At 33.9% G+C, this 57671-nt stretch carries 55 protein-coding genes and 1 pseudogene (2 of these 56 running past the window's edge); 11 read left to right on the top strand and 45 right to left on the bottom strand.

What is annotated here, in order from left to right; translation table 11 throughout:
• A protein-coding gene (locus AC3WVA_RS19305) for a BA2291 family sporulation histidine kinase (protein ID WP_095211030.1) crosses the window boundary here: on the bottom strand, positions 1 to 562 show its start. It extends 572 nt beyond the left edge of the window; the window shows 562 of its 1134 coding nt (coding positions 1-562); the start codon lies at positions 560 to 562; its stop codon lies off the left edge, out of view.
• 233 nt (positions 563 to 795) lie between these two features.
• Between AC3WVA_RS19305 and AC3WVA_RS19300 the strand changes: the two genes are divergently transcribed.
• Positions 796 to 1188, top strand: coding sequence for a YueI family protein (locus AC3WVA_RS19300; RefSeq protein WP_000247572.1), 393 nt, complete (start codon positions 796 to 798; stop codon positions 1186 to 1188).
• A gap of 123 nt (positions 1189 to 1311) precedes the next feature.
• On the opposite strand, the gene AC3WVA_RS19295 is transcribed toward AC3WVA_RS19300, so the two are convergent.
• A complete protein-coding gene (locus tag AC3WVA_RS19295) occupies positions 1312 to 2736 on the bottom strand; it encodes an aldehyde dehydrogenase family protein (protein ID WP_098345753.1) in 1425 nt (474 codons plus the stop codon).
• Positions 2737 to 2868: 132 nt separating this feature from the next.
• Positions 2869 to 4224 carry a hemolysin family protein gene (locus tag AC3WVA_RS19290; RefSeq protein ID WP_492322101.1) on the bottom strand — a complete coding sequence of 452 codons (1356 nt, stop codon included), beginning with the start codon at positions 4222 to 4224 and terminating at the stop codon, positions 2869 to 2871.
• 354 nt (positions 4225 to 4578) lie between these two features.
• Between AC3WVA_RS19290 and racA the strand changes: the two genes are divergently transcribed.
• Positions 4579 to 5121, top strand: coding sequence for a chromosome-anchoring protein RacA (gene racA, locus AC3WVA_RS19285; RefSeq protein WP_098345754.1), 543 nt, complete (start codon positions 4579 to 4581; stop codon positions 5119 to 5121).
• 96 nt (positions 5122 to 5217) lie between these two features.
• Here racA and AC3WVA_RS19280 read toward each other — a convergent pair whose 3' ends face one another.
• The 12 genes from AC3WVA_RS19280 to AC3WVA_RS19225 form a co-directional block, all read right to left on the bottom strand.
• A complete protein-coding gene (locus AC3WVA_RS19280; RefSeq protein WP_048528870.1) occupies positions 5218 to 5814 on the bottom strand; it encodes a hypothetical protein in 597 nt (198 codons plus the stop codon).
• 275 nt (positions 5815 to 6089) lie between these two features.
• Positions 6090 to 7940, bottom strand: coding sequence for a hypothetical protein (locus tag AC3WVA_RS19275; protein WP_098881062.1), 1851 nt, complete (start codon positions 7938 to 7940; stop codon positions 6090 to 6092).
• Entirely contained in the window at positions 7930 to 9750 is a 1821-nt protein-coding gene (locus AC3WVA_RS19270) for a DUF8727 domain-containing protein (protein ID WP_128974764.1), read from the bottom strand. The genes AC3WVA_RS19275 and AC3WVA_RS19270 overlap by 11 nt, the downstream gene beginning before the upstream one ends.
• 106 nt (positions 9751 to 9856) lie before the next feature.
• The gene (locus AC3WVA_RS19265) at positions 9857 to 10117 is read right to left on the bottom strand and encodes a hypothetical protein (protein WP_048528867.1); all 261 of its coding nucleotides are present in this window, start codon (positions 10115 to 10117) and stop codon (positions 9857 to 9859) included.
• A 75-nt stretch (positions 10118 to 10192) separates the two neighbouring features.
• On the bottom strand, positions 10193 to 11620 hold the full coding sequence (locus AC3WVA_RS19260; RefSeq protein ID WP_098345757.1) for a basic amino acid/polyamine antiporter: 1428 nt from the start codon (positions 11618 to 11620) through the stop codon (positions 10193 to 10195).
• A 213-nt stretch (positions 11621 to 11833) separates the two neighbouring features.
• Positions 11834 to 13345, bottom strand: a complete 1512-nt coding sequence (locus AC3WVA_RS19255) for an ABC transporter permease/substrate-binding protein (protein WP_492322100.1) — start codon at positions 13343 to 13345, stop codon at positions 11834 to 11836.
• Between the two features lie 3 nt (positions 13346 to 13348).
• Positions 13349 to 14296, bottom strand: a complete 948-nt coding sequence (locus AC3WVA_RS19250; protein WP_098881060.1) for an ABC transporter ATP-binding protein — start codon at positions 14294 to 14296, stop codon at positions 13349 to 13351.
• A 102-nt stretch (positions 14297 to 14398) separates the two neighbouring features.
• Positions 14399 to 14956 (bottom strand): YdcF family protein, encoded by a 558-nt coding sequence (locus AC3WVA_RS19245; RefSeq protein ID WP_098881059.1) that lies wholly within the window; start codon positions 14954 to 14956, stop codon positions 14399 to 14401.
• Between the two features lie 63 nt (positions 14957 to 15019).
• Positions 15020 to 16249 (bottom strand): MFS transporter, encoded by a 1230-nt coding sequence (locus AC3WVA_RS19240; protein ID WP_098881058.1) that lies wholly within the window; start codon positions 16247 to 16249, stop codon positions 15020 to 15022.
• 1 nt (position 16250) lies between these two features.
• Positions 16251 to 16787, bottom strand: a complete 537-nt coding sequence (locus AC3WVA_RS19235) for an NADPH-dependent FMN reductase (protein WP_048528860.1) — start codon at positions 16785 to 16787, stop codon at positions 16251 to 16253.
• Positions 16788 to 16933: 146 nt separating this feature from the next.
• Complete coding sequence (locus AC3WVA_RS19230) at positions 16934 to 18088, bottom strand: CgeB family protein (RefSeq protein ID WP_098881057.1); 1155 nt, start codon at positions 18086 to 18088, stop codon at positions 16934 to 16936.
• A 34-nt stretch (positions 18089 to 18122) separates the two neighbouring features.
• A complete protein-coding gene (locus AC3WVA_RS19225; RefSeq protein WP_098881056.1) occupies positions 18123 to 19343 on the bottom strand; it encodes a tetratricopeptide repeat-containing glycosyltransferase in 1221 nt (406 codons plus the stop codon).
• Between the two features lie 229 nt (positions 19344 to 19572).
• Between AC3WVA_RS19225 and AC3WVA_RS19220 the strand changes: the two genes are divergently transcribed.
• On the top strand, positions 19573 to 20253 hold the full coding sequence (locus AC3WVA_RS19220; protein WP_417902482.1) for a DUF2711 family protein: 681 nt from the start codon (positions 19573 to 19575) through the stop codon (positions 20251 to 20253).
• 70 nt (positions 20254 to 20323) lie between these two features.
• On the opposite strand, the gene gnd is transcribed toward AC3WVA_RS19220, so the two are convergent.
• Genes gnd through gntK form a run of 3 tightly spaced genes read right to left on the bottom strand, consistent with a single transcriptional unit; the run spans position 20324 to position 24141 of the window.
• Entirely contained in the window at positions 20324 to 21220 is an 897-nt protein-coding gene (gene gnd, locus AC3WVA_RS19215) for a phosphogluconate dehydrogenase (NAD(+)-dependent, decarboxylating) (protein ID WP_098881054.1), read from the bottom strand.
• Positions 21221 to 21238: 18 nt separating this feature from the next.
• Entirely contained in the window at positions 21239 to 22588 is a 1350-nt protein-coding gene (locus AC3WVA_RS19210) for a GntP family permease (protein WP_048528855.1), read from the bottom strand.
• Between the two features lie 14 nt (positions 22589 to 22602).
• Positions 22603 to 24141 carry a gluconokinase gene (gene gntK, locus AC3WVA_RS19205; protein WP_098881053.1) on the bottom strand — a complete coding sequence of 513 codons (1539 nt, stop codon included), beginning with the start codon at positions 24139 to 24141 and terminating at the stop codon, positions 22603 to 22605.
• Between the two features lie 492 nt (positions 24142 to 24633).
• Here gntK and AC3WVA_RS19200 point away from each other — a divergent pair, with 492 nt between their 5' ends.
• Together AC3WVA_RS19200 and AC3WVA_RS19195 are read left to right on the top strand one after the other, a co-directional pair.
• Positions 24634 to 25536, top strand: coding sequence for an ABC transporter permease subunit (locus AC3WVA_RS19200; protein WP_098521243.1), 903 nt, complete (start codon positions 24634 to 24636; stop codon positions 25534 to 25536).
• Positions 25533 to 26552 carry an ABC transporter permease gene (locus AC3WVA_RS19195; protein ID WP_142342012.1) on the top strand — a complete coding sequence of 340 codons (1020 nt, stop codon included), beginning with the start codon at positions 25533 to 25535 and terminating at the stop codon, positions 26550 to 26552. The genes AC3WVA_RS19200 and AC3WVA_RS19195 overlap by 4 nt, the downstream gene beginning before the upstream one ends.
• Positions 26553 to 26681: 129 nt before the next feature.
• On the opposite strand, the gene adhP is transcribed toward AC3WVA_RS19195, so the two are convergent.
• The 5 genes from adhP to AC3WVA_RS19170 all read right to left on the bottom strand — a co-directional run bounded on the left by adhP (position 26682) and on the right by AC3WVA_RS19170 (position 31953).
• Positions 26682 to 27719: an alcohol dehydrogenase AdhP gene (gene adhP, locus AC3WVA_RS19190; protein WP_098881051.1), complete on the bottom strand. Its 1038-nt coding sequence runs from the start codon at positions 27717 to 27719 to the stop codon at positions 26682 to 26684.
• Positions 27720 to 28075: 356 nt separating this feature from the next.
• Positions 28076 to 28930: a MurR/RpiR family transcriptional regulator gene (locus AC3WVA_RS19185; protein ID WP_071758152.1), complete on the bottom strand. Its 855-nt coding sequence runs from the start codon at positions 28928 to 28930 to the stop codon at positions 28076 to 28078.
• Positions 28931 to 29121: 191 nt separating this feature from the next.
• On the bottom strand, positions 29122 to 29769 hold the full coding sequence (locus tag AC3WVA_RS19180) for a response regulator (RefSeq protein WP_048528849.1): 648 nt from the start codon (positions 29767 to 29769) through the stop codon (positions 29122 to 29124).
• Between the two features lie 14 nt (positions 29770 to 29783).
• Positions 29784 to 30902: a two-component system sensor histidine kinase CasK gene (gene casK / locus AC3WVA_RS19175; protein ID WP_098520428.1), complete on the bottom strand. Its 1119-nt coding sequence runs from the start codon at positions 30900 to 30902 to the stop codon at positions 29784 to 29786.
• A gap of 157 nt (positions 30903 to 31059) precedes the next feature.
• A complete protein-coding gene (locus AC3WVA_RS19170; protein ID WP_098520429.1) occupies positions 31060 to 31953 on the bottom strand; it encodes a mechanosensitive ion channel family protein in 894 nt (297 codons plus the stop codon).
• A gap of 254 nt (positions 31954 to 32207) precedes the next feature.
• Between AC3WVA_RS19170 and AC3WVA_RS19165 the strand changes: the two genes are divergently transcribed.
• Positions 32208 to 32657 carry an NUDIX hydrolase gene (locus tag AC3WVA_RS19165; protein WP_088315684.1) on the top strand — a complete coding sequence of 150 codons (450 nt, stop codon included), beginning with the start codon at positions 32208 to 32210 and terminating at the stop codon, positions 32655 to 32657.
• Positions 32658 to 32692: 35 nt separating this feature from the next.
• Here AC3WVA_RS19165 and AC3WVA_RS19160 read toward each other — a convergent pair whose 3' ends face one another.
• From AC3WVA_RS19160 to asnB, 10 genes and pseudogenes are all read right to left on the bottom strand, one after another.
• Positions 32693 to 33241, bottom strand: coding sequence for a cysteine hydrolase family protein (locus AC3WVA_RS19160; protein WP_048528845.1), 549 nt, complete (start codon positions 33239 to 33241; stop codon positions 32693 to 32695).
• Positions 33242 to 33355: 114 nt separating this feature from the next.
• Positions 33356 to 33592 (bottom strand): hypothetical protein, encoded by a 237-nt coding sequence (locus AC3WVA_RS19155; protein ID WP_141539495.1) that lies wholly within the window; start codon positions 33590 to 33592, stop codon positions 33356 to 33358.
• A gap of 65 nt (positions 33593 to 33657) precedes the next feature.
• Positions 33658 to 34146 (bottom strand): putative periplasmic lipoprotein, encoded by a 489-nt coding sequence (locus AC3WVA_RS19150; protein ID WP_048528844.1) that lies wholly within the window; start codon positions 34144 to 34146, stop codon positions 33658 to 33660.
• 259 nt (positions 34147 to 34405) lie between these two features.
• A complete protein-coding gene (locus AC3WVA_RS19145; RefSeq protein ID WP_098520432.1) occupies positions 34406 to 35053 on the bottom strand; it encodes a nitroreductase family protein in 648 nt (215 codons plus the stop codon).
• A gap of 98 nt (positions 35054 to 35151) precedes the next feature.
• On the bottom strand, positions 35152 to 36027 hold the full coding sequence (gene dat, locus AC3WVA_RS19140) for a D-amino-acid transaminase (RefSeq protein WP_048528842.1): 876 nt from the start codon (positions 36025 to 36027) through the stop codon (positions 35152 to 35154).
• A 131-nt stretch (positions 36028 to 36158) separates the two neighbouring features.
• Positions 36159 to 37124 carry an ABC transporter substrate-binding protein gene (locus AC3WVA_RS19135; RefSeq protein ID WP_048528841.1) on the bottom strand — a complete coding sequence of 322 codons (966 nt, stop codon included), beginning with the start codon at positions 37122 to 37124 and terminating at the stop codon, positions 36159 to 36161.
• 133 nt (positions 37125 to 37257) lie between these two features.
• A pseudogene (locus AC3WVA_RS19130) lies at positions 37258 to 37371 on the bottom strand (phosphatase PAP2 family protein); the annotation flags it as partial.
• Between the two features lie 19 nt (positions 37372 to 37390).
• On the bottom strand, positions 37391 to 37720 hold the full coding sequence (locus AC3WVA_RS19125; protein WP_071758145.1) for a hypothetical protein: 330 nt from the start codon (positions 37718 to 37720) through the stop codon (positions 37391 to 37393).
• A gap of 48 nt (positions 37721 to 37768) precedes the next feature.
• Positions 37769 to 38128 carry a GNAT family N-acetyltransferase gene (locus tag AC3WVA_RS19120; protein ID WP_098520433.1) on the bottom strand — a complete coding sequence of 120 codons (360 nt, stop codon included), beginning with the start codon at positions 38126 to 38128 and terminating at the stop codon, positions 37769 to 37771.
• 93 nt (positions 38129 to 38221) lie between these two features.
• Positions 38222 to 40123, bottom strand: coding sequence for an asparagine synthase (glutamine-hydrolyzing) (asnB, locus tag AC3WVA_RS19115; RefSeq protein WP_048528838.1), 1902 nt, complete (start codon positions 40121 to 40123; stop codon positions 38222 to 38224).
• A 218-nt stretch (positions 40124 to 40341) separates the two neighbouring features.
• Here asnB and AC3WVA_RS19110 point away from each other — a divergent pair, with 218 nt between their 5' ends.
• Entirely contained in the window at positions 40342 to 40806 is a 465-nt protein-coding gene (locus AC3WVA_RS19110; RefSeq protein ID WP_001288083.1) for an Hsp20/alpha crystallin family protein, read from the top strand.
• Between the two features lie 39 nt (positions 40807 to 40845).
• Here AC3WVA_RS19110 and AC3WVA_RS19105 read toward each other — a convergent pair whose 3' ends face one another.
• Positions 40846 to 41433: an SCO family protein gene (locus AC3WVA_RS19105; RefSeq protein WP_048528837.1), complete on the bottom strand. Its 588-nt coding sequence runs from the start codon at positions 41431 to 41433 to the stop codon at positions 40846 to 40848.
• A gap of 335 nt (positions 41434 to 41768) precedes the next feature.
• On the opposite strand from AC3WVA_RS19105, the gene AC3WVA_RS19100 reads away from it, so the two are divergent.
• Complete coding sequence (locus AC3WVA_RS19100; RefSeq protein ID WP_048528836.1) at positions 41769 to 42743, top strand: MBL fold metallo-hydrolase; 975 nt, start codon at positions 41769 to 41771, stop codon at positions 42741 to 42743.
• Between the two features lie 337 nt (positions 42744 to 43080).
• Here AC3WVA_RS19100 and AC3WVA_RS19095 read toward each other — a convergent pair whose 3' ends face one another.
• The 4 genes from AC3WVA_RS19095 to AC3WVA_RS19080 form a co-directional block, all read right to left on the bottom strand.
• A complete protein-coding gene (locus tag AC3WVA_RS19095) occupies positions 43081 to 43923 on the bottom strand; it encodes a DegV family protein (protein WP_003266758.1) in 843 nt (280 codons plus the stop codon).
• A gap of 152 nt (positions 43924 to 44075) precedes the next feature.
• Entirely contained in the window at positions 44076 to 44327 is a 252-nt protein-coding gene (locus tag AC3WVA_RS19090; RefSeq protein ID WP_000629012.1) for a DUF2535 family protein, read from the bottom strand.
• A 341-nt stretch (positions 44328 to 44668) separates the two neighbouring features.
• Positions 44669 to 45412 carry a twin-arginine translocase subunit TatC gene (gene tatC / locus AC3WVA_RS19085; RefSeq protein WP_098881050.1) on the bottom strand — a complete coding sequence of 248 codons (744 nt, stop codon included), beginning with the start codon at positions 45410 to 45412 and terminating at the stop codon, positions 44669 to 44671.
• Positions 45413 to 45454: 42 nt separating this feature from the next.
• A complete protein-coding gene (locus AC3WVA_RS19080; RefSeq protein ID WP_000492443.1) occupies positions 45455 to 45640 on the bottom strand; it encodes a twin-arginine translocase TatA/TatE family subunit in 186 nt (61 codons plus the stop codon).
• 213 nt (positions 45641 to 45853) lie between these two features.
• Between AC3WVA_RS19080 and trhA the strand changes: the two genes are divergently transcribed.
• Positions 45854 to 46510 carry a PAQR family membrane homeostasis protein TrhA gene (trhA, locus tag AC3WVA_RS19075; RefSeq protein ID WP_000136894.1) on the top strand — a complete coding sequence of 219 codons (657 nt, stop codon included), beginning with the start codon at positions 45854 to 45856 and terminating at the stop codon, positions 46508 to 46510.
• Positions 46511 to 46549: 39 nt separating this feature from the next.
• Here trhA and AC3WVA_RS19070 read toward each other — a convergent pair whose 3' ends face one another.
• The 6 genes from AC3WVA_RS19070 to AC3WVA_RS19045 form a co-directional block, all read right to left on the bottom strand.
• Positions 46550 to 47269 carry a lysophospholipid acyltransferase family protein gene (locus AC3WVA_RS19070; RefSeq protein WP_098345781.1) on the bottom strand — a complete coding sequence of 240 codons (720 nt, stop codon included), beginning with the start codon at positions 47267 to 47269 and terminating at the stop codon, positions 46550 to 46552.
• A gap of 111 nt (positions 47270 to 47380) precedes the next feature.
• Positions 47381 to 48016, bottom strand: a complete 636-nt coding sequence (locus tag AC3WVA_RS19065; protein ID WP_048528832.1) for an FMN-dependent NADH-azoreductase — start codon at positions 48014 to 48016, stop codon at positions 47381 to 47383.
• Between the two features lie 218 nt (positions 48017 to 48234).
• Positions 48235 to 50220 (bottom strand): penicillin-binding protein 3, encoded by a 1986-nt coding sequence (pbpC, locus tag AC3WVA_RS19060; RefSeq protein WP_492322099.1) that lies wholly within the window; start codon positions 50218 to 50220, stop codon positions 48235 to 48237.
• A gap of 155 nt (positions 50221 to 50375) precedes the next feature.
• Positions 50376 to 50864 (bottom strand): dihydrofolate reductase, encoded by a 489-nt coding sequence (locus tag AC3WVA_RS19055; RefSeq protein WP_098345782.1) that lies wholly within the window; start codon positions 50862 to 50864, stop codon positions 50376 to 50378.
• 19 nt (positions 50865 to 50883) lie between these two features.
• Positions 50884 to 51840 (bottom strand): thymidylate synthase, encoded by a 957-nt coding sequence (locus tag AC3WVA_RS19050; protein ID WP_098881048.1) that lies wholly within the window; start codon positions 51838 to 51840, stop codon positions 50884 to 50886.
• Between the two features lie 106 nt (positions 51841 to 51946).
• The gene (locus AC3WVA_RS19045; RefSeq protein WP_492322098.1) at positions 51947 to 54529 is read right to left on the bottom strand and encodes a family 78 glycoside hydrolase catalytic domain; all 2583 of its coding nucleotides are present in this window, start codon (positions 54527 to 54529) and stop codon (positions 51947 to 51949) included.
• 184 nt (positions 54530 to 54713) lie between these two features.
• On the opposite strand from AC3WVA_RS19045, the gene AC3WVA_RS19040 reads away from it, so the two are divergent.
• The gene (locus tag AC3WVA_RS19040) at positions 54714 to 56171 is read left to right on the top strand and encodes a serine hydrolase (RefSeq protein ID WP_098520434.1); all 1458 of its coding nucleotides are present in this window, start codon (positions 54714 to 54716) and stop codon (positions 56169 to 56171) included.
• Positions 56172 to 56285: 114 nt separating this feature from the next.
• Positions 56286 to 57569, top strand: a complete 1284-nt coding sequence (locus AC3WVA_RS19035; RefSeq protein WP_492322097.1) for a S41 family peptidase — start codon at positions 56286 to 56288, stop codon at positions 57567 to 57569.
• A 36-nt stretch (positions 57570 to 57605) separates the two neighbouring features.
• On the opposite strand, the gene AC3WVA_RS19030 is transcribed toward AC3WVA_RS19035, so the two are convergent.
• Positions 57606 to 57671 carry the 3' portion of an aminoglycoside phosphotransferase family protein gene (locus AC3WVA_RS19030; RefSeq protein ID WP_341013633.1) on the bottom strand. It continues 864 nt past the right edge of the window, so only the last 66 of its 930 coding nucleotides appear in the window; the start codon falls outside the window, past its right edge — the gene reads right to left on this strand; it ends in the stop codon at positions 57606 to 57608.

Here is a 57671-nt window from a genome sequence, read left to right as displayed (position 1 = left end):
CCATAATCGACGTAAGCGGGTTACGAAATTCATGTACAAAACTAGCTGACATTTGCCCTAAAATCGTCAGCCTTTCTTTATGTGTTTCATTAATATACTGCTGTTTTTCCTCTAAATTTCTTGAAATAATTTCCGAGTATTTTAAAACAGTGTAATAAATTAATTTATCAAAACAAGTATGTATTTGGGCCATAATTGGTTTCAATTCGCGTGCGCTAACATCTAACTCACACATCGCTTCGAAAAGCTCATTTCTTCCCACATTTGCATTATAAACAAAATCACCTATATTCGCATCTGCTCCTGCACGTTCAATAGCTATTTTCTCGCATAATGGCTGAAGATAATTTATATCTTTTTCTTCCATAGTAAGTTCAATAATAAACTCTAATAAATCCTCTCCATTTTGAACTGCTTCTAGTCTAAATGGATCTTTATCGGAAATTATCATTTTGTTTTTCCAGTTCTCAACGAATTGGTGCCTGTTGTTTTTCAAGTGCGAACAAAATACTTCTTTTATATCCTTATCGATTGGAAAAACCTCCATTCCCTCCATTTCCATGCGACGAACACCCTTTATATTTTGAATATTAACACAAAAATCACGATTCGTTAATAGATTATTGTCACATTTTGTTAATATATGTTGATAAAATTTTTTATGATTTTATTAATTGTTTAGATTGATACATGCCATTTTCCTTCCTTTCATTCAAAGTTTTTTATATTCGATACGACTTTTTTTGCATCCTGCTTCATTCTTTCGTACAATAGAAAATGAAAGGTGTGAAAAATATGGTAAATAAAAATGTGGAAGATTATCTCCAAGAAGGCATTTACGGCCAAAAGCAGAACAAACCAGAAGAACGTAATATGTATTTAACTACATTACGTGAGCGTGTAGAAATCGCTTTAACTATCGGTCAGGTAATGCAAAGTAATGTATATTCTGAAGTAGCTAGTAGCATGCGCTCTTCTCAATCATTACAAATATTCCTAAATGGTGGCATTGCTTACCCACATTTATCTAAATACATTAAATTAGCAAATGAAAAAAATGTTCCTTTTACAATTGTTCAAAATAAAGGGACAGAAACACCAATCGGTTTAGTATTATCTCATAGCACTGCTGTCGATAAAGAACAAATATATGTAGAAGATGCTATTTTCAAACAAGAAATGAAGTAAAAGGTACACTTGATTAAATGAAATCATTTTGAGAAACGTAAAACAAACAATAAAAAAACGAGTATGGAATCGTAAACATTTCCTACTCGTTTTTTTATTGCGATATTTAAGTTTTCCTATACTTTATTTTTTAATGCATACTAATTTCATTTCAGTCATTTCTTCTATTGCATATTTAATTCCTTCACGCCCCGTTCCACTTTCTTTCACACCACCATAAGGCATATGATCTACTCTGAACGTTGGAATATCATTTATCATGACACCGCCCACTTCTAGCTCATCAATTGCACGCATAGCTTTAAGCAAATTATTTGTAAATATGCCTGCTTGTAGACCGTAACGTGAATGATTTACTTGCTCTATCGCCTCATCAAATTCTTTAAATGTATTTACTGTCATAAGTGGGCCAAATACTTCTTGGCACTGTACAGATACATACTCTGGAACATTTGTTAATACAGTTGGTTCAAAAATCCTTGCATCCTTTTTCTTACCACCGTATAAAACAGTTGCACCTTCTTTAATAGCTTCTTGCACCCACATTTCAATTCGCTCTACATCTTTTTTCGAAATTAAAGCTGATACATCCGTTTCTTCAAGCAGTGGATCACCAACAACAACTGTTTCCATCGCTTTCTTTAGCTTTGTAAGAAATTCATCCATTCTTTTTTCCTGTACAAAAACACGTTGTACCGAAATACAAACTTGTCCATTATTAACAAATGCTCCCCATTGTACACGTTCAATTAATTCATCTGTTAATTCTACATCTTCATCAATAATAACTGCAGCATTTGACCCTAGTTCTAACGTAACTCGCTTTAACCCAGCCTTTGCCTTAATTCCAATTCCAACTCTCGGACTTCCTGTAAAAGTAATAGAAGCAACATCATCATTTGTAACTATCGCCTCTCCTACAGTTGAACCAGGACCAGAAATAATATTTAAAGCTCCTTTTGGCAATCCTGCCTCTTCAAATAGTTCAACTAAAGCGTAAGACGATAACGGTGTTTGATCAGCTGGTTTTAACACAACTGTATTTCCGGCAGCAATTGCAGGGCCGACTTTATGTGCCACTAAATTTAATGGGAAATTAAATGGTGTAATAGCCCCTATAACCCCGATTGGTTTTCGTATAGTGTATGCAATACGCCCATCTGCACCAGGTGCTGCATCAAGTGGCAGTGTCTCGCCGTATATACGCTTCGCTTCTTCCGCTGCAAATTTGTATGTCTGAACAGTACGATCTACTTCTCCTCTCGCAGCACGTATTGGTTTTGCAGCCTCTTTTGCAATAATCTGTGCAAATTCTTCTCTTCTTTCATCCATTTTTTGTGCAACCTTCTCTAAAATATTCGCACGATCATATGCAGATAATGTATTCATTTCTTTCATTGCATTTTTTGCAGCAGTAACAGCCTCTTGTACATCTTCTTCCGTTCCTTGTGCAATTTCCGCTAATGTTTCTTCAGAATATGGTGCGAATAATGGTTTATACGTGTTTACAGACTTCCAATCTCCATTTATATATAAATGCTTTTTCATAATTCTTCTCCTTTCAAATATATGTATACTATAATACTTCACCTAGTGAAAGGTCTGACTTATGTCATTGTATCATAACCCTTATTCTGCCAAAAACATTATGCTCAAAAAAACTCTGCCATATAGCAGAGTCTACGAACTAATTTGTTCCTGTAATGAAATTTGCTTTTCATCTTCTAATACAACAATGGATTCTACACTTTTTGTAACTTCTAGTCTCTTTATATAGTGTCCATCTAATTCTTTCACGCAAAACTTATAATTTTCAATTTCAATGAAATCCTCTTCGGCAATTTCTATATTCTTCGTTAAAATCCATCCACCTATTGTATCAACACCATTATCATCGATCGTTAATCCTAACAACGTATTCACTTCACTTACGAGCACTTTTCCCTCTAATATCGTTTTCGTTTCACTAACTTGTTGAATTTCTGGCTGTTCATCTGTATCAAACTCATCTTGAATATCTCCAACTATTTCTTCTAAAATGTCTTCAACAGTAACAAGTCCAGACGTACCACCATATTCATCTATCAATATAGCAATATGCGTTCTTTCTTTTTGCATTTTTAAAAACAAGTCGTGTATTGGGATTGAGTCGATAACTAAAATAATCGGCCTCATATATTGCTCTACTTTCTTATTACTTACCGCCTTATGCTGCACAAAATCTGTGAAAATATCTTTAAAGTTTACAAAACCTATTACATGATCTTTGTCGCCATCAACAACTGGATATCTTGTATATTTTTCCCGAGACATTTTTTGCAAAGCTTCTTCAGCAGGCATTTCTTTACTAATAATATGCATCTCAGTTCGGGGTACCATTATTTCTTTTGCTATACGATCATCAAATTCAAAGATTTTATTTACATATTTATATTCAGATTGATTAATCTCTCCATTTTTGTAACTTTCTGAAACTAATAACCGTAATTCTTCCTCTGAATGAACCTCATCGTGCTCTTTCGGTGGTTTCAGCCCTAGCAACTTCGTGATCATTCGGGCTGATCCATTTAATAGCCAAATAAATGGAAACGCCATACGATAAAAGAAAATTAACGGTTTAGCAACAAATAAACTTACTTGTTCAGCTTTTTGAATCGCAAATGTTTTTGGGGCCAATTCCCCTATTACAACATGTAAAAATGTAATAAACAAAAACACTAAAATTACAGCAAAAATGTCTGCTAGTTGGGAAGAAATGTTCAAATTTACAAAAAGCGTGTCAAACATTTGCTTTAACGCAGGTTTACCAAACCACCCAATTCCCAGAGCTGTAACTGTTATTCCTAGCTGACAAGCAGATAAATATTCGTCTAAGTTTGTAATGACTGTTTTGACAGATGTTGCGCGATTATTTCCTTCTGCAATTAAATAGTCAATTCGTGAGCTTCGCACTTTAACAATTGCAAATTCTGCTGCAACGAAAAATGCCGTTAAGGCAATTAAAACAATCACTATACTTATACTATATATGTCCAAATACTTTTCCTTACTTACATTGTAAGCAAGGAAGCCACCTCCTACTTAATTTTATTCAAGTGAAGTAAGCATTCTAATACTCTAACAAAATTCTACATTAGCAACCACCTTTTTATATATTATATGCATACATAAAAAAGATATTTATCATTATGATAATCTAATTCATTCCCCTCAGTCAAATGATTCTAAATCTTAAGATAAAGGTTTTTTATATTCACGATATATTCTTCCTAGCTTCATTTCGTGAAAAAACACTTTCTTTGCCGATTCCACACTTCTTTTGTCACACTGGAAGGGAACTTCCTTCATAGATCGAAATCATTCAACAGGATATATATAGGAGGGATTATTTTGGAATATAAAACACCATTTATCGCAAAAAAATTAGGTGTTAGCCCTAAGGCTGTTGTTCGGATTGCACAACAATTAAATCTTACGATAGAAAAAAATAAATATGGTCACTTTATTTTTACACAAGATGATTTAGATCAAATGTTAGAATACCACCTTTCACAATTAGAGCAGTCTCAAAACTCTCGCCCTATTCAAAAAACATCATCAAACGATGTTGAAGAATTAAAAACACAAGTAAATACAATCGTTCAAAACATATCATCACATGATTTTGAGCAATTAGCAGCTCAATTAAACACAATTACGAGAAGGCTAGATCGAATGGAAGAACAAATGCAAGATAAGGCGAATGATGTTGTTACGTACCAACTTTTACAACATCGCCGTGAAATGGAAGAAATGTTAGAGCGAATTCAAAAGCTAGAATCTGCCCTCAAGAAAGAAGAACCAATATATATTACTCCCGATACAAAACCAACATATGAACGTGAAAAGAAACCGAAGCGCCGTAAAATGATTTTTAGTATTTTTGGATTATGATTTTTAGACCCTTATTACAATAATAAGGGTCTTTTTTCATGAAGAAAGATTTCATTTTAAAATAGTATTCTCTTTATTATACATATTCATTTTGATTCATTTAGTTAACATAATATTCTTACTGTATTCTGCGATTAATGCTTGTGCATGAGCATTCCCTTGAATTACATCTCGAAATTCTTTTAAAGAATACAAATGTGTAGCCCCTTTTCGGGCATGAATTCGTACTGGTACACCTTGTAAAGTATCATGAAACTGAAATGGCTTATCTATCGGTTCAATTGGAAAACCGAGTGTTAATAAATACATGTACATTCTTTTTGTAACTGCTGCAATATACCATTCTGCTTTCGTTTCTAATGCATGCATAAATAAAATGGCTGTTAGTCTTTTGAAATGCCCTCTCCCACGAGACGTTTTTGCAATACTTAACTTGCCTATTTCATATACATTTTTCAAATCTTTCACTAGATCATTTTTAGAAAACGGATAGAAAAACTCAGAATTCGATTGCTCTGGTACCGTATACTTCATACATTCTACTGTACCGATATGATGTTCATCTTCTATTAATAAAAATCGTGATGGATTTAAATTACGTTCTACGAACATTAAGTTTCTTTCTTCACAAAAATCTCCCCATAGTTGCTCGAACCAAAAATGTTCTTCCTTTGTTTGAACACGCTGGAACATATTTCCCCGCCTTTCCCATCGCCGCTCTGTTTTTGATAACGCTTTCACTATCTATCATATAAGAACAAATCTTCGTATGCAACTAAAAATATTTATGACTTATTATATTCTGCAAAATGAATTAAATTCCATCTTAATCGTCTTTTATTACTCATGTAGCGTTCTGCTAACAACATATTTATATTACTATTAAATTCATATCGTAAAGAGCTGCCTTCCATACTGCATATAATTCTTCTTAATCTAAAAAAATCCTTTATAAAAAAGGATTTCTTTTACTTCTTTATGCTTTTTAACCACTTCTCAAAAATTTGTACCATTCCATGTTTTCCAGCTAATTTCTCTTCCCCTTGTTTCGTTTTATATGGATATAATTGCAAGAACACACCACATCCAGATTCAATTTTTTTACTATGCATATGACTTCCTGGATATACACAAATGACTTCATAAATAGCCCTTCGATGATAGACTCGCTTTCCATCTTGTTCTTCTACATATTTTATAGACCAGTACTTATACATTTGCTCAGTCGCTTTCGTATTTCCAACGTGCTGAAAAATATTGTACATGGGGCTATACTTCACTTCAATAATAATAGAAGATTGATATACATATTTCTCTTCTTCCTTTACATAACAGTCTAATCGAATATCGGGCTTCTTCGTGTCCTCTCCATTATAAAAATTACTCCCTTTACTTAATGCAATAAGAGGATGCGTTTCAATTAAATCATTAAATGCGACATGTACTCTCATTTCATCTCGGTGTAAAACTACTGTCGTTCCATCTTGCAATCCATCTACATAAAAATGCTCTTGTATTTGTTCTCGAATGGAATTTCTAGCCTCAAAACCAATATGTTCTAACATAGAAATAACGATAAAAAAAGCGTAATATTCATACACTAAAAATGTTGGTTTATAAACAAACAATAAAGATGGAGATTGATCTGTGTATTGTGGAAGTAAATCTAAATGCTGTAGTAGTTGTTTATGTGGTATCGGTAAATTATATGAGTTCATCTTACCCGTTTCAGAAACTTCTCTCCAAAATGGAGAATGCATTAAAGTTTGAAAATATTGTACACTTTCATGTACAAAATGAGCTAATATTTTATATTCTTGTATCTTCATGGAACTTTTTCGTAAATCCGCCTCTTTTAGTAAATGTATATTTTTATATTTTTGTTTCTCTCTATCGGTCACTGATCCATTACGCTCAATTGTTTGTATAATCGTTTTTACAGCTTGAAATTCTTCTGATTTCTTCTTCTTCGCTCTTTCTAATATTTCAATTGTTTGACGCAAAAAACTTTCAGCTTCAAGTAAATAAAGATAAAATTGCATCGCTTTAAATTTAAGAAATGCATTTTCCTTACTATTTTTTTGTTCTATAAACTTACGATTATAATATTTTGCATACGGTTTTCTTTCCGCGACTACGGCTCCTTTTCTCGTTGTTTTCCGCTCTTTTTCTTCCCATTTATATTCATGTATAAACTTTGAACTCGATTCTACTTTCTTAAAAATTTGCTTTATCTTTTTCATTTTTTGCGGCAACTTTCTAAGTAACACTAAATAAGAAGAATCTTCAATATCACTTAGCACAGAGAAAGTCTTTTTATAATAACCTCTATCTAAAATCAACTCATTTAAAATTGACTTCACATAGTCTTGAATCATTTCAAATTGATCATTAAAAAAATTTTTCGGAACGACTTGAAAAGCGCCATAATACGTTCGATCTTCTATGTTTACCTCAAAATGATATAAACCACAACGCCATGGATAAAAGAATTCTGTTTTTCCATGTTCATATATTAATACCTTTTGTTTTTTGTCATTTATTTCATATTTTGTCTCTTTTATATTCTTCTGTCCCTCATATACTTTATTCCATATAAAAGTAATATTCATTGGATTTTCATAATGGTATTGCAATCTAATTGGTTTTAATTCTTGCACTTTATAAATACATTGAACTAATGCTGTAGTAGATGTACAAAGGCGATTTAATAAAATATATTCTCCTTTTGACTCCGTTCCAATAATTAACTTTAATACAAAAGGAAGCGTTTCTTTCGTATCAACGATTTCTGTTTCGTATCGCCCATCATTTTGCATAGCCATACAGCTCCAGTTCTCTACGCTTTTCTCTTATATATGCTATAGAGTGTTCAAATGTAGATACTCTGTTTGCAAGTGAAGATTGCAAAAGAGGTACTAATGTCGCTCCCCTTTTTACTTCTTCAGAAAGTAACGATCCAACCATCATTTCAGTTCCTCTTATTTTCGTCAATATACGTTGCTTAATTTGTAAATCAAATCCCTCTTCTCTACTGATCATATAGGAATGGTTATTTTCGAATGGTATATTTTGCAAATAAAAAGCGATTGCGTTAGCACACCGAAAAGAAATTCCCTTTGACGCATCGTGTGATGACAATACAGCATGTAACTTATCTAACAGTTCTAACTCTTCTCCAGAAAACACCTCAATCATCGTTTTATTCCTGATCCAATTTATACGAAATTCTCCTGCGGTTACTTTCAGAGGAGGTTGTATTACAACTTTCTCTTGTTCCATACACATCTCACAAAACGGAATCTTTTGTAACGTTATTAAATTCGTCCGATCTAATAATCGATCTGAGAGCTCTTTCGTTGTTTCATCAAAATTTATGGTACCTACAAATATAATATTTTCTCCAATTTCAATTGATGGTGGGATTGGATTTTCTTTTTCTTGTACACCTTCATATAAATTTAAAATACGATTTTGCTTTTCAAGTTGAAGAACAGATAGAAATGGAGTAAACCAATGCTCAATATGTGACATATTCATTTCATCAAAAACGATTATATACAGCTGATTTTGATTTTCTTTCGCCTTCATTAACGCTCTAACTAATTTTGTTTCACTTTCAATAAAAGTACCATTAGGGTGAAGATAACCAAGTAAATCATGTGGTTCTTGATACGATGGTGAAATCGGGATCCAAACCAATTCTTCCCCGTATTGTAATCCAAGTGCTTCTGCATAAGCTTGCACAAAACGTGATTTCCCAGCGCCCGGTATACCACCAAGAATCGTCAACATATTGGTTTTTGCACTTATATGAAAATTATAAATGTCCGTTTCATCTAAATATAGCCCTTTATTACGTACAAAACTCTTTACATATTGTAAAAAGACGGATTCACGCTCATCCCATTCCCATTCATCCTTTTGTACTTTTATTTCCTCTACTTCTACATGCTTTCCTTCTTCAGTCATTCGTTTTTTTAATTGCTCATACACTTGATTGCTTACAAAATATAATTGATCTTCTACTGCTATTTCTACATACTTCACCCAGTCATTAACGTCTATATACTTACATTCCCGCTGCTGTTCAAAATATGCGATTGAACTAATTGATGATGACTTTAAAGATATATTTCCATATAGCCTTCCATCGTGCCATAATAATTCGGGAGGCTCAAAATCTTTCGGATATTTAGGCATTAGAAATGACAAATAACCATTATTAAGTTTTCTTTCTAAAGACTCTCCTTTTTTATAATTGGAAACTTTAGGTACTGGAATCATTTTATAACCATTTGCGATTTCTCGCGGTTCTTCCGTACAAATTAATTCCGCGTATATATGCCCTCTTTCATAATAGAGTCGAAACATAACTAATTGTTTTTCTAATTTTCTTTTCTTTAATTCTAAAAAGATCTTTTCATTCTTTTTATTACTACATAACCCTTCAAATACATATGGTTCATCTTTTAATTGCTCTTGTAACGTGAATGGCATTGGCGATAGGCATTGTACAAAGAAATTCTCTCCATTCTTCTCTTTCTCTGCTTTTATAAACTTGCCGATAAACCTCATATAGTACATTCGTTTTATAAAACTTGGCTGAAGAGCTTTATGTAATTTCACCTTCGTCACCTTCTTTTTTTCATGCTATTCTTAGTGTATGAAAGAAAAGAAAAACTAGAAATAAAAAACCTGACGTTATCCGCCAGGTTCAAAATGAAAACGTATATTAATGAGATGGAAATGCATTTTTCTCTTGTAAAATGGCATTATGAGCGATTTTCATTTTAGCAAGTACATATCGTAAACGATCTTCAGCGTTTTCATCTTTATGTTGCTGTAATTCAGCCAAATTTTCTACAGCACTCGCTAAATTTTCAATCACTCCTCGTAGTTCAGGATGATGATTAAAAAAAGATTCTTGCACTAATACTTTCCTTACTTCACTCGCTAAATCAACAATTCTTGTCAACTGTTCTTTTTCTTCCATTTTCATCCCTCCTGAATATCTTATGTATTAAATATTCTCTAGACAAAGAAAAAAGCCCTTTATTTAAAAGGACTTTTACATTTTTATATTTCCAGTCAACAACATATAGATTGATGTGATAGCTGCAATAACAATTGCCCACATTACATATCTCTCAATACCTCTAAAACAACGATTCCCTTTTTCTTTTCTTGCATACATGTAAACAATAATCCCAATTCCATATACGATTGAAACGAGTAATAAATTTTTCAAACCTGCTGCATATAGAAGCCATACAGAATAAATAGAAGCAATTAACGCTAACGATCCGTTTTTTACTTTTGCATCTTTTAGTTCGTTTGTAATAACTAATTTGAATTGGAATAACGCTGATAATAAATAAGGTACTAAAATTGATGTTGACGCTATGAAATACATAATTTGATATGTTGATTCTGAAAACAGAACAATTATAAATATAACTTGGGCAACGCCATTTGAGATCCATAATGCCATATGCGGCGTTTGTTTTTTATTTGTTTTCGTAAAAACTTTCGGAAACACGCCATCTTTTCCTGCTACGTGAGAAATTTCAGAAACAAGTAAAAACCAGCCTATTAATGTACCTACAAGTGAAGCAACTAACCCAATGTTAATCGCCACTGCACCCCACGTTCCAACAACATGTTCTAAAACATGTCCCATTGACGGTGTTTCTAAAACTGCAAGTTCTCCTCTTGTCATCGCTCCCATTGACAAGACAGAAATTAAAATATAAATAGACATTACTAAAATAAGTCCTAATACTGTCGCTTTACCGACGTCTCGGCTATTTTTTGCTCTTCCAGATAATACTACAGCTCCTTCAACCCCGATGAAAACCCAAAGAGTTACAAGCATTGTATTTTTCACTTGACCAAGTATAGAGGAAACTGAAATAGTTCCTTCTCCCCAAAAATCATGTGTAAATGTATTCCAGCGAAACGCTGTTACCATTACAACAATAAACAATACGATTGGAACTAATTTCCCTATCGTTGCAATAACGTTCATAATAGAAGCTTCACGAATTCCAAATAAAATTAGAAAATGAAGTGTCCATAATAAAAGTGATGCACCTACGATAGACGCAACACTATTTCCGCCCTTAAAAATCGGGAAGAAATAACCTAACGTACTAAACAGTAACATAATTGTTGCAACGTTTCCTAAAATCCCTGCTAGCCAGTATCCCCATGCACTGTTAAATCCAATATATTCACCAAAACCAGCACGTGCATAACTATAAATTCCGCCCTCAAGCTCTGGTTTTTTTCTTGCTAACGTTTGATATACGAGCGCGAGTGGAATCATTCCCATCGCTGTAATACACCAGCCAATTATTATAGAGCCACTATTTGCTCCTACTGCTAAATCATGCGGTAAACTAAATACACCGCCACCAACCATTGTTCCGACTACTAATGCAATTAATGGAAAAAAACCTAACTTCTTTTCTATTTGTACCACCCCATCTGTCATTCTAGGTGTTATGTTTGTTCAACTATTAAAGTCACCTTTTTCTCTAATAGACGTTTCTCTTATATTTTTTCAGGAAAACATTACTTATTCTAAAAGAAAATGAAGAAAAATGGAATACTTTTTTGAAAAAATGTATAAGTATGCACAAAAAAACCGTTCATTTTGTAATGAACGGTCATTTCATACATATAAATTTGTATATTTCTTGTAAAATTAACGAAGTAAATTCTCTTTTTGTAAAAATTGTTTCGCTACTTCTTCACTACCTTTTCCATTCACATTTACTTCATAATTCATTTTTCGCATTTCTTCATCTGTAATCTTTCCAGATAATTTATTTAATACTTTTTCAAGTTCAGGATATTTTTCTAATGTCTCTTTTCTTAATAACGGTGCACCTTGGTATGGTGGGAATAATCCTTTATCATCTTTTAGCACTTTAAGTCCGTATTGCTCAAGTTCACTATCTGTTGAATATGCATCGATTACGTTAACATCCCCTGATTGAATAGCACTATAACGCAGTTTCGGTTCCATCGTTTTCACATTTGAAAACTTATAGTTATATAATTTTTGCATTCCTTTATAACCGTCTTCACGATCCGCAAATTCTAATGTGAATCCTACTTTAGCATCTTGTGCCATTTTTCCTAAATCAGAAATTGTATTTATATTATTTTGATCTGCTATTTTTTTCGACATAGCTAGTGCATATGTGTTGTTATACTCCATCGGCTTCAACATCACCATATTATACTTCTTTTCCATTCCAATGCGAGCCTGCTCATATACTTCATCCCGACTTGTGCTTTTTGGCTCTTCTTTCACGAAAGTAGATAAAGCTGTTCCTGAAAATTCTGGGTAAATATCTACTTCTCCTGATTTCAATGCTTCAAATACAAATGCTGTTTTTCCAAGGCCTGGTTTTAATTCTACGTGTAAATCAGTATCTTGTTCAATAAGCTGCTTATACATTTGAATTAAAATTTCAGGTTCTGATCCAAGTTTGCCGGCAATAACAATATCTTTCTTTTGTGTGTTCCAAAGAAAAGGAGTAGCAATCATGATACAAATAATACATATCGTCAATATAACACGCTTAGAAGGGCGTTTCGGACTCTCAAGCACTCGAAGTACTACATCAAAGAATAAAGCGAGTAACGCGGCTGGTACGGCCCCTAAAATGATAAGCGCATGATCATTTCGATCAATACCAAGTAAAATGAGTTTACCGAGCCCGCCAGCACCTATAAGAGCTGCTAATGTAGCTGTTCCAACAATTAATACCATCGCCGTACGAATACCGGCCATAATAATTGGTAATGCAAGAGGAAGCTCTACCTTCCACAGTCTTCTCCAGCTATTCATCCCCATAGCTCTCGCTGCTTCAATTAAAGATTCATCTAATTCCCTTATTCCCGTATATGTATTTCGTAAAATAGGTAATAGTGCATACACAACTAACGCAATTACGGCTGGAATTTTTCCGATTCCTACCAACGGAATTAAAAGGCCAAGTAATGCAAGTGATGGCACTGTTTGCATAACTGCAGAAGTTCCTATAATAAATTCAGCCATTCGTTCTTTTCTCGTTAATAAAATGCCAAGCGGCACCGCAATCATTACTGCAAAAAATAATGAAATAAGCGATATTTGTAAATGCTCACTTAATGCAGTTAGTAATTCTATTTTTCGTTCTTGGAACGTTTGTATAAAATCAGTCACTGTTTAGCCTCTTTCCTTCATTTGTTCAACAATATAATTGACAATATGACTACTTGTTAAAGCTCCAACATATTGACCATTTACTTCAACTGGAACGACTTCATCAGCTCGCACACGAACTAAAGCTTCTTGTAAAGAAGAATGTAATGATAGTGCTTCCCCTTCTACTCGCATACTTTTATCAAGTGGCAATACATCTTCTATACTTTTCCCCTCATACCAAGGTCGTCCACGATTTCCAATGAACTCTTCTACAAATTCATTTTTCGGATTATGTATAATTCCTTCTGGTGTATCTAATTGAACTACTTTTCCTTCTTTCATAATACAAATACGATCTCCAAGTGATAATGCTTCTTGCATATCATGTGTTACGAATACAATTGTTTTTTGAATCTTCTTTTGTAATTGTACGATATCCTTCTGAAGCTGCTCTCTACTTAACGGATCTAACGCACTAAATGGTTCATCCATAAGAACGATTTTCGGATTTGCGGCTAACGCCCTTACGACACCAACGCGCTGCTTTTGCCCTCCTGATAATTCATCAGGCATACGATCGCGATATACGTCTGGATCTAGCCCGACCATCTGTAGTAACTCATCGACACGAGTTTTTATTTTTTCTTTGCTCCACTTTCTCATTTCAGGAACAACTGCAATATTTTCAGCAATTGTCATATGCGGAAACAAAGCAATTTGCTGCAACACGTACCCTATATCCCAGCGTAATTCATTAATATCGTATTGTTGAATATTCTTTCCATCAATTAAAATTGAGCCTTCTGTCGTTTCAATTAAACGATTAATCATTTTCATTGTCGTTGTTTTCCCACAACCACTCGGACCAATAAGGACAAAAAACTCTCCCCTTTTAATTTCTAAATGCAATGAATCCACTGCTTTTGTGCCATCTTCATATGATTTTGACACTTGATTAAACTGAATCACAAATACAACTCCTTTATCGTTGTTTCCTTTATTTTGATGGAAGATGGAATTCATTTCAAATGATACGCATTATTCTACAAAAAAAGAGCTCACATTTGAGCTCTAACGGTCTAACAATATTGTTTTCATAATAGCGGCATATTCACGTACATACATTTTTCTCTTAGAGCGCATTGGCGTTTCAGCAGCTAGTGCCTCCATCTTTATTCCTAAACGCTTTGCAATTATTTTCGTTCTATACAAATGATACGTATTACTTACAACTACCGCATGTCTCACATCATATAAATCCATACTAAACTTTACATTCTCATACGTATTTGTAGATTGATCTTCTATTAAAATACGACTCTCATCTATACCACGCGCCATTAAATAATTTCTCATACTATGAGCTTCCGGTATATCTTCATCTTCTCCTTGACCACCTGAAACAATTACTTTCACTGTAGGATGGGAAACTAAATATTCTAATGCTACATCCAAACGGTTTTGAAGAGATAAAGAAGGTTTATCTCCAAATAATTTCGCGCCTAATATAAGAACGTATGGAGAGTGATAGCTCAATTTTTCACGAGCAACCTGCTTCATTCGAAACGTCATATAAAGAATGTATAGTGGTGGTAATAATAAAATTATAAGCAAGATCCATTTGTTCATAAATCAATTTGCACTCCCTTTCTTTTTATTATATAAAAAAAGAAAGGAAGGCAGAAGTGTTTTTTAAACGATCGATTTATTAGAAACACTCGCTTCGAATTTACGTTTTGAGATTACATAGTTTATAGCAATTCCTAACGAAAGGATCAATATGAAACTTAGTAAATAAAACGGTACCATGACACCTACTTTAGAAACACCAACTGTAAACAACATTAACAATACAATTCGAATTCCTGTACCAATTAACCGAAATAAGCTATCCACTCTTCCCATTACTTCGTTTGGAATTTCCTCCATCATCAATACATTTCTCGCCACTCTTGTACCCGCATTTCCAATTGCATGAAAAATTGCAAGTGCATATAACAACATTACGGAAGGTTCAACAATCATTACGGTAATTGAAATTACATATAGGAACATCGTCATAACGATTGAAATTTCTATTTTGACATATTTCATCATAATTGGAATACTTATTCCCGCAAGAACCGCTCCGACACCATACATCATACCTTCTATTGCGTATACAGAGGCACTAGCTTTTAATATATCTGAAATATATACCGGGATTAAATAATTTGCCATCATAACACCGATAAAAGGCATATAAGTCGCAAGTAAAAACCAAAAGAACTTCGGACGCTTTTGCATGAAGTGAATCCCTTCGAACAATTGTTTCTTAAATGTTACTTTCTTTTTCACTTCTTTTTTCTTTACGTACGGTATACATAAGAAAAGGACGAATGCTCCTGCAAAAGTTAACATATCTACTAACAAAATCCATTTTAAAGAAATGATTTCAATAAGGAAGCTAGTAGCAGCTCCTGATATAACTTGAGTTAACTGTCCTTGTATTTCCATTGTTCCACTTAAACTTTTATAATGTTCTGCTTGAAATATCTCTTGGTTGAACGCAAACATTGTAGGGTAAAATAATAAATAGTAAAATGACCCTGCTATATATATAAGAATATAGTGAATAGAATGATAAGGTTGCCCAGCAAATCCCCATATAGCCATCATTCCTATAACAATTATCCCAATACCTTCATTACATAGTAATAAAGATTTTCTTGAAAAACGATCAATACTTTGCCCGATAAAAGGTGTTAATAAAAACATAATAAGAGTTGCGATGATGGAAACATAACCAAACGTTGTCTCTCCTCCACTCTCTTTAATTAACAACCACGGAATCGTTATCATAACAATTCCGGAACCAATAGCTGATAAACTATTGGCTCCTAGAATGAAATACAAGCGTGAATCTTTATACAGAGATGGCATATCACTCCACTCCTAGTTGTTTTTTCACCTCTTTATATACGCCCATATATGCTTTTAATTCTTTAACTAAATCATGAATTAATGGTTTTGCATCTTCTCCCAGTTCACCGTCTTGTACATGAAGTCCATCAAGCACTACTTGTTTTGGGATTGCATTTGCGTATACCCCTCTAGCTACAATGCGCATACTGTTTAATGCGTTAATTCCACCTTTACCGCCTCCAGCAACTGCAAGTAATGCGACAGGTTTATGAACAAATTCAATACTACTTAAGTAATCTAACGAATTTTTCAGCGCCCCACTCATTGCATTATGATATTCAGGTGTACATAATACTACACCGTCTGCCGTTTTCACTAACGCCTTTAATTTTTTTACTGCTTCTAATTCACGCTGTGATTCCTCCCCATTATATAAAGGCAGTTCCTCTACTGATAAATCGTATAACTCCCCTTCAAATTGATCAGCAATATATTTTGCCACAACACGAGTTCTACCGAATTTTCTTGGTGTACCGTTAATAACGACTAGTTTCATAATTATTTCTCCCCTTTGTTTTCAAATTATACTTATATATTATCAGAAATTTCTATACAAAACACAATATAAAGAGGGAACTAGCTTGATAAAATAGTATGATAGAAGAAAAAAAGAACTCATACGAAAGTATGAGTTCTTCACGATTACTTTTCCTCATCTATACTGCTCAGTCTGTTTACGCTTCCTTTCGCTTCAAAATGGTTATACGCTTTTTCCGCTAATTGAATACGCTCTTCTGGCAATGCTATATATTTCATAATACTTTCAATCATTTTTTCGTACGGAGTAAAGACAATTCCTGGCCACTCTTTCTCGTCCTCTGGATTGCTATTTTCCGAAATAATAAATTTCTTATTCGCCACTGCATAAGAAACTCGCGGTGTTTCCAGAATGCCCGATAAGTAAAAGTGAATATTTAATATAATTTTAGACCTAGCAATTAACTCATTTCTGACAATTCCCCACGCATTATTTTTAAAAACGATATTTAAATGGGGGGCAACTGCTTTTAATTGATCAAAAATAGCTTGTCGCCTCGGATTAAGAGCACCTATAAACAATATATCAATGTCTTCAGTTATCCCATCTTCAAATGCTTCTTTTTTTATTTCTAAAGTTGGAGCATAGTTCATTTCCACATGTTTTATTTCTTTTCCTACGCCTTTTTGTTTTAACCATTCTATATTTTGTTTGCTATAATCCCAAATTTCCTTATCTTTTAATAACATTAAATAAAGGGGATGCGCATAAGGACTTCCTTCATATAGCTGTTCTAAATTATAAATAATCGCATTGTTCGGAAGTAGATTTGGGTTATGTGCAAATGTATGTGCTCCGAAAACAATTGTATTTTTCACATTTTCTAGTATTGTTTCTGATATAATTGCTGTATTTCCCTCCTGCTCCAATCTCCATTTCAAAGATCGCGCGACATCTATAAAACTACCATACGTCTTTGGGCATATAAAAAGACAATAATCATATTCTTTATTCAAATAAGCTTCCATAAGTCTTAAATTATTTTTATATAAATCCACATCTGGATATTTAAGTAAAAGATCACTTGCATGTTTTTTTGCTACTTTATACATTCCAGCATAATAAGCAGCAATGCACCTTCTTAATTCAATTTTTTGCCGATGCTCATCTGCTACGTCCATGTCTAAAAGAAGATTTGCGATACAATACGCTTTTAAATGATCACGATCATAATAATAATCTAGTAGTGGCATCAATTCTTCATACGTATTTCCATGCACAGATTCCCCTAGTTCTAGCGCCCATCGTATTAATTCCATTATTACTCCACTACTCCTTTAACCGAAAATGTATTTAATAAAATTTCGCATTACTTTCAACCATATTTGCTATATGCAACGGTAGCTCTTCTTTTTTCGATTCCAAAAATTTTTGTGATACTGCACCTAAATGTTTTTTATGTGGTATATAAAATGCACTTATAGAAATTTCATAGTCAAATAAGTAATCATACACATGATAATCTACAAATAGAAGATCATTATTCGGAAAAGGAATTTCCTTCCCTTGCAGGGCATACATCAAAGCAATATTATTTTGAGATTTTAATCGATACATTCTTGCCAGTTGGTATAATGGCTCAGCCCGAGTTGGTCTATATTCCCACGCTTTTTGAAAATAAAGAATAGCTAATGCTGTATATTGCTCTTCTTGCGCCTTCGCATTTTCTTTTTCCTCTGCTTCTGTTACTTCATGTTGTTTATTTGCTGCATTGTTTGCTAATTGTTCATAACAAAATCCTATTCGCAGCAACGAATAGAACACCTCTTCAACCCATCCTCCTGCCTCCACTCGTTTTTTATACCATTTAATCGAATCTTCAAATTGCCTTAAATGAAAATAAGTTTGGGCTAAATAAAATAAATATCTTATATGCAAATCTGGCGTTGTTTCTGGATCACTCAACCCTTGTAACAATAACCTCTCGTCTCTCTCAAATTTGTCAGCTTTACTACCACCATCCCCAGGATCGTTAACGACAAGCGTCTCTAACCTAGCTACCCTTGTATTGTAATTCGCACCAACTTTAGAACGATCTATATCCCAATACTCATGAGTAACACCGACAGATTTCCATGGTAAAGAAGCTTTCAAAAGGCGTGTAAGCCAATACTTAATATGAATATCATATTGCAATGTAAGATAATGGTCTTCCGTTAAACTAGTCTTATCAAACCCCGGATCAACTTCTAATATCATATCTGCATCTAATATTAATAAATAATCTGCTTCTGGATATGTTTGTTGCGCCAATGACACTGCTAAACTTCTGTTATAACCAAAGTTTTTAAATGGTTCATGATGAACTGTTCCAGGGATATCATTTTCTTTGCACCAATTTTCAATAATTTCAGGTGTACTATCAGTTGATCCCGTATCACAAATAGAAACAAAATCTACAATTGATTTTGTAGCATTTAAACATCTTTCCATAATTCTAGACTCGTTCTTAACAATCATACAAAGACATAACTTTTTTTCTTCCCCTGCATTCTTCACTTTCTCATTTCCCATTTAACCACCTCATATTTTATTAACACGCTCTTTTCATATGTAACACCATTTCATAGCTACACTGATGACATAATCATCCTTTTACTATTTATGAAAACTTCATTTTATTTATTCTTATTTTTATATTTGGACATCTTTTATGCTTCACTATATATTTGATACAATCAGTACAAATAAACATACAGTACGTAAAATGTAAAGTCGTACATTCCATAGTTTAAGAGGGGGCATTTTGTTGGATTACATTTGGCTAGATGACAAATCACCAATTTTAGAACAACTACCAAGCAACTTTAAGTCTGCTGCTATATTACTTCATCCTTTTTTCCAAATGCCTTTAGGGTGGGAACACTCAGTAAGAAAAAAATCTTACGAGCACATATATCCAAGTGCTGAAGAAATCATGCAAAATGGGAAATCCGTTTCTTGGGAGGAAATGATGTCTTATAGTGGACTAAATTCATACACAGAACTAGCAATAGCCATGTTAACTTCCATTAATGCCTTTTCAGAAGAATATAAAAGAGATGACTTAGCTAAAAAGCTACATTCAAACTTTAAACAAGACCTTTATTATCCAACGGAAGATTATACATCTATATTTTTATTACAGAATTTACTAAAACTCCTTGATTCGAAAGGTGCAAAAAATCTATATTTCTCTGAACCAATCTTTGATACAAACGAATCATTACAGATAAATGATACAACCCCTTTAAATATTTGGGACCTTTTCTATAGTGAGTTCATTATTACTGATGAAAACATGGACTATGCATTCATGAGTATGTTTGATTCCTTTACAACTTTTTTATTAGCGAAAGACGAAAATATAGAACACATTGTTCAATCAATACATATTGAAGCTATCATATGTAATAAAAAAACAATGATTGATTGGTATTTATAAATTAGAAATTTCTTACACTATAAAAAAAGAAACTTGCGCCTTTGCACAAGTTTCTTTTCAAAATCATTTCCTATTTTTTCACAACTTCATGTCCACCGAACTGATTACGAAGAGCTGAAACTACTTTTCCGTGGAATGTATCATCTTCTTGAGAACGGTAGCGCATAAATAATGACATTGCGATTACTGGTGCTGCCGCTTGAAGTTCAAGTGCCGTTTCCACAGTCCATTTCCCTTCTCCTGAAGAATTCATTACACCTTTAATACCATCTAGTTTCGGATCATCTGCAAATGCCTTTTCAGTTAAGTCCATTAACCAACCGCGGATAACCGATCCGTTTGCCCATACTTTTGCAACATCTTCATAATTGAAATCAAAATCACTTTTATCTAACACTTCAAATCCTTCAGCGATTGCTTGCATCATTCCGTATTCAATGCCGTTATGAACCATTTTTAAGAAATGACCACTTCCGACGCGGCCTGCATAAGAATACCCATTCTCTACTGCTAAATCTTTAAATAAAGGTTCTAATTGATCGTAAATTTCTTTTTCTCCACCAACCATTAAGCAAGCACCGTATCTTGCTCCTTCTACACCGCCTGATGTACCAATATCTACGTAATGTAAACCAAAGCTTTTCGCTTCTTCAGCACGACGTAACGTATCTTTATAGAATGAATTTCCGCCTTCAATAACGATATCGCCTTCTTCTAATAATGGATATACATCTCTTAGTACCGATTCAACAACTTCTCCCGCAGGTACCATTACCCAAATTGTACGAGGGGCTTCTAGTTCAGCGATCATTTCTTTTAATGTATGACGAGCAGTAATCCCTAAAGCCCCAGCCTTTTCAACAAGCTCTTTATTTACGTCATATACAACAACTTCATGTTTGTCTTCATATAAGTGTTCCGCTAATGGGAATCCCATTTTTCCTAATCCAATTAAACCTAGTTTCATATTAATCAATCTCCCATTCTATACAAATATATTTAATAACGAAATGAGTCCAAGTGCTACAACAGATAATATTGTCTCCATTGCCGTCCATGTTAATAATGTTTCTTTCACAGTCATTCCGAAATATTCTTTAATCATCCAAAATCCAGAATCATTTACATGTGATAAAATTAATGACCCTGCACCTGTTGCAAGTGCTAGTAGTTCTACATTTACACCTGGTGTACTTGCTGCAATTGGTGCTACAATTCCAGCCGCTGTCATCATAGAAACTGTAGCAGATCCAGTCGCAATTCGGATAAGTGCCGCAATTCCCCAGCCTAATAATATCGGTGAAATATGAGATTCTTTCGCCATTTCTGCGATTGTCGTTCCAATTCCAGAATCTAATAATACTTTATTAAATGCGCCGCCTGCACCAATAACTAACAGTATGTTCGCAATAGGCCCAAGGCAATCATTTGTAAATTGTAATACTTTATCCTTTGAGAAACCTTTTGCATAACCAAGACTAAAGAAAGAGTATATCGTTGCAATTAATAACGCGACAATTGGATCTCCAATAAAGTGCAATACTTGCGCAAGTTGACTTGTTTTGTTTAGCGCTACTTCCGCAATTGATGCACCTAGCATTAGAAATACTGGAAGTAAAATTGTAAACAATGTATTTCCGAAACTAGGAAGCTCCTTCTTCTTATCTCTTTCAATAAATTGCTCCGCTATATCTAATGGTACTTCTTTATGTATACGAGCACCAATCCATTTCCCGTAAAGCGGACCTGAAATGATTGCAGTTGGAAGTCCGACGATTAAAGCATATAAAATTGTCTTCCCTACATCTGCTTTAAAAATACCTACTGCTGCCATCGCTGCTGGATGTGGCGGAACGAGTCCGTGTACAACAGATAAACCTGCTACTAGTGGTATACCGATTGTAATAAGTGATACCCCTGTTTCTAACGCAATTGTAAATACTAATGGAATTAACAGTACAAATCCAACCTGGAAAAACACTGGAATCCCTACTAAAAATGCAACGAACATCATTGCCCAGTGAACACGTTTCTTCCCAAAACGATCAATTAATGTGTTAGCAATTCGTTCAGCACCGCCAGATTCGGCCATCATTTTTCCAAGCATCGTTCCTAATGCTAATACTATCGCTAAAAACCCTAACGTATTACCAAGCCCTAGTTTAATAGAATCGATAATCCCTGGATCTTTTGGTGAAGTTCCAATCAATGGCATTCCCATTGCCAGTCCTACACCAATTGCTGTTAAAATTAACGCGACAAACGGATGCCATTTTACTACCGTAATAAGTAAAAGTAGTATGACAACTGCCGCTAGTACGATTCCAACTACCATTTCTCCCCATCCCCCTATTGTTTACGTTGGAAAGCAGCTATACAATCAAATTCTTCTTTCAAGCGATTGTAAAGTCGTTCATACATATAAAACATTTCTAAATATATAGCCGTATTTTCTTTATTCGGTACATGATGATGAACGATATCAATCCAACCCTTTACCTCTTCAAGAGAATCAATTTTCCCTACAGCATATAAAGCAACTGCTGCTGCCCCAAGCGCAGATGCTTCATGACTTTCAGGAACAAGCAATTCTTTTCCCATCATATCGGATAACATTTGTCTCCAAAATGCAGATTTCGCAAAGCCTCCTGAAACGCGTATTTCAGTAAGTGGACCTGTACAATCTCTGATTGCGAGTGCAACAGAATATACGCTCATACAAACACCTTCCATGACTGCACGTATAAAATGTTCTCGTTTATGCTGAAGGTTTATTCCAAAGAATGTACCACGAGCATTTGCATTCCAGTACGGTGCACGCTCTCCAGATAAAAACGGTAAAAATAGCAATCCAGCCGCTCCAGCTGGTACACTTTCCGCATATTTAATTAATAAATCATACGGATCAATGCCAAGTTTCTTTGCTACTTCTTGCTCTGGGCTACCAAATTCATCACGTAACCATCTCAGTAATATTCCGCCATTATTCGTTGGTCCGCCAATCACCCAGTGCTCATCTGTTAATGCGTAACAAAATGTTCTACCTTTTTCATCTGTATTAACACTAGATGAAATTGTTCGAACTGCACCACTTGTTCCTATCGTAATTGCAGCTGAACCAAGAGATATTGCCCCAACTCCTACATTCGCAAGAACACCATCACTTGCACCAATAACAACTGGAGTATCTTCACGAATGCCCATCTTTTGTGCTAATTCTGGTTTCATACCCGATAAAACATATGTAGTTGGCACAGGTGTTGATAATTTTTCTGATGACATATGTAACATCGTTAAAACATCTTCATCCCAGTTTAATGTTTCTAAATTAAATAACCCAGTAGCTGATGCTATTGAATAATCCACTACGTAACGTGAAAACAATTGATACAAAACATATTCTTTAATGGAAATAAATTTATATGCGCTCGCATATAATTCTGGCTCTTCCTCTTTCATCCACAATAATTTAGAAAGTGGCGACATCGGATGAATTGGTGTACCCGTTCGTCTATAAATTTCATGCCCATTCATATGTTGTAATAATTTTTCTGACTGTTTCGTACTTCGATTATCTGCCCAAATAATAGAGCGCGTTAACGGCGCACCGTTTTCATCTACTGCAATTAATGAGTGCATTGCAGTACTAATGCCAATTGAAGAAATATCCTCTGGTAAGACGTTACCTTTTTTGATGGCAACGCTTACAGTTTTATATACAGCGGCACATATTACATCAGGATCTTGCTCAGCCCATCCGACGTTCGGTTGAATAATTGGATAATCCACTGCATGTGACGCAACGACTTTTCCTTTTTCTGTGAACACAACCGTTTTTGTACTTGTGGTACCGATATCAATCCCGATTACTCTCCCCCTTGTTTCCATGCGAATCTTCCCTTCGTTTCTAGCAAAATACGATTTAGTAAACCGTTTACATGAATTAGTATATAAAATATTTTTTCTTTAATCAAGTTTTAAAAAGAAAATTTTTTTCATAACAAAAAATATATCCCCTCATTCCATTTCACTTACATACCAAATTTAAATTTCCCCGCGGTAAAGTTGCGTTATATTCGTTACGCAACACACTCTTTTTCTTTCATTAGCAATACATAGTCCTTCCTTACGTTCTACTCATTTGCATAAAAAAAGTTGAGTAGCAATATTCATTTTTAGGGAGTACTTAACATCAATCTAAGAAAAACACTCGTCCTTTTATCTTAATAAATATAGAATACGTATCCTACTATCAACTTATTAACTTGTAAATATATATTCCATACAATAAAATTTAAAAGTTTTATATTTTTCAGAAAAATAAAACAATATTTTTAGACTTTATTGTATAATGTTGTAAAAAGATGTCGGAGGGATTTAATGTTACAAAAAATATCTCAATTCACAATTAAGCTTTCATCCATTCTTTTATCACTCTTACTATTATTAAATTTACCCTACTTATTTATCACTCAACAAGGATTCACCTTTCAACCAATGTATTTTTTTAATCAGATTGTTACTATGTTAAAACAGGTTTTCTCCCCTGAATCATTGTTGGTTATAGGATCAGACCCAAAGTATGGTCATTTAAAAACAACACCATTATTTCCAACTGTTTTAGAACCTTATCTATATTCATTTACTATATTATTTTTAGCCTTTTTGCTTGCGCTCTTTTTATCATCTAGCATGGCATTTTTTTATTTTTTAGCAAAAGATTATATAAAAAAATGGATAAACCGAATTGTGTTCATATTAGAAGCTGTCCCTGATATGATGATGATGATTTGTTTGCAAATATTTTTCATATGGTTACTACGGAAATTCGGGGAATTACCTGTCACCATTATTTCTTTTAATGAAAATCGAGCTTATTTACTCCCTATTTTATCTTTAGCGGTCTTACCTACATTACAAATGTTTCGGATGATGGTGTTATACATAAAAGAAGAACATGAAAAACATTACGTGGAGGTTGCATATGGCAAAGGCCTTTCATCAAGTTATATACTATGTATTCATTTATTCAAAAATATATCTATCCACTTCTTCCACCATTTAAAAACGATTTTTGTTTTTTTACTGTCTAACTTATTCATTTTAGAATTCGTTTTTAATATGCAAGGCATTATTCAATTTTTATTTAAAAAGGCGTTTATTTCACCACCAGCTGCATTTATCATACTTGTCATGATTATTTTACCGTTTTACGCCATTTTTCAAATCATCTCTTTCATGATGAATAAATGGCAAAAGCAATTGAAAGGAGCAGCTTTATGAAATCTATTTGGAAATCAAAACGCTTTTTAATTGGCTTTACTTATTTATTCATACTTGTTTCAGCTAGTTTTATTTATAGTTGGTTCTTTAAAGAGACCATCCCAAAAGCTCCTCATTTACTTTACAATGACAATAACGAATTGCTTGGAAAGGCTCCCTTTCCACCATCATTAATACCGCCTTTTGGATCGGATCGTTTTGGAGAGTCTGTTTTCTTACAAATTATAGAAGGAGCAAAGTTCACCATTTTATTAGCCGTGGTAATTAGCTTCTTTCGAATTTTATTCGGAACATGTATAGGAATACTCTTAAGTTTATACGCTTCAAAATTCAAGAGATTTTTCCAATCATGCTCAGAAGTTTTTTACTATATTCCTACTTTATTTATCGCATTTATACTCATCAAGCCCGTTAATATTGTAATCGTATCAAATGCTGATAGATTAGATCCAAATATTTCATTTGCGTTTTATCAAGTACTCGTACTTATATTCGTCGCTCTGCCTACACTTTCTTTATATATATCCTCAGAGGTTGACGAATTTATGAAACAAGATTACATTTTAAGTTCTCAATTGCTAGGGGCTAGCCGTTTTCATATTATCAAAAAACACTTACGAGTCTTGTTACTTGATCGCTTATTTGTGTTATTCATGGAACATATTGTCCAAGCGCTCATACTCGTTATCCATTTAGCGTTGCTTGATATTATAATTGGCGGGATCCAAATGCGGGAACTCTATGATGGAGCGCTCAAACCTGTTTCTCTATCTAATGATTGGGCTGGCCTTATTGGATTAAATCGTTATGAAATGAATCTTTCGTGGTGGATTATTTTTTATTCTCTCGCTTCATTCTTTATTACGATTCTATTTATTAAGCTTATGACAATCGGGATTCAAGATGCACTGAAAGCAAGAGATTCGCAAGTTGTAGCAATTCAAACCGTTCCAGATCATAAGAAATTTGTTAAAAGTAAAGATTCTTTTTCGTTTGCAGATAAAGTGAACCTTTAATCATCTCTCATGAATCGGTATTGATATAAAAAGAGCTGATCCCTGTTCAATGCAGGGATCAGCTCTTTTCTGGCGTCTAACTTTTTACATGTCTTTAGCTAGACTCATACTTTTTATATTTAATGTGAATTATTTACAATCACAATTATGCTGTTTAAAATCGATTACCATACGTCCTTGAATTCTACCTTGTTCCATTTCTTCGAATATATTTTGCACTTTATCTAAAGAACAAGTTTGAACGACTGGCACTACTTTTCCTTCTGCACCGAACATGAATGCCTCTTCTAAGTCTTTACGAGTACCGACTAGAGAACCAACGACTTCAATTCCATCTAATACAAGGCGCGGAATGTTTAAATCCATCGTTTCTACTGGTAAACCTACTGCAACGACTTTACCACAAGCACGTACTGCATCAACTGCTGAGTTAAATGCTACTTTAGAAACAGCTGTTACTACAGCAGCATAAGCACCACCAAACTTATCTTGAACAATCTTATCAGCAGGGCCTTGAGAAATTGGATTGATAGTCATATCAGCACCAACCTCTTTTGCTAAGGCTAATTTATCGTCATTAATATCTACTGCAATTACCTTTGCACCAAATACGTTTTTAGCATATTGAATAGCTAGGTTACCTAATCCACCACACCCATAGATGACGATAGGTTGACCAGGTTTAATGTCTGATACTTTTATCGCTTTATATGTAGTTACGCCCGCACATGTGATTGATGATGCTTGAGCAGGATCTAACCCTTCTGGTACTTTCACCGCATAATCTGCTGTAACAATACATTGTTCTGCCATACCACCATCTACTGAATAACCAGCATTTTTAACTTCACGGCAAAATGTTTCTCTACCCGTTACGCAATATTCACAACGTCCACAAGATTGGAACATCCATGCAATACTTACACGGTCACCTATCTTTAGTGAAGTAACATCCTCAGCAATTTTCGTAACAATACCTACACCCTCATGACCAAGAATGCGGCCATCTGTGTTTCCGAAATCATGATTTGCAACGTGTAAATCAGTATGACAAACTCCACAATACTCTACATCTACTAGCGCTTCACCTGAGTGTAACGGACGTAATTCCTTTTCAATAACTTCAATGTTTGCTTTACTATTTTTATTAACTACTACTGCTTTCATATGTGATCTCCCCTTTAGTGTTTTAGAATTTTAATGAGTACATCTCAAAACTTCTGTCTTCACTGATTTGGCTCATCATTATGCCAAATTTAAATGTTCAATCATCATTACACGTTCATCATAACATGTAATTTTAAAAGCTTATTGTTAAATATTGAACAATATTTGAATTATTAACCAAATATTTATTTGAAGGAAAAACTGAAATTACATCTATGTATATAGTTTATTAGAGCTCTACGCGGGAATACAAGACTCCATTAATACAGATTTTTCAAAACAGGAAAATCTATAGTCATCAAATTTTAATAACAGACCATTGACCAATATAAAAAGCCCTTCATCTGAAGGACTTTTTATATTCGTTTCATCGAAATTGTTTCACGTATACTTTGTAAATTTTGCAACGTTTCTTCTTGACGCTGTAACGATAACCCAACGTATAAAGTATCTAATAAACTTAACTGTGCTAATCTTGATGAACTGGCTTCTGTGCGGAATTCCGTCTCACGTGTTGAAGTATATAATGTAATATCAGCAAGTTGACTTAATGCGGATTTCTGATAGCTCGTAATTGCAATAATGCGAGCTCCCCTTGCTTTTGCTACTTCTAACGCTTCCAGTAACCCTTTATTGCTACCAGAATGAGAAATTCCAATGACCACAGCTTCTTTCGTAAGTAAACCCGCACCCATAATTTGAAAATGTGAATCTGTATGAGCAATACAAGAAATACCCGTTCTCATAAATTTATGATATGCATCCATCGCAATAATACCAGAACCACCATTTCCATAAAACTCAATACGGCTTGTATCTTGCAATACTTTTACAGCTTTCTCTAGCGCTGTATCGTTTAGCAAATGTAATGTATCTTGCAGTCCTGTAATATGCGAATGAAAAACTTTTTTAGCAACGGTTACCATACTATCTTCCGCCGATACTTCTTCATGAATATTTTGCATAGGAGTATGTACAATTTCACGAGCTAATGTAATCTTTAAATCTTGAAACCCTTGAAATCCAAGGTGCTTACATAAGCGGAATATCGTAGCTTCAGAACTATTCGTAACTTCAGCTAATTCTGTAATAGATTTATGTACAACATCTTGTGGATGTTCCAATATATGTTCTGCAATACTTCGCAATTTCGGTGATAAACCGTTTAACGAAGCCTGAATCTTTCCAATACCACTTCTTGTTCCTGGCATAGCATATCTTCCCCTTCCATCGTAACTTTATTGTACCTAATTATCGAAAGAAGAAAAACCTTTATTTGGCACTACTATAAATTGAAACTTTAATCAGTGAGAGTATTGTACATCTCCCACTGATTGTTAACCCGCAAATAGCGGGTTAACTCTATATACTTCTATATATTCTTCCATAACATGGTACTCCGTTATTCATACTTACGATTCCCCTCATGTTTCACCGCATATAATGCAGCTTGCGTACGATCATCTACTTCCAATTTAGCTAAAACATTTGAAACGTGTGTTTTCACAGTTTGTTCTGTAATATGAAGCTCTGCTGCAATTTCTTTATTACTACGCCCTTTCGCAATTTCACGAAGTACTTCTTGCTCTCTTTTCGTTAACATGGAAAAAGGATTTTCTTTTTCTTTCTTGACTGCTGACCGTCCTAATAGTGCCGGTGTTACTTTCGGATGAAAATTCGCATTTCCTTCATGTACTGCAATGATAGAAGCGACAAGTTGCTCAGGCTGTACTTCTTTTAATTGATAACCATCTGCTCCAGCTTCCAGTGCTGGTAAAACATAATCTTGCTCTGAAAAACTACTTAATATAAGTATCTTTATTGTTCCATCATATTGTTTTATCCGTTTTGTTGCTTCAATACCATCCATCTTCGGCATTGATAAATCCATTAATACTACATCTGGTCTTTCCGTTCGGACGAATGTTAATGCCTCTTCACCATTTTCCGCTTCCCCAACTATTTCAAATTCTTCTCTCGTTTTCAAAAAGAATACAAGTCCTCTTCGAACGATATGATGATCCTCAACTAGTAGTAATTTTATCTTCAACCTTCTTCTCCCCTTCAAACTGGCAATTGAATTTCAATTTTCGTACCCTTTTTCAGCTCAGTTTTTATTTGAAATGATCCCCTCATTAACTGAATACGTTCCTTCATACTTTTTAAACCGAGCGCTGACTCTCTTACGTGATCTTGTATAAATCCTATTCCGTTATCCTCTATGTAAAAATACAACTGATTATTTTCTATTTTTAAAAGAACATTTACCTTTTCACATGAAGCGTGTTTTTTACAATTATGTATAGCTTCCTGGCTAATACGCCATAAAACTTCTTCTATTTCATCTCCAATTGAAACCATTCCATCAATTCGAACTTCCACTTGAATCCCTAACAACTTTCCGTAATTTTTAATTGCCTCTGCTAAACCTTTCTCTAATCCTTCCGGTCTTAATTGCCAAATTAAAAGTGTCATTTCTTGTAATGCTTCTTGTGATAACTCTCCAATATAACTCAACATGTCTTGCAAGTCTCTATCTTGCGTCATATTTAGAGTACCTTTTGCTGTTAGCATAATAGAAAATAACAATTGTTTTACTGAATCATGTAAATCACGAGCTAATCGATTTCTTTCAGCTACCACTACATATTTACGTTCTTTCTCTACTAACTGAATACGTTGTATTGTCGTTCCTATTTGAAATGCAATCGATTCTAATAATGCTAATTCTTCCTCTGAAAAATGTGTTTTTTGAGGCGAGGCCACATTTAATAGACCAAATTTCTCCGATCCAGACCTAAGGGGAATCGTCGCATGATGCGTTACATCTTCGGTCTCTCCCCAATTACATTCAATCGCATCCTCTATTCGCTTACATTCAATAATATTTGTCGCTTTTTCCAATCTGCCATTCACAAAGCGCTCTACACACCAACAGTCTCCTTCACACATTGGCTTCTTCTCTTGCCACGTAAGAGCTGGCGGTAAGTTTTCATCTACAAGCATACGGTGCTTTCCGCTTTCATCGATAAAGAATATCCACCCTGTTTGTAAATTCATAACTTGTAACAATGTATGTAACACTTTTTCTAACATGTCCTGTAAGTCTGTTGCTTCATTTAATAATTCAGCAATTGCTTTTAATGCTTCTAAACGATGCATCTCTTTTTCTTCAAAGTTCATTTTCATCACCAACTACCATTATAACATTAAGAAATTTCTAAATTCTACAAATTAAAAAGAGCCAAATTCCTTCGGCTCTTTCTTAATCTCAATCATTTTATTATTATTTTTCTATCCAATGTTGGATGCAGAATTTTTGTTAACAAACTGTTCTACTTTAACTATCCGATAAAGATTTTCCAGCACGGGCATGCTGTAAGCTTTCAGTAGTAACGACCATATTTGCTGCTGGCATCTGCACTTGATTCTTATGGAACATAGACATTAATTCAAATCTTACTTGTCTAGAAGTTTCAAAATAATCTTCTGGCTTTATTAAACCTGTAATACAAAATTCATATCCAACGTATTTAAGATTCGGATTTAAATCTGTAACACCAACATATTTAAACGGCTCAACAGCTTCATCCTCTACTTTATAAAGACTTGGGGCCAATTTTTCATTACAATTCACACAAACTTCTTCCAACAATTCCTTAACTCTTGTAGGATCTTCCTGATAACTTACCGTAATCCGTTCAATTACGCGCATCCATCCTTTATTAAAATTTTGTATCGTTCTAATCTCTCCATGCGGTATCGTAAGAAGTTTTCCGGACCATTCACGAATTTGCATAAAACGAATACTAATTTCCTCAATTGTTCCTGAATTTGTTCCGTTAAAAGTAACAAAATCGCCAACACGAAACTCTTTGTCCGCTAATCGCGCAAAGCCTAATATTACATCTTTTAGCATCTGTTGTGCAGCAAAACCGATAACAACACCCGCTATCCCTGCACCTGCAATGATACTTTTTATATCTACAAATTGGCTAATTAAATATATGATTAGACTGATGATGATGATATATCTAAAAATAGATCGAATCACACTTTGAATTGTTTGCTCTACCTCTTCATCAAAAAAGCTTGATTTCCTAAAAAACCAATCAATAATGCGATTAATTACAAAAGAGATAATGATTAGTACTATAGCAAATAGTAAAAATCTTAAAAGTAAAAACTCTCTTACATAATTAAAAAATTCTTCAGTATACGTTAATAAACTCATCCATCCACACCCTTAACTAATGAAAATTTCATGAAAAACTAATTTATTGCCATACCTTTTGATTTCCTTAAAACTTGTTACACTTTCTTCTATAAATATACCCTTTTTTATTATCTAAAGGGAGATAACAATAGAATTTTTTATAAATGACTTTATGTTAAGACCTCAATACTTACCTAAACAAAAAGGGGAATATTAACACAACGCCGAATTGTTCATTTGAAAATATTTTGACTCGCGGAGGTTAACTAACAATGGGCTATATCGAAGAACTAAGAGAAGTTATTGGATCAAGACCACCCAATCTAGCTGGCGTTGCTGTAGCTGTTTTCAATGAACAAAGACAAATATTACTACAACAAAGACGAAATGGTGTTTGGGGTGTTCCCGGTGGATTCGTTGAACTTGGCGAATCAACAGAAGAAGCCGGAAGACGAGAAGTGCTTGAAGAAACAGGGATTGAAATAGGCTCTTTACAGTTAATAAGCGTATTTTCTGGAAAAGACTTTTTTGTGAAATTACCAAACGGAGATGAATTTTATCCTATAACAATTGCATATCTTTGCAAAGACATTATAGGTGGTACGTTGAAAGCTGATGGATTTGAATCCTTACATGTACAATTTTTTGATTTAAATGCGTTACCAGAAAAAATAAGTCCGTTTATAAAAAAACTAATCGAACAAAATATCGTTTCTATTTAAACGTAAAAAAGAGACCTTTTTTAAAGGCCTCTTTTTCACTTCACTTCTGCGTTTAAACAAGATTGAAAATGTCCTAGTGCATATTCATGCCCTTGCTCATTAAAAGATGCAACCGCCTTTTCAAAAACTACAATTTTAAATCCTTTATTATAAGCGTCTACGGCTGTGTGAAGAACACAAATATCAGTACAAACACCTACAAGATGTACTTCTTCTATTCCTCTTTCTCGTAACTTCATCTCTAAATCTGTTCCTGCAAATGCACTATATCGTGTTTTATCCATATAATATACATTTTCTGCATTTTTATATGTTTCGTACACATCTTGTAATTCACCAAACAAATCTCTTCCATTTTTACCAGCTATGTTATGAGGCGGGAATAATTTTGATTCTGGATGGTATACATCGTTTTCTTCATGTTTATCAATCGCAAAAACAACGTAATCTCCATTTTCAATATATCGCTTCGTTATATGGACAATTTCCTTCTCAATTTCTTGTCCTGGTTTCCCGCATGTTAAAGCACCTTTTTCAGCTACAAAATCATATGTATAATCAATATTAATAAGAGCTCGTTTCATAACTACTATCTCCCCTTCTTCTGTTTCACAGTAAACAATAGAAAATTTGTTATTACGACATCATATGTACTATTCGACATTTCAAATGAAATACCTATATTTTTCTCTCAAAACTTACCTTAATCCGAGTTTATCACAAAAAAGATAAATAATGATAAAACAAATAGCTCCTATTAACAAATCATGAATTTGAATGGCCTCTTGTATCGTAAACCAAATTACCGACATCATTATACTAATCAAGATGATACGAATACATCGATTCACACCTTCAACCTCTTTCTCTGCCCTAGTAATAACAAGTGAGTTCTTCCTACTTAATCGTATTAGAAAACGAAACAAGTTATTCACTATTACATCCGCTAGTCCAAACAAAAAAGCACACTACTTTTTGAGTAATGTACTTTTTATTCTTCTTATGACGCTGGTTTTGTTTCAAATGTTGCTTGATTTAAACTAATAACCTTTCCTTTTGGGTCATTGTTTTCATACTGTATTGCAGTAATCGTATGACTACCAGTCTCAAGCGTCTTTTCTTTTAATTGCACTGTTGTCTGTGTTGTACTAGTAACTTGATGTTTATCTGAATACACTTGATCTACAAATATAAATGTTTCTTTATCATTTTGAAAATTAGAAAGCTCTAATTCAACATGTTGAATTAAAGTATCCTTTTTGATGAATACAGTTGGTATATTGCCATTTTCAGAAGTACCATCCGGTGTAATGACTTTTACTTTTCCTTCTCCGACTGGTACTGCTCCTTCAGGAAATGCAACTATATTCTCATTACTTGCGTTTACAACTTGTTCTTCCTGCTTTGATTGCGCATCCTCTTTTTCTTGTGGAGCACCACAACCGGCTAATAACAATACAGACAATCCAGTGATTATGAATTTTTTCAAAATTCATCCCCCCTGTCATTTCATTATAATTTATTATACAAAAATAACTTTTTAATTTTAAGACTATTTTCAACACTTTCATGAACAAATAGAATCTTGCTCACGATTAATGTATCATACTTTCCTTAATAGAACATTAATTTTTTTTATGAAATAAATAGTAATTCCTTCTTATCTATCATTTTAGCCCAACAAATGAATTACATACCTATCCAAAATAAAAAGACATTGTTCATTCAATGTCTTTTTATCTTACGCTTTAAAAAACAAATGTTGTAATCTCATCTACTTCTTTTCTTGGAAGTTTCTTTGGCTTATCTTTCGGAAAACCGAGTGAAATAACCATGTTTATTTTTTTTTCAGGCTCAATTTGTAAATATTGTCGTAGTTCATCTTGAGCTAACAATACCGGTCCTGTCATTGGACAAGTACCAAGTCCTTTGGCATGTGCAGCCAACATTAAGTTTTGTGCCGCTAAACAGCTACTCTTAATTCCTTCTTCTTCCCAAACTGAATCTGGAACAAAAGCAATTGGATCAAATATCTTTTCGCGAAATTTTGATTCATATGGCGTTGCCAAACACACGATTAATACTGGTGCCTCCGAGAAAGCTGTTGCATATGGTCCGAAAGAACGGGTAAGTAATTTCCCTGCCTTCTCTTCTCCGTTTTCTGTGGCTTTTGCCGCAAGTTTATGTAATGCATCCCATGTCATTTGCTCAATTTCTTTAATTTTCTCTCGGTTCATAATGACCAAGAACTCCCATGTTTGTGAGTTCGTATCACTCGGTGCATAACGAGCACAATCAATAATTTCTTTTATGTCACTAATGGATACTTCTTGTTCTGTGAACTTCCTAACACTTCGTCTACCGTGAATTACTTCTTTAAAATCTTCATAATTCATACATTAAATCCCCTTTTTACAGCGTTTTCAAATCTTGTCCTATGCTTGAATTATATCATGAAAAAAAGCTGGAGGAATACCAGCTTTTTTCTTCAATATTAGTTCGTAACTTTAAACAAACGAATACTTTCTTCATATGCAACTTGGAGTTTTTTTGTAATTGTTCCTCTTTCGCCGGTCCCAAACTGTTCATCACCAATTTGAACGACTGGGAATATTTCAAGTGGTGTCGCTGTAAAGAAGCATTCATCAGCCTCATATACTTCTTGTAGTGAAAACTCTCGTTCTTCTACCTCAATATGTAACTCTTTCGCTAATGAAATAACATAGTGACGTGTAATGCCATGTAGAATGAAATTGTCAGCTGGATGTGTAATCAATTTATTATTTTTCACAATAAAGAAATTTGAATGACAGCCTTCCGTTACAATTCCATCACGTACTAATATCGCTTCTTGATATCCTTGTTCGTTTATTTTATTTTTAATCATAATATTAGGTAGCAAGTTTAAAGATTTTATATGGCAAAACTTCCAGCGTATATCCTCTTCTACAGTAACTTTTATTCCTCGTTCCATAGCAGCAATCGGCCTTGGAAACGAAACAATATTTGCAAAATAAGTTGGTTGCATATTTGACTCATAAACATGATTACGTGCTTGAGCACCTCTTGATATTTGCAAATATACATTCCCATCTTCTTGAAATTGATTTTTTTCAATCATTTCATGTAACTCTTCGACTAACTCTTCCTTAGTAAACGGTGGGATTAGTTTTATTTCTTCCATAGAATTAAAGAATCGTTCCAAATGTAGATTTAATAAATGTGGCTTCCCATCATATAGTCTAAATACCTCGTATATACCATCACCAAATTGAAAGCCTCTCTCCTCTAATGGAATCATCGGCTGTTCTTCCTTCGTATTTACAATTCTTCCGTTAAATAAAATCCAATCTTTATGAGTAGCTTTCATTTTTTCCCACTCCTTTATTCCATGATTGGTATAATTGTACAACTTATTCACACTCAAAAGAAGGAATTTTCTGTGTTTTTATAAATAAAAAAGTACATCACTCATTTAAAGTGATGTACCGGGCCATTCCTCTATTTCAGAAAATATTTTTCAATATCATCTAACATACGGTTTGCAGCTACAATACCACCTGCTGTATTCCAAATCACTTCATCTACTTGGAATACTTTATTATCTTTAGAAGCTTGTAACTGTTTAAAGAGCGGATCTTCTATCCATTCTTTTGCTAACGTGTTTCCTTCATTATTCTTATCCCCATCTTTATCTGATGTGAAATAGAATAAATAGTCCCCGTCCATATTTGGAATTTGCTCTTTTGTAATTCCTTTTATCGCAAATTCATCTTTATCTTGTAGTGCTGGTCGTTTAAACCCAATATCATTTAATACAACGCCTGAGAATGAATTTTTTTGATAAATACGAACATCACCTGGGACGAAGCGAATAATGGAAACTTTAGAGTTAACTTTATCTCCTAGTTGTTCTTTTATTGATGTAATACGCTTTTTATAATCATTAAGAGCATTTTGCCCTTCTTTTTCTTTATTTACAGCTTTTGTATAAAGCGTAAAGTTTTCTTTCCAATCACCGCGCAATGTTTCAGCATATACAGTTGGCGCGATTTCTTTTAACTGCTCATATATTTTTTCGTGACGCATTTTATTTCCGATAATTAAATCCGGCTGAAGCTTCATTACTGCCTCTAAATTAATATCACGCTCAGTTCCTACTACTTTCGTATCTTTTAACTCTTTTGCTAAATGAGGATACCATTCATCACCAGCTCGTGGTTTTGTCGTTCCAACTGGCGTTACTCCAACAGTTAAAAGTGCTTCAGCACCTTCATTTGTTAAAACGACAACTCTTTTTGGCGTACCATTTACTGTCGTTTCGCCCATTGCATGTTTTATCGTATATGAATCTTTTACTTTAGCTGATGTACCTTTATCTTTCTTCTCTTCTTCTTTACTGCACCCTGCAATTATGACCATTAGTAACATAACGCAAAGCATAAGAATATTTTTAGTGCGTGTCATAAATCCTCCTAGTTGAAAATGATTTTCAATTACATTTACAAGACTAATGTATCTCTCATACATTGTCAATACGTATATCAGAAAACTTTTTCAATATATATAATTTAGATCTCATTTTTATTCAAACTATTACTTATTTGTTAACCATATTTTTTAACCGTAACATATGAAAAAGAAACGGACATAAGAAAGTAATTGTAATTCCAGTCAATACATAACGTAAATAATACATATCAGGTATTACAAGTACAAATAAAAAAAACGCCTTATGTAAGGCGGTTTCTATCATTTTGCTTTAACCAATTTAAAATAAATATATACGATTGATAGTGAATATAACGTATGCAAAATAAAAGAAATAAAAGGGCTATTCCAGTGCTACTATACAGCAAGCCAAACTTTAAAAAAATATTTAAAAGTGGCGGAAAGTTCGTTATGTTTTGTAATGTAATAAGCATACTAAATAAAAGGAAAAAAACTGGAGCATATTGTAATTCATACGGCTTTCTCTTCTTATTCATTCTTTTTCGAATAAACATATGAATTAGCTCTGCTACTAAAAAACAGCCTCCAATTAATACAAGACCAGAAGTCATCGTCATACATCCACCTGCCTTATATTTATCCCGCATAACTACTCATCGTTATATTTTCTTCACATATATTCCGTCTTCCACATTAAATCCAAAACTCTCTATGAAAGATCTCGCTTGTTCTGTTAATTCCGTTTGTAATACCTTTATCTCTTTCACATCTCTTTCTTTCATCATCGTTTCAAATGTAAAATACGTATTTGTCCCATAACCGTAACTTTGATAATCAAAGTGAATAATTAATTGAGATAAAATCGCACTATCTTCTTGTACACTATAGTCTATTACACCGATATATGTATCATCAACTTTCACACAGTACTGTACTTGATGCTCAGTTAAACTATGTGAGCGAAACATTTCTTTAACAACGTTTTCATTTCCTACATTTACTTTTTCAAACGTAATCATATGTTGTCCATCCTTTTACTATTATTGTATCAATAATACGTCCTATTTATGAAAAAAACCTTAAGACCATATGCGATCTTAAGGTTTTTCTTATTAAACTAAGCTATACGCACGTTTCGTTTCTTCGTGGAACTTATTCGTATCGTATTTATGCTCAACATAAATTTGATGCCATACCATAAACGCAAGTACAGTCCAAATCTTACGGCTATAATCGCCTTTATCAGCACAATGTGCTTCCAGTAAGTTTAATACATACTGTTTGTCGATTAAATGATCTGTTTTGCTCTCATTTATAATATTGATAGCCCAATCATGCATTTCGTCTTTTAACCAGTGACGAATTGGTACTGGGAATCCAAGTTTTTTACGATCTAATACGTGATCTGGAACGATTCCGCGTGCTGCTTCACGTAAAATAGCTTTCGTAGTTCCGTTAGCAATCTTAAATTCAGTTGGAATTTTAGATGCAACATCGAATACTTCTTTATCTAAGAATGGTACACGAAGTTCTAATGAGTTTGCCATTGTCATTTTATCAGCTTTTAATAAAATGTCACCGCGTAACCATGTGAACATGTCAATGTACTGCATTTTACTTACATCATCATAATCTTTAATCTCGTTATACAATGGTTTCGTGATATCCATATAGTTAACACTTTCATTGTAATACTTCATTAATTCCGCTTTCTCTTCTTCACGGAAGATTTTCGCGTTTCCATAGTAACGCTCTTCAATTGGCGTACATCCACGCTCTAGGAAGCTCTTTCCTTTAAAGCCTTCTTTAAGAGCACCACTTAATGCTTTTAGAACGCTCTTACCTGGGCTAGGAATGTAAGAGAACATTTTCAGTGAGTTTGGCTCACGATAAATGTTATAACCACCAAATAGCTCATCTGCCCCTTCACCTGAAAGTACAACTGTTACATGTTTACGCGCCTCTTTTGCAACGAAGTACAATGGTACAGCTGCTGGATCTGCTAAAGGATCATCCATATGCCAAATGATTTTTGGGAACTCATCCATAAACTCTTTCGCTGAAATGAATACGTTATGGTTTTTAACGCCTAATTTCTCAGCAGTTTCTTTTGCAACATCAACTTCACTGAAACCACGTTGCTCAAAACCAACAGAGAATGTTAATAGATTCGGATTCATTTCTCTTGCGATAGATGCGATGATAGATGAATCGATACCACCAGATAAGAATGAACCTACTGGTACATCACTGCGCATATGCACTTTTACTGAATCATATAACACATCACGAATTGCTTGGATATGTTCTTCTTTCGTTGCACTTGAAGCATTGAAATAAGGTTTCCAGTAACGATGGATTTCCATCTCTTTACCAATTTCTTTTACGAAATAATGACCCGGCTCAATTTTATTAACATCAATTGTTAATGTTTCTGGCTCTGGACCATATTGGTACGTAAAGTAATGTTGTAATGACGTTGGATTAACGCCTTTATCTTCCATCACATGCATAATACTTTTCTTCTCAGATGCGAAGAATGTAGTATCACCTTGTTGTGCAATGTATAAAGGTTTAATACCGAAATGATCACGTGCACCGAAAAGTTTCTTCTCTTCACGATCCCAAATCATAAATGCAAACATACCACGAAGATAGTCTACACATTTTTCTTTCATATGTGCATACAATGCAATGATAACTTCTGTATCAGATTGCGTTGCAAACGTTGCACCTTTTTCAAGTAACATTTCACGTAATTCTACATAGTTGTAAATTTCACCATTAAAAATAATTACATATCGATCATTTTCATAAGTTAGCGGCTGATGTCCTGCCTCTAAGTCAATGATACTTAAACGGCGGAAGCCAAATTGTACATGTTCATCACGAAAATATCCTTCGTCATCTGGACCGCGGTGGAAAATCATCGTGTTCATATTTTCAAATTGATGTTTTTCTGTTTCTGAAAACTCTCTAGGGTTTTCACATAAACATCCTACAAAACCACACATACTTCTTACCCTCTTTCAGTTTTCATTCTGTCTCTATACTACTATATCAACCCTATTTATACTAGCATAATCAACTGAATATGGCGACCAAAAACTATAAAAAAATCACTCCATTTCACATTTTTAACAATTTTTTATGAAAACATGAAAATTAGGCAATCACCTTTCTCCGCTTTTGTCATATGATATTGCAAATTGATTTCTAGGAGGGAATAACCATGAGTGAAGAAAAAAAAGACTCTTCTCGCCCACCGGTTCGCAATTATTTAAAGCAAATTGATGATTTCTTCGAGCAAACACCACTTCGCAATGTAATTGCTGATTTAAATCATTTTTTCCAAAAAGGAAACCGTTTATTAACATTCCCTGTAGATTTATACGAAGTTGGTGAAGAACTCGTTGTTACAGCTGAACTACCAGGTATACAAAAAGAACAAATTCAAATTGAAATACAAAGTGAATACTTAAAAGTCTCTGTAAAAGAAGAGATACTTGAAGAGGCTGAAGAAGAAACATCTCATAACTATTATCGCCGAGAGCGTTCCATTTCAGAAGCATCCAGATTGATTAAATTACCATACTCAATTAATAAAAAAGCAGCGAAAGCTTCATATCAAAATGGCGTGTTAGAAATTCGGGCACCAAAACTTCCACAACAACATGACATTTTATCCATAGACTAATGTAAAAAAAGAAGGGTGCTTTCATCGGCACCCTTCTTTTCAATCCGCTAATCGCTTCATATCACGTATAATGTCTTCATACGGCGTATTGCTAATACCACTATACTTTTTCATTACTTTTCCGTTTTGATCAATTAAATAAAACGATGTGCCATGTATAACTTGACCATTCTCAGGTTTATCTACAAGTGATTGGAAATTATCTTTTGAAAACTTCGTAATATCCTCTAACGAATAACCTGTTAACAAATTCCAGTTACTAGTATCCTCTGTAAACTTTTGAATGAAAGCCTTCAGGTTCTCCGGCTTATCAAGGTCTGGATCTACACTAAACGAAACAAACTGAACGTCTAATTTCTCTTCTTTTGCCATCTTTTGCAGTTTTGCCATATTAGCAGTCATTGGTGGACAAACTGTTTGGCAATTTGTGAACATAAAGTCAGCAACCCAAACTTTTCCTTTTAAATCTTTTGTACCAAATGGCTTTCCATCTTGATTTGTAAATTGGAAAGTTTCTAAATCCCAATTCAATGGTTTACGAAGCTTTGAACCTGATCCACTACATCCAGCAAGTACAAAGAGACAAAATACAACCATAAGACCAATTATTTTTTGATAACGCTTCATTAATAAACCTCTTTTCTCTATCCTAAATTTAAATAGGTTATGTTTATCATAACAAAAGTTAACACTACGAGAAAATTGTTTACTACATTTGTTCACGAAATCGTACGAATTTACGTATGTTACTTCTTTATTTCAAGCGAATTACTAGACAAAATATATTTTTTACTATTATTTCTCTAAATAGAAGTTGCAAAAACTAAATTTATTGTTACTATTGTAAACCCATCCCCCTATTTTTTAACAATTCCTTAAACATTCATCCATGTTATACACTGTATTCCTTAACAACATTTCGGTACAATACAATTACAACGATTTTAAATGAGGTGATGTTCATGACAAAACGTTATGAAAACATGGATAATGTGAGCACAAAAAAATCAATTCGTTCCTTTATACGTTGGCGAAAAGAGCGAAAGCAAAATAAAAAGGATTTTTCATTTTTAGTAGAACAATCACCTGTTAAACAAAGTAAATTTCTACAAAACAACTTTGAAAAGACGACTGTGACTTGGATTGGTCATTCTACATTCCTTATACAAACGAACGGTCTAAATATATTAACAGACCCAGTATGGGCTACTAAATTAAAATTAGTTCCAAGACTTACTGAACCTGGTCTTTCTATACAAGAACTACCTAAAATCGATATTGTCCTCATTTCGCACGGTCATTATGATCATCTAGATTTTTCAACGCTTCGCCAGCTAAATGATGATGTTCTATACCTAGTACCTATTGGACTAAAAAAATTATTTACTCGTAAAAAATTCACTCGTGTAGAAGAATATAATTGGTGGGGAAATACAAACATTAATAATGTTTCCTTTCACTTTGTCCCTGCTCAGCACTGGACGAGAAGATCGTTATTTGATATGAATACCTCTCACTGGGGTGGATGGATTATTAATAATGAAATAACGAAAGAAACTATTTATTTTTGTGGAGATAGTGGCTATTTCCAAGGTTTCAAAGAAATTGGCAAACGCTTTTCCATTGATATTGCTCTTATGCCAATTGGAGCTTATGAACCCGAATGGTTTATGAAAGTATCTCACGTTTCACCTGAAGAGGCAGTGCAAGCCTATTTAGATTTAAACGCTATACACTTTATACCGATGCATTACGGAGCTTTTGCCCTTGCCGATGAAACACCGCGTGAGGCTATAACAAGGCTTCGGAACAATTGGAATTTACGTATGCTACCGTGGGAACAACTGCATGTACTCTTTTTAGGTCAAACTTTCACTTATAATAACGTAACAAATGATAAACAGGTAAATGAAAAAAGCGAAACGTTACATGTATAACATAACTACTTATTTTCTATATCCAACATATAATATAGAAAATCATAAAGTGAAATTTTAATCAGTGGGTGTTTTCTATGAATGAATATTTACAGACCCGCTATATCATTAGCGGTAGTACCTGTATAGCCCTTCTTATTTCTTACTTTCTATTCACATAAAGTGAAGCTTTAATCAGTGGGGCTTCATCCCCCACTGATTATTAGCTCACACCAATCGGGCATTTACGGACCGTTAATCTCCCGCGTAACTTCTTTTCTTTATGTAGGGAGTCCTACTGTCCGTAAATAGCGAGATAAAAAAGCTACTTGAAAATATATTTCAAGTAGCTTTTTTATTACTCTGCTAAATACATAAATCCGATTGCACCTGGACCTGTATGAGTACTAATAATAGGCGTTGTAAAGAAAATTTCTGATTGAGCAAATCCACTCACCTTTTCAACAGCCGCTTTTACATTTTCAGCTAACGGAATTGCTTTCGCATGTGGAATTGCAACAGCTTTTACCACTTTTCCAGCTGTATCTTCCTCAAATAACTTAGCTAACGTTTTTACAATTTGACCTTGGCTACGCACTTTCGTTACAGGGTTATAAACACCATCTTCAAGGCTAGCAATTGGCTTTATATTAAGTAGTGAACCGATAAACGCTTTTCCTTTACCGATACGCCCACCCTTCACTAAGTTTTCTAATGTATCTACTACTACATATAAACGAGTATTCTTTCTCACTTCATCTACACGTTTTAAAATTTCTTCTAGTGAGCGTCCTTCATTTGCCATTTTCGCAGCTTCAACTACTTGATATGCTAAAGCATGTGTAATAAATTGCGAATCAACAACTGTTACTTTTGTATCGGTCATTGATGCAGCACTATTTGCAGTTGCCACAGTACCACTCATTCCACTAGTCATATGAATGGAAAGTACTTCACTTCCATCTTCACCTAACTTGTCATACATTTCTACAAATGTACCCATTGCTGGTTGTGATGTTTTTGGTAGTTCTTCTGATTTAATCATTTCTTCAATAAATTCATCCGGTTGTAGATCAACGCGATCTAAATATGTTTGTCCATTTACAGAGATTGATAATGGTAAAACATGAATGTCATACTTCTCAATTACCTCTTGTGATAAATCTGCCGTTGAATCTGTTACAATTTTAATTTTTTGCATATTATATTCTTCCCTTTCCAATACGCTCTCCCTGTTATTATACTAGTATTCCCATTGCTTTCAACAATTTGGAACGAAATTTAATCAAATTAATTATATTTTTATACCTAAAATGAAAAAGACAGAGCTCCTAACCCTGTCCACACTCTATATCATGCATTTTTTTCAAGAGTATTTGTTTTATATACATTTAAATAATCATTCCACTTCAAACAATTTTGTAAATATTCACGGAAAGAATACGAAAATCTTGGGTGTTTTTGTTTTTGAATTTTTGCAATAAATAATTGAAGACGAGACTGAATTAGAAACGACAATGGATGCTGCGCCTGTAGAACAGGGATTTCAAATATTTTAATACAATCCCCTGTTGAATGAGTGAAATAAAAACTTTTCGTAATCACAATATCAATCCTCTTTTTCATTGGATTTTGAACTTCTTCTACTTTACGCTGTAACACGTTGTTTAAAGTGGAGACTCCTGTGAATACAAAAGTATCCTTAGACAATCTCTGTAGTTCTTATGGCTAGAAGATTTATACTCTATTCATCTCCACCTAATCCATCCCCCATCCTAAATTTCTAATAAGACGAGGACTCGTTATCCGTATATTGCTTAATATATTCAGTATAAACTTATAAAAGCGCAAAGTTTGTCTAAATTTTGGAGATTCTATAATTTTTTTCTTCTCTATATTGTATACGTTTATAGCTAGAGTATAACAAATAAATAAAAAAAGTGCCTTTATAACGAGGCACTTTTCGACTGGATTTCTTCTTCTCTTTTCTCTTTTCGCTTACTAACAATCTTTGATAAAGCAATACTAATTTCATAAATACAAATAAGTGGTACCGCAACTAAACTATGAGATAAAAAATCTGGCGGTGATATACACGAGGCAATGATAATCAATGCTACGTAAGCATACCTTCTTATTTTTATTAGAAATTCCGCCGTCAATATTCCAATACTCGTTAAAAACATGACAACTACAGGCAATTCAAAAATTACAGCAAATGGAACTGTTAAATTAAGAACAAAATGAAAATACTTTTCCGTCGTAAACATCGTATTAAACATTTCATTACCTATCGTAGTTAAAAAATGAAATAAAAACGGCATTACAACGAAATATCCAAAACATAAACCTGCAATAAATAATATAGACAATACCGGTATATACAATACTGTCATCTTTTGTTCATTTGGATGTAAACCCGGTTTTACAAATAGCCAAATTTGTATAGCAGCAAAAGGAATTGTACAAACGATAGCAAATACTGTAGCAATCGAGAAAAAAATCCACAATACATCACTTGGACCGAGAACAGTTAATTTCATTGGTAAATCTTTTACAAGCCAAAAATAAATATCCTTCGTAAAAGTAAACCCAACAATTAAAAATAGTACAAAGGATAGCACTGTATATATTACTCGTTTGCGAAGTTCAACTATATGTTCTACTACGCTCATTTCCCGATCTTCCATCTCGTTCACCACACTTTATTTATCCATTACAAGGAAAATTTATTACATTTTTTCTTTCTTTTCCTTCTCTTGAAATGCATCATCAGTCAATTCTTTCGTTGATTTTTTAAATTCTTTTAACGTTTCCCCTAAAGCCTTTCCGATTTCCGGCAATTTTTTCGGCCCAAATAAAATAAGTACAGCTACTAAAATTAAAATTAATCCTGGAAAGCCAATATTTGAAAACATTTCTCCATCCCCTTTATTAGTAGATTCCTTGTCCTACTATTGCATAATTTTATTTTGTCAAAAAAGTTTGAAAACGTCAACAAAACCATTGTCTTTTGTCAAAAAAATTCAAAAATATAATCAATTATACAAATTTCATTTTCTATTGCTCTTGTGTATGATATGGTAAGGGAAACGACATATTATTTTATGATAGTAGAAAGGATTACCATTATGACTGAAAAAATGACACGAATGACGCAATTTGTGAAAGAAGAAATTGCAAATGCAATTACACATGGTATCGGTGCCATTTTAAGCATCCCTGCCTTAATCATATTGATTATTCATGCCTCTAAGCATGGTACCGCATCTGCTGTTGTTGCATTTACGGTTTATGGTGTAAGCATGTTCTTACTGTATTTATTTTCGACATTGTTACATAGCATCCACCATCCAAAAGTAGAAAAATTATTTACTATACTAGACCACTCAGCCATTTATTTATTAATCGCTGGCACATATACTCCTTTTTTACTTATTACGCTTCGTGGACCATTAGGCTGGACGTTACTCGCTATAATATGGACACTAGCAATCGGAGGTATCATCTTCAAAATTTTCTTTGTACGCCGCTTTATTAAAGCATCAACATTATGTTATATCATCATGGGTTGGCTCATAATCGTTGCAATTAAACCACTTTATGAAAATCTGACTGGGCACGGTTTTTCACTACTTTTAGCGGGCGGAATTTTATATTCAGTAGGGGCTATATTCTTCCTTTGGGAAAAGCTTCCTTTCAACCATGCCATTTGGCACCTTTTCGTTTTAGGTGGTAGTGCGATGATGTTTTTCTGCGTACTCTTTTACGTCTTACCTACAGCATAAAAAAAGGTTTCAGCTTATATAAGCTGAAACCTTTTTTGACTACTTATGTAATTGTGATGCGATAACATCTTGTGTATACTTCGTTAACTCTTTAATATCCATATTCGCATACTCTTCAGGTGTAATCGGCTTAGAAATTGTTACTGTTGCATGAGCTCGTTTCATACGGTTTCCATTCGCTTCAAACATTTTATATGTCCCATCTAATGTTACAGGTAAGATTGCTACACCAGATTTTACTGCAAGGTGAAAACTCCCAGCCTTAAACTCTCCAATTTCGCCACCTTTACTTCTTGTCCCTTCTGGGAAAATTACGATAGAATGTCCATTCTTTAATAGCTCGATTCCATCTTTAATCGCTTGAAGTGATTGACGACGATCGCTACGATCCATAAATACACAATTCATAAGTTCCATCCATGTTGGTACAACTGGGAACTTTTTAATCTCTGCTTTTGAAACGAATCCAATTGGTTTATTTAAGTAACCTAGTAAAACAGGGATATCCATATTACTCTGGTGATTACTTACAACTAGTACTGGTTTGTCTTTCGGAACATTTTCAAGTCCCTTTACTTCAACTGCCCCACCAGCAACTTGTACCATTTTCTTACCAAACCAATTTGTCGTTTTATACACAGCATTATCTTTTTCTTGTGGCGACATCGTATTTACTTGCTTTTTCAGACGCCACATTCTCGGTGTAATCGCAATTACGATTAAAATTAAATAAAAGATTTTAAAAAACGTTTGAATCATACAGAACCCCCACCTATTATCATTCCGACCTTCATTATACTAGACAAACGAAGGAAAAAGAAGAAAAAATGTCCAAACAGCAAGTGTTTGGACATTTTTAAGCATTCTATATTAGAAACGTTTTGCTAATTCACGAGCATTAGCAATTGCTGCTTCTTTAATTTCTTGTGCTTTTTCAGGATTTGCATTCATACCTTCAACTGCAATATATTCAGTTTCATTTACACCAATGAATCCTAATACTGTTTTTAAGTGATTGCGGCCGAAGTCTACAGCTGCATATGCTCCTTCAGAATAAACGCCACCTGTTGCTTGAATGTGAAGTGCTTTTTTGCCTTCTAATAAGCCAACTGGGCCATTTTCAGTATACTTGAATGTTTTACCTGCGATTGCTAAGTTATCTAAGTATGCTTTTACTACTGGTGGATAGCTAAAGTTCCACATTGGAGTTACGAATACATAACGATCTGCATGCATAAATGTTTCTAAGTTTGTGTTCATTGCTGCTACTTTTTGTTGTTGAACTTCAGTTAAAGCTTCAAATCCTTCACCTGCTGCAAATTTACCCCAAGCAGCAAATACATCTGCATCAATTGCTGGTACTGTAGTGTTGAATAAATCAATTGTTACCACTTCATCTTGTGGATGTTCATTTTTGTAAGCTTCGATGAAAGCTTCCCCTACTGCCATTCCGAAAGAACCTTCTGCTGAATTTGGATTTGCTGTAATAAATAGTACTTTTGTCATTGTAGTCTCTCCCTTTTTTACGTTTTATCTTTAATTTGAGATTTATAATTTGAAAGTAAATAACTTACCTTATGTAAGTATAATACAAAAAGTTATGATTAATGTCAATAAAAAATAGCTACTTTTTTTTCGTAAGTTAATAATTAATGTCTACAATACATTTTTCGTAAAACAAAAAAACTACCTCCACTTTTCATGGAGATAGTTTTCCTCAATTTCTATTTTTGAAAAATATGTTTCACTTTTTCAGCAGGAATGTTACTTCCTCCTCTACCTTTTACATCTTCAATCATCATCGTAATGACCATATCTGGTGAATTTAAATCAAATGCAGCGAACCAACCTAGTTCTTTTCCTTCGGCCTCTTTTGATACTTTTAATTCCGCTGTACCTGTTTTTCCAGCAAGAGTCATTCCATCAATTTTAGCAATTTTCCCAGTACCATCTGGATCATTAATTACTTTCGTCATAGCAGTTTTTAATATATCCTGATTGCCTTTTGAAATGACATTCTCTTTCCAAACTTTTGGTTGCTTATCTGTTTTAATAATATATGGAGAAGGTATGTTTCCATCATTAACAATTGGTGCGTACGTTAATGCTAGATGGAGTGGAGTCATTAATACTTGCCCTTGTCCATAACCTGTGTCTGCCATTTGAATATCATTTTTAATACCATCATTTGCGATTTTAGAAGCTGGGAATCCATATTCAATTGGTAATTTCTCATCGAATCCGAACTTTTTCGCTTCACTCATAAATTTATCTTTTCCGATTTTCAAAGCCTCTTGCGCAAAATAAATATTATCCGAGTATTTCATTGCTTTATCAAAATCAATTGGATTTGCATCTTTTACACGTGTTACATAATAATTACCCCAAGAAGAATCTTTTGTCCATTTTAATCCTTCAATTTTCAACTCTTCTTTTGGATCAATTGTTTTCGTTTCAAGACCGATAGCAGCTGTAATCGGCTTAAATACAGATCCTGGAACTGATAATTGTGTAAATCGATTCGTCATCGGTTTTTTCGGATCATTATTCCACGCTTCACGTTGTGCTTTTGATGTCCCTCTTGCAATTATGTTGGGATCATATGCTGGGCTACTTACAAGTGCAAGTGTTTCTCCACTTTTCGGATTAATTGCCGCACTTGAACCCGCCTCGCCTTTCATTTCATTATAAGTTTTTTCTTGAACAGCACTATCAATCGTTAAAGTTACATTTTCCCCATCAACAGCATCTGTTTTTGCTAAATTTTTAATTTCTTTCCCTTGTGCATCTTCTACAAAGACACGGCCGCCTTTTTTACCACGTAGCTTTTCTTCCAGTACTTGTTCTAAACCAGCTTTACCTACTGGATCATCTGCTTGATAGCCTTTCTTTTGTAGTGTTTTTAAATCTTCAGCATTCACTTTTCCAATATAACCAGTAAGATGTGCTGCAGCTTCCCCTAACGGATATGTACGAACATTTACTGGTTTTGTTGAAACACCTGCTAAATCAATGTACGTATTTTGCGTTGCCCCTTCAGGCAAAATTCCAATTGGTACAAGATAATTTGGTTTTACCCATTTAGCAGCTAGTTTTTGATCAATTTCTTCGACAGACATGTTTAATAACTTCGCTACTGTCTCTTTCGTTTGCGGAGCAGTATCGTCTAATTTTTCTGGAACTATTCCAATTTCGGAAGCTTTCCCATTCGTTGCAAGACCTTTTCCATTACGATCGTATATCTCACCACGTTTTGGCTCTGTCGTTTGCATACGCACTTTACTATCTTTTGTCATACCTGGGAATATAAAATCAGGAGTCCAATCTACTTTCCAAGATTCTTTATCTCCATCTTTTTCTTTCACCATCTTTGCTTCATGGCCGAAAGTGATTTTTCCACCCACTGTATCCATGCTTACTTTAAAAGGAACAGGACCTTCATCTTTTTTTTCTTCTTTTACTTCCCCTGTTTCTACTTTTAGATCTTTCACTTCAATACCAGCATAAATTTTTTCATATTTCTCAGTGAATTCTTTCTTTGAAATATCTTTTTTTGCCTTTTCTGATAATTGATCATACATTTCTGCAAATTTTTGTTTATTCCATGCTTTTGCATATGTATCAAATGCTTGTTGTGGTTTTTCTTCTTTACCACATCCGACTAACATGAATGTTAAGCAAAGAAAAAGAATCCCCCATATCTTTCTCAATTGATTCTCCTCCTCTTTCTATCTTAATACTCTTGAAAATTTTAGCATTTTTACATGCTACCATTCATTATAGCACTATCGAATCTCATCTATAAACCAATATTGATGGATATAAATAAAAAGATTGATGTGAATATTCACATCAATCTCTATTATTATTGTCGCTTTTCATATACATGATAATAGTACGTATACGGATTTTTTTCATCCGTTAAACCTTTTTCAACAAAAATTTCTTTCCAATTTGCCATATCGATTTCTGGGAAGAATGTATCTCCTTCAAATGCATGATGGATTTTTGTTATATATAACTTGTCTACGTAAGGTAAAAAGAGATCATAAATTTGCGCTCCGCCAAAAATAAAAATCTCTTCTTCATTTTTGCATAGCTCAAACACTTCTTCTACAGAATGTGCTACTTCACAGCCTTCAACATGATACCCTTCATTACGAGTTACAATAATATTACGTCTTCCAGGCAGTGGTCTACCAATCGCTTCATAGTTTTTTCTTCCCATAATAAGCGAATGACCCATTGTTGTTTTCTTTACATATTGTAATTCACTCGGTAAACGCCAAGGCAAATTATTATCTTTACCAATTACTCTATTCTCGTCCATTGCGACCATAAATGAAACTATCATCTTTTCATCTCCTCTACAATTACACTGCAACCGGTGCTTTAATTGCTGGGTGTGGATCATATCCCTCAATCGTTAAATCTTCCATTTCAAAATCAAACACAGATTTTACATCTGGATTTAATGTAAGTTCCGGGAACGGACGTGGTTCACGTGCCAATTGCTTTTCTACTTGCTCAAAATGATTCGTATAAATGTGTGCATCTCCAATTGTATGAACAAATTCTCCCACTTCAAGTCCGCATTCATGTGCAATTAAATGTGTTAATAGCGAGTAACTTGCAATGTTAAATGGAATTCCAAGGAATATATCACCACTTCTTTGATATAGCTGACAAGAAAGTTTACCGTCTGCTACATAAAACTGGAATAGCGTATGACAAGGTGGTAATGCCATACTTGGTACATCTTCAGGATTCCAAGCAGATACAATTAGACGACGTGAGTCTGGTGTTTTTTTAATCATTTCAATTACATCTTTTAATTGGTCAAGCGTCTCACCAGCTGTCGTTTTCCAGGCACGCCACTGCTTACCGTATACGTCTCCTAAATAACCATATTTATTTGAGAAATCATCATCTTCTAAAACGTTATTTTTAAACAATTCCATTTGCTCATCGTACTGTACTTTAAATTCCTCATCTTGTTGTGAGCGAAGACCGAAATCGGTCATGTCAGGACCAGTATATTCGTCACTTTCTACCCAGCTCTTAAATGCCCATTCATTCCAAATATTATTATTATGCTGCAATAAATAACGAATATTTGTATCACCTTTCATAAACCAAAGCAACTCACTTGCTACAAGGCGAAACGGCACTCTCTTTGTCGTTAATAAAGGAAAACCTTTACTTAGATCAAAACGCATTTGATAGCCAAATACAGACACAGTGCCTGTCCCTGTACGATCTTCTTTCTTCGTACCATGTTCCATTACATGGCGGCATAAATTTAAGTATTCATTTTCAGCATGTTTCATATGTAGTAAAACCTTCTTTCAATCTTATATGCAATTTATCATAACACGAAAAACAGTTAATTTAATAATTCAACTCAATAAAAAATATTTCTATATAAACTGAATTCTACTTCCATATATTTTTACAAAATGTAAATATATAATCCCCTGACCCTAAATCCCTTTCAATGTTATGTTCCGATTTCCAACTTATTTCGTCCATCCGTAATGTAGCGCTCGTATTAGGTGGTACAGAAATATGTAAAAAGGCTTGTTCCTTTTCTAAACTCCACTCAATCTTGATTTCTCCATAAGCTGTCTCACGTTTTACTTTCATCCATTCTAAATTCGAATCAAAATGTGGTTGTATATAAAAATGTTTATATGCAGGTTTGGCTTCATCCACTTCTAATCCAACGATATATCGGTATATCCATTCAACGATAGAGCCATATGCGTAATGATTGTACGAATTCATACTATCATTCCAAAGTGTTCCATCCTCTTTCACGCCATCCCAATGTTCCCAAATCGTTGTGGCACCTTTTTTCACTTGGTATAACCATGATGGATAATCTTCATGAAATAGAAGCTTACAAGCAAGGTCATGACGGTTAAACTTGCTTAATATTAAATTTAAATAAGGTGTTCCTATAAAACCAGTTGTTACATGATTTTTACTTTCTTTTAAAAGCTCAATTAACCGAATAAATACTTTCTCCTTCACATCATCTTTCACTAATTCAAAAAGAAGTACTAATATGTGGGCTGTTTGTGTATTCGAACTTAACCTACCATTTGGTGTAACGAATTCATTTTGAAACGCTTGAACAATATTTGCATGTAATTCTTTATAAAACGTAGCATCTGTTTGTTCACCTAAAATCTCAGCAATTTTTTGTACAAGCGATGTTGAATATGCATAAAAAGCCGTCGCAATAAAATGCTTGTCTGTTCCACCTTCATATATATCGGGTTTCGTATCTAATGCAAGCCAATCGCCTAAATGATAGCCTGTATCCCATAAATACTCGTTCTCACCTTGTGAACGTATGTAATCTATATACTTCTTCATACTGTCATATTGTTCTTTTAAAATTGATACATCTCCGTAATGCAAATAATGAACCCACGGACAAATAATTGCTGCATCACCCCAACCACCGGAAGTATCCAGATCAAAATCTGCTCTTTTCCCAAACGCATCTGGTATAACTAAAGGCACAGCTCCGTTTTTATTTTGGTCTAGTGATAAATCTTGGAGCCACTTTTTAAAGAACAATTGTACATCCATAATTTGCGTAGCTGTTCCAATGAACATTTGTGCATCTCCAGTCCATCCGAGCCGATCGTCCCGCTGCGGACAATCTGTTGGTACATCAAAAAAGTTCCCTCTTTGAGACCATTCCACGTTATGATGAAGTTGATTAATTAATGGATTAGACGTTTCAAATTCAGTCGCTTTTTCCATATCTGTATGCAGTACAACCCCTTCAAAATCTACTATTTGAGGCGGCTGGGTTAACCCACTTATTTTTACATACCTAAAGCCTTGATATGTAAAATGAGGTTCAAACGTTTCCTCCTCTTCTCCTTTTGCTATATACACTATCTTTTGTTTTGCCTTTCGGAGATTACCAGTATAAAAACTACCGTCTTTATTTAATATTTCAGCATGATGCAATTCAATCTTTTGTCCAATATAAACATGATGAACTGTAAAACGCATCCATCCTACCATATTTTGTCCCATATCAATAAGCCATTCATGATTTGATAGTTTTGAAATAGCAATTGGTTTTATTATTTTCATTTTGCGAATCGCTTTATTTTCTTGTGCAACAATTATTTGTTTGGAATACTCAATTATTTCAATATCTTCTAGCTCTTGCCTACTTTCTTCAAGCCTAGCATCGTATACTTCACCTTCATAAATTTCTGAGTACAAAATTGGGCTTGAAGTTAACTTCCATGTTTCATCCGTTACAATTTTTTCTTTCGTTCCATCTTCATACGTTATATGTAATTGAGCAATTATTGCTCGTCTTTTCCCATAATAATTACGCACATGATGCATAGTAATCGGCCCTTTATACCAGCCGTTACCTACCAGTACAGAAATATCATTTTGCCCAATCTTTAATACATGCGTTATATCGTACGTTTGATACAATATTCTCTTATCATAACTTGTCCAACCAGGAGTAAAATAACAATCTCCAATACGCTCACCATTTATAGAAGACTCGTATAATCCTAAGCTTGTGATATATAAACGTGCTTTTTTAACTAATTTTTTAATAGAAAAGCTTTTATGAAAAGACATAACTTGCGTTAGCTCTTTTTTCGCGGCAATCCAGTTTCCGCTCCAGTTATCTTGCCCTTGTAATCCAGTCTCCCAAAATGCTACTTCTGACCAGGGTGATTCTTCTCGGTAATTATCCCATACCTTTACTCGGTAAAAATAACGCGTTTCTGCTCTGTATGAAAATGAATTGATTGGTATATGTAAACTTTGATCCGTTTCTACTTTTCGGGAATCAAACATTATAATTTCAAAATCTCTATCCTTCGCAACCTGCAATTGATAAGCAAGTTGTTTTACATTTCGGTTACTCGACTCAAGTTGCCAACTCAATGTAACAACTTTTGAATCTATACCAATTGGATTTTTTTTATTATCGCAAAGCACCCTCTTTATTGTTAGCACACTTCTTCACCATCTTTTCTATTTCTTAATTTAAATTAATTATAATAAAAATAAAATTCTAAATAAATAATAATTTTATTCATTCTTACAAAATTATTAACTTTCCACATTTATAAAGGTTTTTATTTTCTATTACCGAAAGTATAGTGCGGTAGAACAAAATTTATATTTGGAGGTTAGAAGTATGTCTAAAATTGAAACGCCTGTTATGACTTCTTTACAAACAACGGTTGAAAACATGATGAAGGATTTAAACGTTCCTGGAGCTGCTGTAGCTATTATAAAAGACGGTGAAGTTATTATTTCAGAAGGTTTCGGCTATCGTAATATAGAGACTAAAGAGCCTGTTACACCGAATACTCGGTTCGCAATTGGTTCCTCAACGAAAGCTTTTGGCACACTTTCATTAAGTTTATTAGCACAGCAAAAAAAGTTTAATTGGGATACTCCTGTCCAGTCTTATATACCTAACTTCTCTTTATCTGAACTACTTGCTAGCTCACAAGTTACAGCACGAGATTTGGCTTCCCATCGCACTGGGGTTAGTCGTCATGAGGCTCTTTGGTACAGCTCTTCCTTATCTCGAAAAGATCTCGTTGAAAAAATAAAACATTTACAACTTGATGCACCGTTCCGCACAGCATTTCTTTATAACAACTTAATGTATGCAACAATTAGCTACATTGTTGAAAACATTACAAATCAAACGTGGGAACAATACGCTACAGAACATATTTTAGAACCTTTAAATATGAGACATACAAATTTCTCTGTAACAGATTCACAAACTACAGATGATTTTGCTTTACCTTACATTGAAAATGAAGGTGAAATAAAAGAAGTTCCATTCCGTAACATCGATACAGTCGGCGCTGCTGGATGTATTAATTCTACAATTGAAGATATGGCAAATTGGGTACTTCTTCACTTAAACAAAGGTAAATTTGGAGATCACGAATTAATCTCCTCTGAATTATTACAACAAATGTATACACCACATAATTCCATTCCAGATCAACCAGTTTTATCACTTCCTGAATCTCCATTAAATAGTTACGGCCTTGGTTGGTTTATTAGCGCTTATCGTGGTAATAAGGTGATTCACCATGGCGGTAATATTGATGGATTTTCAGCACTTGTTTCATTCATACCAAATGAAAACATAGGCCTTGTCATTTTAACGAATGCTGGAGGCACATTACTTCCTACTTATCTCGCTAATCAAATTTATGACGAACTACTTGAATTAGAATCCATTGATTGGCATAAACGTGCTGTAGAAGATACTGAAAAAATGAAAGAAATGATGAAAGAAGCAACTGAATCCATTCCTGAACAAATGAAAGGGACTACACCTTCTCACAAGTTAGAGGACTACACTGGTACTTTTGAACATCCCGCTTATGGGACATTACAAGTTTACAAACGAGAAGATTCCTTACATGTACAATTTATGGAGATGGATATTCAATTAGCGCATCATCATTACGACATATTCTCTGCTACAGTTGACTTATTCCAAATGAAAATGAATTTATTATTTGCTTATGAAATGAATGTGAGTGGTGAATTCCCATCCCTTCAGTTACATGTACCAGCTATGTTAAGTACGCAGCCACTTGTATTTAAGAAAATTAAATAAATTTTTAATAGAGGGATGATAACACATCCCTCTTTTCTCTATCTAAAAAAGGATAATACGTAAAGAATACAGAATTCTATTATTCAACTAATTCAATTGCCAGGAGGAAAAGCAATGTACACAGAAATTTTCAAAGAAGTTGTTTCGATTACTCATCATGATTATTCAGCCTGTATAGATAAGAAAGGATGGGACAATCCTATTACTTATTTACAAACAATCGAGAAATTAGAGAAACAAGGAGAACTGACACCGGTTCATTTCACTGAAATTGTAAGTGATTACTTACTAGATTTTAAAGATAATCATATGTTTTTCAAAATGCAGTCTAACAATCCACCTCTTAACAGTGTTGGTTTCCAAGTGAAAAGATACGAGGATTTCCTATATATTACATCCACTTCACAAGAAATAAGAGTGAAAAAAGGACAGTCTATACTAGCATTAGATAATATGAAAATTCCTGAGCTATTAATAAAATATAAAAAGTATTTAAACGAAACTACATATGAACGAGAAAAATGGGATTATGTTTTATTAAAATCGTCAAATTGTACACTTATAAATGAAAATGGCGTAACCGAGACCATTACTTTACAAAAATATAAACAAAACGAATGCACGCCTATTTATTCAATTAAACAGCATAATGAAGATACACTCTTAATTACTTTGACGGATTTCGCAAATACTGAAGCTATTAATAAATTATTAGACTCACATAAAGATGAACTTAATACTTTTCCGAATTTAATAATAGATGTGCGATTGAATCGTGGCGGGAGTGATGATGCATTTTTCAAATTACTTCCTTACTTATTCGAAGACAAAGAGATTTTCCTTTTAGATTCTTCAGATACAATGCAATTAAATCATACAGAACGAAACTTTCATTTGCGTATGAAAGACATCGAAAGGGAAGATTATGATTCTTTAGACGAACTTTCCAAATTATTCACAGATATATTTATTCAAGATTTAAAAAAGAATTATAAAAAAGGATTCGTTACATTTGATACTTCTGGGTTACCAAAAGAACTTCAATTATTAAAAATACACGGAAGAAAATCACCTAGTAGAGTAGTTCTATTAACAGATGTTACATGTGGAAGTTCTGGTGATTCTTTTGTAGAAGTTGCCAAAAAATCATTAAAAGTAAAAGTAATAGGTCGTCCAACTGCTGGTTTAAATGATTATTCTAATTTAGCCGTAATGGAATGGGCAGATACATTCGCTCTTTACTACCCGACTTCACGACTTTCTACTATAGATAAAGGTGAAGGAATGTCCGGCATTGGCATACAACCGCATATACATATCCCATGGACTCCGGAACATATACAAGAAGATGTAGATTTAAAGTTAGCATTACAACTACTTCAAAACGAAGAATGGTAAAAAAATAAAGGTAGATGTGAATCACACCTACCTTTTTTATTTCATCTCAATCTTTTCTGGTTGAAACCAAATTGGCTTCGATAGCTCAAAGTCTTGATGATC

It is taken from the genome of Bacillus sp. EB106-04-02-XG92 (genome assembly GCF_058791995.1).
This window is presented reverse-complemented; position numbering and strand designations above follow the sequence as displayed.

What these genes read in the sequence shown, in the direction of transcription:
- AC3WVA_RS19300 (WP_000247572.1), top strand. Translation starts at nt 796, where the DNA reads ATGGTAAATAAAAATGTGGAAGATTATCTCCAAGAAGGCATTTACGGC.
- AC3WVA_RS19295 (WP_098345753.1), bottom strand. Translation starts at nt 2,736, where the DNA reads ATGAAAAAGCATTTATATATAAATGGAGATTGGAAGTCTGTAAACACG.
- AC3WVA_RS19280 (WP_048528870.1), bottom strand. Translation starts at nt 5,814, where the DNA reads ATGTTCCAGCGTGTTCAAACAAAGGAAGAACATTTTTGGTTCGAGCAA.
- AC3WVA_RS19275 (WP_098881062.1), bottom strand. Translation starts at nt 7,940, where the DNA reads ATGCAAAATGATGGGCGATACGAAACAGAAATCGTTGATACGAAAGAA.
- AC3WVA_RS19265 (WP_048528867.1), bottom strand. Translation starts at nt 10,117, where the DNA reads ATGGAAGAAAAAGAACAGTTGACAAGAATTGTTGATTTAGCGAGTGAA.
- AC3WVA_RS19260 (WP_098345757.1), bottom strand. Translation starts at nt 11,620, where the DNA reads ATGACAGATGGGGTGGTACAAATAGAAAAGAAGTTAGGTTTTTTTCCA.
- AC3WVA_RS19245 (WP_098881059.1), bottom strand. Translation starts at nt 14,956, where the DNA reads ATGAACAAATGGATCTTGCTTATAATTTTATTATTACCACCACTATAC.
- AC3WVA_RS19240 (WP_098881058.1), bottom strand. Translation starts at nt 16,249, where the DNA reads ATGCCATCTCTGTATAAAGATTCACGCTTGTATTTCATTCTAGGAGCC.
- AC3WVA_RS19235 (WP_048528860.1), bottom strand. Translation starts at nt 16,787, where the DNA reads ATGAAACTAGTCGTTATTAACGGTACACCAAGAAAATTCGGTAGAACT.
- AC3WVA_RS19230 (WP_098881057.1), bottom strand. Translation starts at nt 18,088, where the DNA reads ATGGAATTAATACGATGGGCGCTAGAACTAGGGGAATCTGTGCATGGA.
- AC3WVA_RS19225 (WP_098881056.1), bottom strand. Translation starts at nt 19,343, where the DNA reads ATGGGAAATGAGAAAGTGAAGAATGCAGGGGAAGAAAAAAAGTTATGT.
- gnd (WP_098881054.1), bottom strand. Translation starts at nt 21,220, where the DNA reads ATGAAACTAGGTTTAATTGGATTAGGAAAAATGGGATTCCCATTAGCG.
- AC3WVA_RS19210 (WP_048528855.1), bottom strand. Translation starts at nt 22,588, where the DNA reads ATGGTAGTTGGAATCGTACTAGCGGCAGTTGTCATACTACTTTTACTT.
- gntK (WP_098881053.1), bottom strand. Translation starts at nt 24,141, where the DNA reads ATGGAAACAAGGGGGAGAGTAATCGGGATTGATATCGGTACCACAAGT.
- AC3WVA_RS19200 (WP_098521243.1), top strand. Translation starts at nt 24,634, where the DNA reads ATGTTACAAAAAATATCTCAATTCACAATTAAGCTTTCATCCATTCTT.
- AC3WVA_RS19195 (WP_142342012.1), top strand. Translation starts at nt 25,533, where the DNA reads ATGAAATCTATTTGGAAATCAAAACGCTTTTTAATTGGCTTTACTTAT.
- adhP (WP_098881051.1), bottom strand. Translation starts at nt 27,719, where the DNA reads ATGAAAGCAGTAGTAGTTAATAAAAATAGTAAAGCAAACATTGAAGTT.
- AC3WVA_RS19185 (WP_071758152.1), bottom strand. Translation starts at nt 28,930, where the DNA reads ATGCCAGGAACAAGAAGTGGTATTGGAAAGATTCAGGCTTCGTTAAAC.
- casK (WP_098520428.1), bottom strand. Translation starts at nt 30,902, where the DNA reads ATGAACTTTGAAGAAAAAGAGATGCATCGTTTAGAAGCATTAAAAGCA.
- AC3WVA_RS19170 (WP_098520429.1), bottom strand. Translation starts at nt 31,953, where the DNA reads ATGAGTTTATTAACGTATACTGAAGAATTTTTTAATTATGTAAGAGAG.
- AC3WVA_RS19165 (WP_088315684.1), top strand. Translation starts at nt 32,208, where the DNA reads ATGGGCTATATCGAAGAACTAAGAGAAGTTATTGGATCAAGACCACCC.
- AC3WVA_RS19160 (WP_048528845.1), bottom strand. Translation starts at nt 33,241, where the DNA reads ATGAAACGAGCTCTTATTAATATTGATTATACATATGATTTTGTAGCT.
- AC3WVA_RS19145 (WP_098520432.1), bottom strand. Translation starts at nt 35,053, where the DNA reads ATGAATTATGAAGATTTTAAAGAAGTAATTCACGGTAGACGAAGTGTT.
- dat (WP_048528842.1), bottom strand. Translation starts at nt 36,027, where the DNA reads ATGAAAGCTACTCATAAAGATTGGATTTTATTTAACGGAAGAATTGTA.
- AC3WVA_RS19135 (WP_048528841.1), bottom strand. Translation starts at nt 37,124, where the DNA reads ATGACACGCACTAAAAATATTCTTATGCTTTGCGTTATGTTACTAATG.
- AC3WVA_RS19125 (WP_071758145.1), bottom strand. Translation starts at nt 37,720, where the DNA reads ATGACTTCTGGTCTTGTATTAATTGGAGGCTGTTTTTTAGTAGCAGAG.
- AC3WVA_RS19120 (WP_098520433.1), bottom strand. Translation starts at nt 38,128, where the DNA reads ATGATTACGTTTGAAAAAGTAAATGTAGGAAATGAAAACGTTGTTAAA.
- asnB (WP_048528838.1), bottom strand. Translation starts at nt 40,123, where the DNA reads ATGTGTGGTTTTGTAGGATGTTTATGTGAAAACCCTAGAGAGTTTTCA.
- AC3WVA_RS19110 (WP_001288083.1), top strand. Translation starts at nt 40,342, where the DNA reads ATGAGTGAAGAAAAAAAAGACTCTTCTCGCCCACCGGTTCGCAATTAT.
- AC3WVA_RS19105 (WP_048528837.1), bottom strand. Translation starts at nt 41,433, where the DNA reads ATGAAGCGTTATCAAAAAATAATTGGTCTTATGGTTGTATTTTGTCTC.
- AC3WVA_RS19100 (WP_048528836.1), top strand. Translation starts at nt 41,769, where the DNA reads ATGACAAAACGTTATGAAAACATGGATAATGTGAGCACAAAAAAATCA.
- AC3WVA_RS19095 (WP_003266758.1), bottom strand. Translation starts at nt 43,923, where the DNA reads ATGCAAAAAATTAAAATTGTAACAGATTCAACGGCAGATTTATCACAA.
- tatC (WP_098881050.1), bottom strand. Translation starts at nt 45,412, where the DNA reads ATGGAAGATCGGGAAATGAGCGTAGTAGAACATATAGTTGAACTTCGC.
- AC3WVA_RS19080 (WP_000492443.1), bottom strand. Translation starts at nt 45,640, where the DNA reads ATGTTTTCAAATATTGGCTTTCCAGGATTAATTTTAATTTTAGTAGCT.
- trhA (WP_000136894.1), top strand. Translation starts at nt 45,854, where the DNA reads ATGACTGAAAAAATGACACGAATGACGCAATTTGTGAAAGAAGAAATT.
- AC3WVA_RS19070 (WP_098345781.1), bottom strand. Translation starts at nt 47,269, where the DNA reads ATGATTCAAACGTTTTTTAAAATCTTTTATTTAATTTTAATCGTAATT.
- AC3WVA_RS19065 (WP_048528832.1), bottom strand. Translation starts at nt 48,016, where the DNA reads ATGACAAAAGTACTATTTATTACAGCAAATCCAAATTCAGCAGAAGGT.
- AC3WVA_RS19055 (WP_098345782.1), bottom strand. Translation starts at nt 50,864, where the DNA reads ATGATAGTTTCATTTATGGTCGCAATGGACGAGAATAGAGTAATTGGT.
- AC3WVA_RS19050 (WP_098881048.1), bottom strand. Translation starts at nt 51,840, where the DNA reads ATGAAACATGCTGAAAATGAATACTTAAATTTATGCCGCCATGTAATG.
- AC3WVA_RS19040 (WP_098520434.1), top strand. Translation starts at nt 54,714, where the DNA reads ATGTCTAAAATTGAAACGCCTGTTATGACTTCTTTACAAACAACGGTT.
- AC3WVA_RS19035 (WP_492322097.1), top strand. Translation starts at nt 56,286, where the DNA reads ATGTACACAGAAATTTTCAAAGAAGTTGTTTCGATTACTCATCATGAT.